This is a genomic window from Stenotrophomonas sp. HITSZ_GD (assembly GCF_029543105.1).
Taxonomy (GTDB): Bacteria; Pseudomonadota; Gammaproteobacteria; order Xanthomonadales; family Xanthomonadaceae; genus Stenotrophomonas_A.
On the sequence record NZ_JARQXB010000022.1, the window covers coordinates 1 to 46,491 of the forward strand.

A 46,491-nucleotide genomic window follows, 5' to 3' on the forward strand; every position below is an offset into this window, starting at 1 on the left:
GGGCGTCAGCGGGCCATGGATGGCCCGCGGCGGCGAATCGGACATGGATGTCTGCTGAGCCGTGACGACCATACCCGGCAGACCGGTGCCCGCACCGTAAGTCAACCCAAACATCCGCCACACAACAAACAGCGCGCCTACGAAAAAACCCTCCCCACCCGCGCACCGAGAAACACCAGCACCAACCCCGCCACCAGCGTGATCGCGAGATACACCCCCACCATCATCGAGCGATCCGTGCGCGCGAACACCAGGCATTCCATCATCAGCGAGGAGAAGGTGGTCAACCCACCCATCAAGCCGACGATCAGCAGCGCCCGCCAAGCCCAGGCCGCCGACCCGCGCCCCTCCAGCCACACCATCAGAAACCCGGCGACAAACGACCCCAGAAGGTTCACCGTCAACGTCCCCCACGGGAACCCCGCGCCGAAGCGCTGCAGCAAGCTCGCACCAATGGCAAAGCGCAGGCCCGAACCTAGCGCGCCCCCGGCCATGGCCAGCAGCAACGAGGGCCAGAACAGAGAAGGATTCATGGACGCCTCCGCGGTGGAAGCGGCATCTGCACGACACGCAACGGCAACAGCATCGGGTTCTCCCTTCGGGTCGATGCCGGGACGCACACCTGCCGCCCCGGCGGGGGCCTGGCAGGCATCATCAGCCCACGCATGCGGGCGGTTCGAGGAGGAATGCCATCTCCTGTGCGCCGATTATGGCTTCGCGCGGCCGCCCTTGTCAGCCCGCGCCGCCGCCCTCGCCTCGCGCAAGCGGTCCAGCTTGTCCTTGAGCTTGATCTCCAGCCCGCGCGGCACCGGTTCGTAGTACACCCGCTCGCCCATGGCGTCGGGAAAGCCGGTCTGGTCCAGCGCGATGCCGCCTTCGGCGTCGTGGTCGTACTGGTACTCGGCGCCATAGCCGAGCGACTTCATCAGCTTGGTCGGCGCGTTGCGCAGGTGCAGCGGCACTTCCTGCGTACCGGTCGCGCGCACGTCGGCCTTGGCCTGGTTGAAGGCGGCATAGCCAGCGTTCGACTTAGCCGTGCTGGCCATGTACAGCACGACCTGCGCGAACGCCAGCTCGCCCTCGGGGCTGCCGAGGCGGTCGTAGATTTCCCACGCCTCCAGCGCCATCTGCTGCGCGCGCGGGTCGGCCAGACCGATGTCCTCGATCGCCATGCGCGTCAGCCGCCGGGCGAGATAGGCCGGATCGCAGCCGCCGTCGAGCATGCGCGTCAGCCAGTACAGCGCGGCGTCCGGGTTGGAGCTGCGCACCGACTTGTGCAGCGCCGAGATCTGGTCGTAGAACTGCTCGCCGCCCTTGTCGAAGCGACGGGTGCGGTCCGCCAGCACCTGTGCGAGCGTGCCGGGCGTGATTTCACCCCCCTCGTCCTGCGCCAGTTCGGCGGCGATCTCCAGCAGCGTGAGCGCGCGGCGCACGTCGCCGTCGGCAGCGGTGGCGATCTCCAGCAGCAATTCGTCGCTGATGCGCGGCGGGTCCTCGCCCAGGCCGCGCACGGGGTCCTGCAGCGCGCGTCGCAGCGCTTCGCGGATGTCCGCCGGGGAGACGGCTTCCATCACGTGCACGCGGCAACGCGAAAGCAGCGCGGAGTTCAGTTCGAACGAGGGGTTCTCGGTGGTGGCGCCCACGAAGATGATCGTGCCGCGCTCGATATGCGGCAGGAAGGCATCCTGCTGGGTCTTGTTGAAGCGGTGCACCTCGTCGACGAACAGCACGGTTCGGCGGCCGCCGGCAAAGCGCTGGGCGGCCTCGGCCAACACCTGGCGCACCTCCGGCAAGCCGGACAGCACGGCGGAGATGGCGCGGAACTCGGCATCGGCGTACTGGGCCAGCAGCAGCGCCAGCGTGGTCTTGCCGCAACCCGGCGGCCCCCACAGGATCATCGAGTGCACCTTGCCCGACTCCACTGCCCGGCGCAGTGCGCTGCCCGGCGCCAGCAGCCGGCGCTGGCCGACCATCTCGTCCAGGCTCTGCGGGCGCATGCGCTCGGCCAGCGGACGCAGGTGGTCCTGGTCGACGCTCAGCAGGTCGGGCGCGGGTTCGGTCGGGGTTCTGGTACGGGCCACGCCTTCATTCTACTCGTGGGCGCGGGCCGCGACCCGAAGTTCACGGCGCGCGGGGCCACCGCGCCCGCCGGCGCGGCAGCGCTGCCCTGCCGGCTTACTCGCCGACGACGTCCACGCCCTTGGCCGGCGTGAACTGGAACGTGCCGGGCGCGAAGGCCGGATTGCGCTTCCAGCCTTCGAAGCGGATCGCGGTGCGCTGGCCGATCGCATCGGTCACTTCCATGCGCGCCAGGCCATTGGGGCCGAAGCCCAGCGCGGCGATCTGGAAGGTGGCATCGGCGCCCACCTTCGGCGTGAGCGAGAGCCACTGCAGGCCGTCACGCGGCGCGGCTTCCTCGCTGATGTCGAATTGCTTGGCCAGACGCGAGGGATCGATCAGCGCGCTCAGCGGGCTGTTGCGTTCTTCCTCGCCCTGCGGGCGCACGGTGGCCTGCTGCAGGTCGGGGTCGTAGATCCACACCTTCTTGCCGTCGGCCACGATCAGCTGCTGGTACGGCTTGGTGTACTCCCAGCGGAACTGGCGCGGCGCCGACAGCGCGACGCGGCCGCTGGTGGTTTCCTTGACCTTGCCGGCCGGGTCGAACACCTGCTGCGAGAACTGCCCGTCCAGGCCCTTCAGGCCGCGGGTGAAGTTGTCCAGTTCGGCACGGGCACCGGCGAAGGCGGTGCCGGCCAGCAGGCCGGTGGCGAGGACGGCATAACGCAGCGTGCGCAGCATCGGGAGTCGATCCGTGGAAGTGAGGGCGTCATTCTGCCGCCAAGCGGATGAACGGGCGAGCGCGCCGGCGGCGCCCGTTCAGTTCGCGGCCTGCCCCGTCTGCACGCTGCGCAGGTCGCCGTACACCACCTGCCCGCGGAAGCCGCGCCGCACCTGCTGGAACAGCTCGCGGAAGGCGGCGTAGTCCTGCGGCTGGCACAGCGCCTGCGGGCCGTGGATGGCGTGGCGCACCAGCCGGTGCGTGGCGGTCACGGTCTGCCCGTCGCGGCGCCAGTCCACGCTGTATTCGCCGGCGTGGTTGCGGAAGGTAGCGCTGCGCGGCAGCGCGGCGATCGGCACGTCCGGCGGGAACACCATCACGTAGGTCTCCTCGCGCACGCTGTCGTTGCAGTAGAACGGCACCTCGTTGGTTTCCGCCGAGGCGGTGGCGTACAGATCGCGCGCCGATTCGGCGCCGGGCATGTCCGGCAGGCGCATGCCCCCGACCTGGTTGAAATCCACGTAATCGTTGGCCTGGAACCGGTAGCGGTAGGCAAACGGTGCGGAGAGGTCGAGCGGGTCGCCTTGCAGCTCCAGCTCGCCGCGGCCATCGAACCCGGCCTGGGCGATGATCGACTCCTCGATGCGCCGGCGGTTCTGCGCGTTGAGCTGGGTGAACATCGCGCGCATGCCGACCTCGCCGGTCTGCCCGCTGTCCAGCGTGGTCTGGCCTTCCAGCCCGCCATCGGCGTGGAAGTCGTACTCGCTGCGCGCGACGTAGCGGTTGCGGCTGCGGTCGTTGGGCGGCGTGCGCGCCACCCGGCCGTCGGCGCTGTGTACCACCGGCGCGCCGAGGTCGGAGGCCGGCAACTGGCCGAAGCGTGCGTAGGGATTGGTGGAATCGACGTAGAGGTCGAACTCCGGCAGGTAGGTGATGGCGTGGTTGAAGCGGCCCAGTACCGGGATGCGCGGCAAGGTCGGCCCGCCGTCGGCGCCGATCAGCACCGGCGTGCTGGCGATGCCCTTGGCTGCCAGCAGCGCTTCGAGGATGACGGTGTGGTCCTTGCAGTCGCCGTACTGGCTGTCGGCGATGTGTTCGGCCGGGTTCGGCTCCAGCCCGCCGTTGCCGAGGTACACGGCGACATAGCGGATGTTGCGCGCCACCCAGTCGTACAGCGCGGCCGCCTGCGCACGGCGGTCGGTGATGCCGCTGGTGACGCGGTCGGCCAGGAACTGGATCTTCGGCGTCACCGCCGCCGCCTCGCCGGCCTTGGCGTGGTACGCCAGGCCCATTTGCGCCCAGTCCTGGTAGGTGCTGGCCATGATGGTGGGGCTGAACTCCCACGCCGCCGCGCTCCAGTTCTGCGCCTTCAGCGGCTGCGGGCGGCTGTAGCGCCATTCCCATCGCGCCTGGCCCTTGCCGGCCTTGCCGCGCACCGGCTGCACGTCGCGCGACCACACCTTCATCGGCATGCGTTCGGGCGCGGTGAGCGTCACCACCGCGTCGTCGTACTGGGAAAACACGCTGAAGGTTTCCCAAAGGCTGAAGTAGCCGGGGAAGTACGGGGTGTTCTGGGTACGCCGCACCACGTAGGTGATGCGCGCGCCGGGGGCGAGGTTCGGGAACACGATCACCCGCACCTTGCGGTCGGCGTACATCGCCGCCGCGGCGCTGGAGTAGCTTTCCTGGGTGTAGATGCGGTCGGCCGGCACGTCCTGCCGTTCGCCCTCGGCGGTGGTGGTGTAGGCCTCCAGCACCTCCAGGGTCTGCATCTTCTCGCTGTAGCTCAGCCGCACCTGGCTGAAATGCTCCACCGCCGATTTGGTCTTGAGCAGGATGTCGTAGGTGTCGGTCTCGACGCTGCTGAAGTCCTCGCGCACTTCGTAGTCGGCGCGATAGCGCAGGAAGCTGAAGTTGTTTTCGGCCTGCGCCTGGCCGGCGGGCACGGAGGGCGCGGTGGAGGCCGCGCGCGGAGCGGACTGGGCGAAGGCGCGCGGGGCGCACAGCAGGCTCAGGCACAACAGACACAGGACCAGACGCGACACCCACACCTCCGCAGGGCGGCCCGGGCCGCCGGCCAGGCCGCGCCGTGGGGGCGCGGCGACGGTGCCAGCTTACTTCGGCGGCGGCGGCGCCAGGACGCTGCGATCCCCGTTGTGTTCAGGCGCGCTGACCACGCCGGCCGCTTCCATCGCCTCGATCAGGCGCGCGGCACGGTTGTAGCCGATCTTCAGGCGGCGCTGCACACCGGAGATCGAGGCGCGGCGCGTCTCGGTGACGATGCGCAGGGCCTCGTCGTACAGCGGGTCGGATTCGTCGCCCGCCCCGCCGCTGCTCTCCGGCAGGCCGGTCGCGCCGACCACCACGCCATCGCCCATCGTCTGCACCTCGTCGAGCACGCCGTCGATATAGGACGGCGGGCTGCTCGCCTTGAGGTGTTCGACCACGCGATGCACTTCCTCGTCGCTGACGAAGGCGCCGTGCACGCGGTCGGGCATCGCGGTACCGGGCGGCAGGTAGAGCATGTCGCCGTGGCCGAGCAGGGTCTCGGCACCGGACTGGTCCAGGATGGTGCGCGAATCGATCTTCGAGCTGACCTGGAAGGCGATGCGGGTCGGGATGTTGGCCTTGATCAGGCCGGTGATCACGTCCACCGAGGGGCGCTGCGTGGCCAGGATCAGGTGGATGCCGGCCGCGCGCGCCTTCTGCGCCAACCGTGCGATCAGCTCTTCGACCTTCTTGCCGACGATCATCATCATGTCGGCGAATTCGTCGATGAAGATGACGATGAACGGCAGCGTCTCCAGCGGGCGCGGCGCCTCGCCCAGCTCCGGGTTCGGCTTGAACAGCGGGTCCATCAGCGGCTGCCCGGCGTCGATGGCGTCCTTGACCTTCTTGTTGAAGCCGGCCAGGTTGCGCACGCCCACCGCGCTCATCAGCTTGTAGCGGCGTTCCATCTCCGCCACGCACCAGCGCAGGCCGTTGGCGGCCTCCTTCATGTCGGTCACGACCGGGGCCAGCAGGTGCGGGATGCCCTGGTAGACGCTCAGTTCGAGCATCTTCGGGTCGATCATCAACATCCGCAGGTCCTTGTGCGAGGCCTTGTACAGCAGGCTCAGCACCATCGCGTTGACCGCCACCGACTTGCCCGAGCCGGTGGTGCCGGCCACCAGCAGGTGCGGCATGCGCGCCAGGTCCGCCACCGTCGGGCGGCCGGCGATGTCCTTGCCCAGCGCCAGCGTGAGCGGACTGGCGGACTTGTCGTATTCCTTCGAGCGCAACAGTTCGGAGAGGAAGATCATCTCGCGGCTGACGTTCGGGATCTCCAGGCCGACCACCGACTTGCCCGGGATCACGTCCACCACGCGCACCGACTTCACCGACAGCCCGCGCGCGATGTCCTTGTCCAGCGAGCTGATCTGGCTGACCTTCACGCCCGGCGCCGGTTCGATCTCGAAGCGGGTGATCACCGGGCCCGGATAGGCGCCCACCACCTGCGCATCGATGCGGAAATCCTTGAGCTTGAATTCGATCTGCCGCGAAAGCGTCTCCAGCGTTTCTTCGGAGTAGCCCTTGGCCTGCGGCTTGGGATCGTCCAGCAGCGCCAGCGGCGGCAGGTCCGAGCCATCGCCGTTGACGCCATGGAACATCGGAATCTGCTGCTCGCGCTTGGCGCGCTCGCTCTTCTCCACCACGGGGGCCGGCGGCGGCTCGATCTTCACCGGCTCGCGCTTGGCCTGCTTCACCGCCTCGACCTTGCGCACTTCCTCGCGTTCCTCGCGCATGGCGCGGGTCTGCTGCCACTCGTTGGCCTGCTTGCCGCTCTTGCGCAGCAGCGGCGGCAAGGCCAGCACCCACTTGCCGATGCGCTCCATCACCGCGAACCAGGACAGCCCGGTGGCCAGGGTGATGGAGATCAGCAGCAGCACCACCACGAACAGGTTGCTGCCCAGCGGGCCGAAGCCGGCGCGCAGCGAATTGGCGACCAGCTTGCCCAGGATGCCGCCCGCCTGGGCCACGTCGCCGGAGAACAGGCGCAGGTGCAGGAAGCCGGTGGAGGCGATCAGGAAGCCGACCATGCCCACCAGGCGCAGCGCCGGGCCGAGTTCCGGCTCGCCCTGCCCTTCCTTCTCCATGCCGAACAGCGCGATCCACGCCACCGCGCCGAGGATCAACGGCAGCAGGAAGGCGACGTAGCCGAACAGCTGCAGCAGCACGTCGGCAATCCACGCGCCGGCCTTGCCGCCCATGTTGTGGATCGGCGCCACCACGCTACCGGTCTGCGACCAACCCGGATCACCGGCCGAATAGGTGAAAAGACTCGCCAGCAGGTACAGCAGCAGCGGCGCGATGGCGATCAGCGCCAGGTCGCGCCACAGGCGCTGCCGGCGTGCGTTGTCCGTGGGCACGGGCTTGCGCGCCGCCTTGGTGTCGGCGGCCGCGCCACGTTCGGGAACCTGTTTTGCCACCTGACTCCAGACCTTAGGAAGGTAACCTTAGTACTTGATAATAAACGAGCCGGCGCCAGGAATCAGCCTGCGGCCGGCGGTGCGGGCCTGCGCCCGCGCACAGGACGCCCCGGCACGCGGCCGCACGGGCCGCCGCGCTCGCCCGCCCTGCCCGCGCGCGCGCCGTGGGCCACGCAGTTCCACCGGTTCGCCTTGATTCGAGGGTGGCGCATCGCCACTCTATGCCCCCTGCGGAACGAACGTCACCAGCGACGATCGTGCCGGCATATCTTTCCGATCGCGAGTATATATGAGCGTTTCTCCGAGCAGTTCCGCCAAGCATTCCCGCCTCCTGATCCTCGGCTCCGGCCCCGCTGGCTGGACCGCCGCGGTGTATGCCGCGCGCGCCAACCTCAAGCCCGTCGTCGTCACCGGCCTGCAGCAGGGCGGCCAGCTGATGACCACCACCGAGGTGGACAACTGGCCGGGCGATGCCCACGGCCTGATGGGCCCGGACCTGATGGCGCGCATGCAGGCGCATGCCGAGCGCTTCGAGACCGAGGTCATCTTCGACCACATCCATACCGCGGACCTGTCCAAGCGCCCCTTCACGCTGACCGGCGACAGCGCCACCTACACCTGTGACGCGCTGATCATCGCCACCGGCGCCACCGCCAAGTACCTGGGCATCCCGTCGGAGGAGACCTTCAAGGGCCGCGGCGTGTCCGCCTGCGCCACCTGCGATGGCTTCTTCTACCGCGACCAGGACGTGGCGGTCATCGGCGGCGGCAACACCGCCGTGGAAGAGGCGCTGTACCTGTCCAACATCGCCCGCAAGGTCTACCTGATCCACCGCCGCGACACGCTGCGTGCGGAAAAGATCATGCAGGACAAGCTGTTCGAGAAGGTCAAGGCCGGCAAGATCGAGCCGGTGTGGCACCACACCGTGGACGAGGTGCTGGGCAACGACGCCGGCGTGACCGGCGTGCGCGTGAAGTCCGTGCAGGACGGCAGCACCCGCGACATCCCCGTGCACGGCTTCTTCGTGGCGATCGGCCACCACCCCAACACGCAGTTGTTCGATGGCCAGCTGGCGATGAACAACGGCTACCTGGAGATCCGCTCGGGCCTGGGCGGCAACGCCACCGAGACCTCCGTGGAGGGCGTGTTCGCGGCCGGCGACGTGGCCGACCAGCACTACCGCCAGGCGATCACCTCGGCCGGTTTCGGCTGCATGGCCGCGCTCGACGCCGAGCGCTTCCTCGACCACGCCGACTGAGCCGGCGATGGCCGCCGAGGTGCGTGGCTACCGCCGGCTGGAAGATCTGCCGGCGGCTGCCTGGGACGCGCTGCACGACGGACGCAATCCGTTCGTCCGCCACGCCTTCCTCAGCGGCCTGGAAACCGAGGGCTGCCTGCGTCCGGAATGGGGCTGGAGCCCGCTGCACCTGACCGTGTGGGACGGCGCCGAACTCATCGCCGCCGCCCCGGGCTACCTGAAGAACAACTCGCACGGCGAGTTCGTGTTCGACCATGCCTGGGCGCACGCCTACGCGCGCTATGGGCAGGAGTATTTCCCCAAGTGGCTGGGCGCCGTGCCCTACTCGCCGGTGACCGGCCCGCGCCTGCTGGCGCGCGACGCGCACGCCGCGCGCCAGTTGCTCGACGGCATGGTCGCCCTGGTGGAGGACAACGGCCTGTCCTCGGCCCACGTCAATTTCCACGAAGCGGCCGAGGAAGCGCTGTTCGAGGCGCACGAGGCCGCGTGGCTGCTGCGCCATGACGTGCAGTACCACTGGCAGCGGCAGCCGGAATGGCACGACTTCGACGCCTTCCTCGCGGCGATGGACCACAAGCACCGCAAGAACATCCGCCAGGAGCGCAACAAGGTGCGCCAGGCCGGCATCACGCTGCGCACCGTGCACGGCGACGAGGCCAGCGCGGTCGACCTGGCGGCCATGCACCGCTTCTACCTCAAGACCTTCCACGAATACGGCAACTCGCCGGCGCTCACGCTCGAATTCCTCCAGCACCTGGCGCGCGCGATGCCGCGCGCGCTGGTGATCTTCCTGGCCGAACGCGACGGCGTGCCGCTGGCCGGCGCGCTGTGCCTGCGCGGCACCGACACGCTCTATGGCCGCTACTGGGGCGGCGAAGCCCTGCCCGGCCTGCATTTCGAGGCCTGCTACTACCAAGGCATCGAATACTGCCTGCGCGAGGGGCTGCAGCGCTTCGAACCGGGTGCGCAAGGCGAGCACAAGATCGCCCGCGGATTCCTGCCCACGCAGGTCCGCAGCCGGCACTGGATCGCCGACCCCGGCTTTCGCGAGCCACTGGCCCAGTGGTGCGCGGAGGAGCGCGCCTCGGTGCGACGCTACATGCACGAGTTGCGCGCCCACTCGCCCTTCCGCGACCCGGCGTGAGCGGCGTGCCGCGACACCCCGCCCTGCTCGATGCCGACCCGCGGGCACCCTTCCCGCCGGTCGAGCAGGCCCTGCGCGATCCCGACGGCCTGCTCGCGGTGGGCGGCGACCTCAGCCCGGCGCGGCTGCTCAACGCCTACGCGCACGGCATCTTCCCGTGGTTCTCGCGCGGGCAGCCGATCCTGTGGTGGTCGCCCGACCCGCGGATGACCTTCGACACCGCGACCTTCCGCCTGTCCTCGCGCCTGCGCCGCGAGCTGCGGCGCAGCGCGTGGGTGATCCGCGCCGACACCGCCTTCGACGCCGTGGTGGCGGCCTGCGCCACCGCCCCGCGTCCCGGGCAGGACGGTACCTGGATCGTCCCGCAGATGCGCCAGGCCTACGCCGCGCTGCACCGGCTCGGCCACGCGCATTCGGTCGAGGTGTGGGAGGACGACACGCTCGCCGGCGGCCTCTACGGCGTGGCGATCGGGCGCATGTTCTTCGGCGAGAGCATGTTCAGCGCGCGCAGCGGCGGCTCGAAGGTGGCACTGGCCGCCTTGACGGGCTTCCTGCACGAACAGGGCTGCCCGCTGATCGACGCGCAGGTCGAAAACCCCCACCTGCTGAGCCTGGGCGCCACGCATCTGCCGCGGCAGGCGTTCATGGCGCAGGTGCGCGCGCTGGTGGCGCAACCGGGGCTGGAGGGTGAATGGACGACGCGGTTCGGCGAGCGGCCGGCGGCGGCGCTGGCGGCCGGCGCCAGCTGAGTGGCCGGCCGTTGCGGCCCGCCCGAAGCGGCGATGGGCGCCGCACGGCGGATCACCCCGGCCCCTGTGCACGCGAATGTTTAACGCAAACTTTGCACCCGTGGGCCGAGGAGCGTAAAATCCTCGCCCTTAGGGTCCTCGAAGGGCCATCCCCGAACCGCAGGATTACATGTCGAAAGACGATTCCATCGAATTCGAAGGCACTGTCAGCGAGACGCTGCCGAACACCACTTTCCGGGTCAAGCTGGAGAACGGGCACGAGATCATCGCGCACATCTCCGGCCGCATGCGCAAGAACTACATCCGCATCCTGACGGGCGACCGGGTCAAGGTTGAGATGACCCCGTACGACCTGACCAAGGGCCGCATCACCTACCGCATGAAGTGACGGCACCGCCTTCACCCGGCCCGTAGGCGCGGCCTTCGCCGCGACGCGACCAAGACAAAGGGCGACCCATGGCCGCCCTTCGTGGTGAAACCCTCGAACCGGCGAAGTGCCCCACACTCCGCCGGTTTTGTCGTGCCCGTTATTCCACCGTGGCCGGGAGCAGGCGCTCCGGCTCGGCCTGCGTTTCCACGACCAGTTCGCCGTCCTTGACGTCGATGCTGACCTTGCCGCCGTTGACCAGCTTGCCGAACAGCAGCTCGTCGGCCAGCGGACGCTTGATCTTGTCCTGGATGACCCGCGACATCGGCCGCGCACCCATCAGCGGGTCGAAGCCATGCTGGGCCAGCCAGTCGCGCGCGGTCGGCGTGGTCGCCAGGCTGACGTGCTTCTCCTGCAGCAGCGCTTCCAGCTCGATCAGGAACTTGTCCACCACGCGCAGGATGTGGTCGAAGCCCAGCGGCTGGAACTGCACCACCGCATCGAGGCGGTTGCGGAATTCCGGCGTGAAGCTGCGGCGGATCGTCTCCATCGCGTCGGTGGAGTGATCCTGCTTGGTGAAGCCGATCGTGCGCCGCGAGGCCTGCGCCGCGCCGGCATTGGTCGTCATCACCAGGATCACGTTCTTGAAGTTGGCCTCGCGACCGTTGGTGTCGGTCAGGATGCCGCGGTCCATGACCTGCAGCAGGATGTTGAAGATGTCCGGGTGGGCCTTCTCCACCTCGTCCAGCAGCAGCACGCAGTGCGGGGTCTTGACGATCTTCTCGGTCAGCAGGCCGCCCTGGTCGAAGCCCACGTAGCCCGGAGGCGCGCCGATCAGGCGGCTCACCGAATGCGGCTCCATGTACTCGCTCATGTCAAAGCGCACCAGCTCGATGCCCAGCTGCAGCGCGAGCTGGCGGGTCACCTCGGTCTTGCCCACGCCGGTGGGGCCGGCGAAGAGGAAGTTGCCGATCGGCTTTTCCGGATTGCCCAGGCCCGAGCGCGAGAGCTTGATGGCCGAGGCCAGCGTCTCGATGGCCGGGTCCTGGCCGAAGATCACCATCTTCAGGTTGCGCTCCAGGTGCTGCAGCACGTCCTTGTCGGTCGCGCTCACCTGCTTGGCGGGGATGCGGGCCATCTTGGCGACGATGGTCTCGATCTCCTCGATGTCGATCAGCTCCTTGCGCTCGCCTTCCGGCAGCAGGCGCTGGCGGGCGCCGGCCTCGTCGATGACGTCGATGGCCTTGTCAGGCAGCAGGCGGTCGCCGATGTGCTTGACCGACAGGTCCACCGCCGCCTGCAGCGCGTCGTCGGCGTAGGTCACGCCGTGGTGCGCCTCGTAGCGGGGCTTGAGGCCCTGCAGGATCTGGAAGGCCTCGCCCACGGTCGGCTCGACGATGTCGATCTTCTGGAAGCGCCGCGCCAGCGCGCGGTCCTTTTCGAAGATGCCGCGGTATTCCTGGAACGTGGTCGAGCCGATGCAGCGCAGCTCGCCCGACGCCAGTGCCGGCTTGATGAGGTTGGAGGCATCCATGGTGCCACCGGACGCCGAGCCGGCGCCGATGATGGTGTGGATCTCGTCGATGAACAGCACCGCGTTGGGCACCTTCTTCAGCGCGGTCAGCACGCTCTTCAGGCGCTTCTCGAAATCACCGCGGTACTTGGTGCCAGCGACCAGGGCGCCGAGGTCGAGCGAGTAGATCACCGCGTCGGCCAGCACCTCGGGCACCGCGCCTTCGACGATGCGCTTGGCCAGGCCCTCGGCGATGGCGGTCTTGCCCACGCCGGCCTCGCCCACGTAGAGCGGGTTGTTCTTGCGGCGGCGGCACAGCACCTGGATGGTGCGCTCGATCTCGTCGGCGCGGCCCACCAGCGGGTCGATGCGGCCGGCACGGGCCGCCTCGTTGAGGTTGCTGGCGAACTCGGTCAGGGCGTCGCCCTTGCCCTCGCCCTCCCCGGCCTCGCCCTTGCCCTCGGCTTCGCCGGAGGCCTGGCCCTCGCCCTCCTCGCCCATCTTGGCGATGCCGTGCGAGAGGTAGTTGACGATGTCCAGCCGGGTGATGTCCTGCTGGTTGAGGAAGTAGACCGCGTGGGAATCCTTCTCGCCGAAGATGGCGACCAGCACGTTGGCGCCGGTGACCTCCTTCTTGCCGGAGGACTGCACGTGGTACACGGCGCGCTGCAGCACGCGCTGGAAGCCCAGGGTGGGCTGGGTGTCGCGCCCGTCGTCCTCGGCCAGGCGCGAGACCGAAGCCTCGATCGCCTGCTCCAGGTCGCCGCGCAGGCGGCCGACATCGGCGCCGCAGGCCTTCAGGACGGCCTGGGCGGACGGGTTATCCAGCAGCGCCAACAGCAGGTGCTCGACGGTCATGAACTCATGACGCGCTTCGCGGGCCCGCTTGTAGCACTGGCCGATGGTTTGCTCGAGGTCTTTGCTGAACATGGGGAAGCTCCGACGGCTGATGCCAACAATATGCGGCTTCGGGCTGGATTTTCCACAACCCTATCGGAGGGCCATGTTCACGCGGCGTTAGTACGGGAACGAGGCCACAGCGTTGCAGCCATGGGACGCCCGCGCCGGGCTCAGGTCTGCTCCATCGTGCACAGCAGCGGATGCTGGTTCATGCGCGAGAATTCGTTGACCTGGGCGACCTTGGATTCGGCCACCTCGCGGGTATAGACGCCGCACACGCCACGGCCACGCGTATGCACGTGCAGCATCACCTGGGTGGCTTTTTCCAGGTCCATCGAGAAGAACTGCTGCAGGACGGTCACCACGAAATCCATCGGGGTGTAGTCGTCGTTGAGCAGCAGGACCTGGTAGCGCGGCGGCGGGGCGACTTCGGGGCGGCCGGTCTCGACCAGTACGCCGTGGTCGTGTTCTTGTGAGGGCTTGCGGGGCATCGCGACATTATAGGTGCGGGGGCGGATGGAATGGACGATTCACGTCCCGCCCCGCACAATTCGGGCCTTCCCCCGGAATTCAAGCCCGATGAAGCGCCTGCCGGCCGCCGCAGCATTGCTGGCGGCATCGATCTGCCCGCCGCTGTTCGCCGCCCCGCCCGCCGACACGCACGCCGCCGCGCCCGCCAGTGTCCAGGCCAGCGGTGCCGATGCCGCGCTCGGCCAGCGGCTGCGCGCGCTCGGGCTCGAACCGCAGGTCGACGCCGACGGCGACTACCGCCTGCTGTTCGCGCTGGACGGCGGCCGCCAGCAGGTGACCTACGTGCGCTCGCACACCGAACGCTTCGGCCAGCTGGAGATCCGCGAGATCTGGTCCCCGGCCTACCAGGCCAAGGGCGACAGCCTGCCGGGCGAGATCGCCAACCGGCTGCTGCAGGACGGGCAGGAAAACATCCTCGGTGCCTGGGTGCGCCAGGACGGCACGGCGATCTACGTCACCCGCGTGCCGGCGGACCTGGCCGGCGCCTCGCTGTCGGACGCCATCGAGGCGACCACGCGCGCGGCCGATGCGATGGAAGCCCAACTCACCCCGGGCCAGGACCGCTTCTGATGGCCAGCGCCCGCCCGCCCGCCCCGCACGTCACCGTGGCCACCGTCGTGGTGCGCGATGGCCGCCTGCTGCAGGTGGTCGAGCGCATCGCCGGCCGCGAGGTGATCAACCAGCCCGCCGGCCACCTCGAACCGGGCGAGACGCTGCAGGAGGCCGCCGTGCGCGAGACGCGCGAGGAAACCGGCTGGGACGTGCGCCTGACCGCCTTCATCGGCTGCTACCAGTGGACCGCCCCGGACGGCGAGCCCTACCTGCGCTTCGCCTTCGCCGCCGAGCCGGTGGCGCACGATCCTTCCCGCCCGCTGGACGAGGGCATCCTCGCCGCGCCGTGGATGACGCCGGAGGAACTACGCGCCGACCCCGCGCGCCTGCGCAGCCCGCTGGTGTGGCAAGTGGTCGCCGACTACCTCGGCGGGCAGCGCCATCCGCTGTCGCTGGTGCGGGCGCTGTGAGCGGCGGCCCGCGCATCGTCGTCGGCGTGTCCGGCGGCGTGGATTCCTCCGTCGCCGCGTGGCGCCTGGTGCAGCAGGGCGAAGCGGTGGCCGGGCTGTTCATGCAGAACTGGGCCGACGACGGCAGCGGCGACTGCCGCGCCGAGGACGACCGCCGCGACGCGGTATCGGTCTGCGGCCGGCTCGGCATCCCGTTCCACTTCCGCGATTTCTCCAGCGAATACTGGCAGGGCGTGTTCGCGCACTTCCTGGCCGAGTACGCCGCCGGCCGCACCCCCAACCCGGACGTGCTGTGCAACCGCGAAGTGAAGTTCAAGCATTTCCTGGACGCGGCGCGCGAGCTGGGCGCCGAGCGCATCGCCACCGGCCACTACGCCCGGGTGGCCCACGAGGGCGGGCGTTGGCGCCTGTTGCGCGGCGTGGACACCGGCAAGGACCAGAGCTACTTCCTGCACCAGCTCGGGCAGGCGCAGCTGGCCGCCACGCTGTTCCCGATCGGCGAGCTGCACAAGCCCGAGCTGCGCCGCCTCGCCCGCGAGGCCGGCCTGCCCACGCACGCCAAGAAGGACTCCACCGGCATCTGCTTCATCGGCGAGCGCGACTTCCGCGAGTTCCTCGGCCGCTACCTGCCGGCCAAGGCCGGCGAGATCCGCGACCCGCACGGCGTGCGCATCGCCGAGCACCCGGGCGTGTTCTATTTCACCCTGGGCCAGCGCGAGGGCCTGAACATCGGCGGCGTGCGCGGGCGTGCCGCCGCGCCGTGGTACGTGGTCGGCAAGAACGTGGCGAACAACGTGTTGTACGTGGACCAGGACCGCGAGAGCCCTTGGCTGATGTCCACCACGTTGCGCTCGGAAACCGCGCACTGGATCGCCGGCGCCCCGCCGGCCCGTCGTTTCGACTGCACTGCGCAAACCCGCTACCGCCAGCCCGACGAACCGTGCACGGTAGAGGTCCGCGAGGACGGCTGCGTGGACGTGCGCTTCGCACGCCCGCAGCGCGCGGTCACCCCCGGGCAATCGCTGGTGCTGTATGACGGCGACGAATGCTTGGGCGGCGCAGTGATCGCCTCCACGGACGCGCCACAGGCGCAGGCTTCTTCTTTCCACGCAACAGAGGTATCGGCTCGATGACCGCCCCGATGGACAACCGCGTGCTGGCCCTGGCCGGCCTGGCCCAGGCCCTGCAGCAGGTGCGGCGCATCGCCGAAACCGGCCACTCCGAAGCGGCCAGCGTGCGCACCGCGATGGACAGCGTGTTCCGCATCGATGCCGACTCGCCGGAGGCGGTGTACGGCAACCGCCACCAGGTCGCCCCGGGCCTGCGCCTGCTGCACAACTATTTCCGCAACCAGGGCCAGGACGACGTGCTTCCCCGCCTGGCGCTAGCCGTGCTGCAGCTGGAACGCCGCTTCGTGCGCGACGCCGCCACCGTGGCCGCCGTCTCCACGGGCATCGCCCGGGCCGAGCAGCAAGCGCGCGGGCTGGGCGACAGCGGCCACCCGGACGTGCTGGCGGCCATCGGCGGCCTGTACGCCGACACCATCAGCCACCTCAAGCCGCGCGTGATGGTGCAAGGCAATCCGCATTACCTGGGCCAGGCGAGCGTGGTGGCCGAGATCCGCGCGCTGCTGCTGGCCGCCGTGCGCTCGGCCGTGTTGTGGCGGCAGATGGGCGGCAGCCTGTGGGACTTCGTATTCGGCAAGCGCGCGATGATCGAGGCGGTGGACAGAAGCCTGCGCTGATCCCTGCCGGGCAAATCCGCACATACGGAAGCCGTGGCACGCCACGGCTTTTGCTTTTTCCGGGGTCGTTCGGGGCTATCGCGCGGCGGGCGGGGGCCAGTCCCGCTCGGGGGACGCCAACAACCGCATCCCTGCGGGGCTCGTCGGGCGACGTCCATGTCGCCCGACGCCCCCGAGCGGGACTGGCCCCCGCCCGCCGCGCGATAGCCCCGAACATCCACACGCCGCCCGCGCGCTTACGCCGGCGAAACCGGTGGTTTCGTGAATGCGTACACGAGCGTGGTCAGTGCTTGCCGAGCAAGCACAGCTAAAGACCCGGGGGGTACGGCCGATACAGCAATCGTGATTCTGCCGAGAACGCCCATGTATTCACGCCCCCTTATCCGTATGGCCGCACCGCTGGCCCTGACCCTGCTGTTCCCGCTCGCCGTGGCGCTGGACTGGCCCGGCTTCGTGCGCTGGGCCATCCTGGTCACGCTCACCCTGAGCTGGCTGGGCTTTGCCGCCTGGAACGTGTGGTCGCAGGCGCGGCGCCATCCCGACCAGTCGCGCGTGCTGCGCGAACAGGACCAGCTGCTCACCGAACTGCGCAGCTTCGTCAGCAACGAAGTGGAGGGCTCGCGCGCCGAAGTGGAGCGTGCCCGCGAACTGATCCGCCAGGCCGTCTCCGGCCTGGGCAGCAGCTTCGAGGCCATGAACCGCAAGTCGCGCCAGCAGAGCCTGGCCCTGGCCCGGATCGTCGACCGCGCCGGTGAAGACGGCGGCGCCGGCGTGGACGTGGCCCGCTTCGCCCAGCACGCCAGCTCGCGCATGGAACAGCTGGTCGAAGCCCTGGAGCAGGTCAGCGGCCAGAGCAACACCACCGTGCACCACATCGACGAGATGGCCCAGCACCTGGACGGCATCTTCGCCCTGCTGGAGGACGTCAAGTCCATCGCCGACCAGACCAACCTGCTCGCGCTCAACGCCGCCATCGAAGCGGCCCGCGCCGGCGAGGCCGGCCGCGGCTTCGCGGTGGTCGCCGACGAGGTGCGCAACCTCTCCGAGCGCTCCACCACCTTCAACGAGCAGATCCGCAAGCTGGCGCACAGCTCCAAGGACGCCATCGCCAAGGTGCGCGAGACCGTCTCGCACATGGCCTCGCGCCACCAGGACCGCTCGCGCGAAGCCCGCCACGAATCGGCCGCCATGCTGGAGAACGTCGCCGCCATCAACGCGTCGCTGGGCGAAGGCATGCGCGAGATTTCCGAGTGTGCCCGCGCCATCGACGGCAGCGTCGCCGAGGCCGTGCGCGCCCTGCAGTTCGAGGACATCGCCACCCAGACCCTCAGCGGCGTGCACACCCACCTGGACCGCCTGACCGCCATCAACCGCGAAGCCGTCGCCCTGCAGGAACTCCTGCACCGCAACGGCGGCGTGCTCGACGGCGACCTGATCCAGGCCCTGCAGCGCGTGGGCAGCCGCCTGCGCGAGATGCGCAGCGAGTGGGAGCGCCCGCCGCACAAGCCGGTGTCGCAGCAGAGCATGGGCGCCGGCACGGTCGAGTTGTTCTGATTCGTCCCGCGTCCTCGCACAACCCCGGCTCCGGCCGGGGTTTCGCGTTCCAGCCCCATCGCCCTCGCCCGCTCGCCTTGCCATGACCGACCCCAGCCGCCCCTCGCCCTCTCCCGGCACGACCCACGCGGCCTTCGCGCAGCTGGAATCCGCCGCGCGCCGCGAACTGGTGCGGCTGGCGCAGGCGCTCCCCACGCAGGCACCGGAACACGATCCGCTGTTGGCGCATCTCGCGTGGGATCTCGGATTGACCGGGGACGACCTGCTGCCGGGTTGAGGGCATCCCAGCCTGCGCCGGCGTGGCGCCGCACCCCCGCCACGCGGATATGATGGGCCGGGATGCAGGGGCCGCAGGGGGCATCGTTGACAGGCTTTCTATTTCTTGCATTGATCGCCGTCGCCGGCGGGTATTTCCGGCGGTTCAGAAAAAAGCGCATCGAGCAGGAACTGCGCCAGAGCATCGCGCGCCAGATGTTCCAGACAGAACTTGGCCCCATCAGTGGCGCCGCACTGAAGGTAGTGAAGATCTACCAAGCACCCTCCAGCGTGCGCCGTTGGGATCCAGTATGGGAGCTTGCCTTCCGCGACGACCCGTATGGCGGCGACGCGTTCTGGTATTGCGTCGGACCGGGGCCCAGCTACTTCCTTGCGATCGCCATGCTGCAGGCCGGCAGCGGAAAGGTCGACGCGACGTGGATCATCCGCCCGCTGACCGAAGCCCGCATGCGCGGCGCGTTGATCGGCGACCGCAAGGCCACCGCCCTGGCGTTCGGCAGCGCGATCGAAGGCTGAGCGCCCACCGAAAGCGCGCTCAGCCCTGCCCCTGTCCCTGCTCCGGCAATAGCACCAGCAGGTCTGTTACCCCGACATCCACGCCCGCCTGCGAGAGTAGCGTCGTCACCTGCCCGCGATGATGGGTCTGGTGGTTGAAGAAGTGCGCCAGCAGGCCGAAGAAGTTCTTGTCGGCCTCCACGCCACGCGAGTTCGCGTAGTGCAGCACCACGTCCAGATCCGGTTCGCCGATGGAAGCGGCCCACGCGACGATCAATCCATCCAGCCAGCGGCGATGCGCCGCCAGCGTCGGTAAGTCGGCGAAGCGATCCAGATCGGAGAAATCCGGCGCGGGCATGGCGCGCACCGGGTCGAGCGCGGCATGCGCGGCCGGATGCCGCGCGAAGCGCTGCAGCCAGATCGTGTCGGCGATGACCAGATGGTGGAGGGTGCGCAGGATCGAGCCGAAGAACGCCCGCCGGTCGGCGACCAGCGCCGCCGGATCGAGCCGGGCGGCGGCCAGCAGCAGCTTGTCGTTCATCCACTGGTTGTAGGCCGCCATCTGGCGGACGAGATCGGTACGGTGCATGGCCGTCATTGTCGCGCCGGATACCGCGCAAAAAGAAATCCCCTCCGAAGAGGGGGTTTCATCTCGTCGCATGCGCGCCCCAGCCTCAGCCCGTGGCCAGCGTCAACCGCTGCCCCAACCGGCCGCCCACTTCGGCCTCGCGCAGCCACTGCGCCAGGTCGCGCGGCGCCAGGGGCCGCGAGTAGAAGTAGCCCTGGATCTCGTCGCAACCCTGCTGGCGCAGCAGCGCGTCCTCCTGCACGGTCTCCACGCCTTCGGCCACCACCTGCATGCCCAGCGCGTGGCCCAGGTGCACGATGGCCTGGGTCACCTCGGCGGTGTTGGCGTCGGCCAGCATGCCCTGCACGAAGCTGCGGTCGATCTTCAATCGCTGCACCGGGAAGCGGTTGAGGTAGTGCAGGTTCGAGAAGCCGGTGCCGAAGTCGTCCACCGCCAGCAGCACGCCGTTCTGCTCGAACAGGTCGAAGCAGCGGCGCAGCGCCTCGCTGTCGCGGATCAGCGCCGACTCGGTCAGCTCCAGCTCCAGCCGTTGCGGCAACCAGCCGTTGGCGCGGCATATCTCCAGCACGCGTTCGGCAAAGCCGCGGTCGCGCAGCTGCACGGCCGAGACGTTCACCGCGATGCGGCTGAACTGCAGGCCCATCTCGTCCCACAGCACCGCCTGGCGGCAGGCCTCGCCCAGCACCCAGTCGCCCAGGCGCACGATCTCGCCGCATTCCTCGGCGATGGGAATGAACTCGGCCGGGCTGCAGAAGCCGTGCCCCGGGCGGTGCCAGCGCAGCAGCGCCTCGATCGCCGGGGCGCTCTCGCCCGCCGTGGGCACCAGCGGCTGGTACACCAGCGAGAATTCCTCGCGGTCCAGCGCGCCGTGCAGCGCGTGTTCCAGCTCCAGGCGGCGCTGCGCACGCAGCAGCACGTCCTGGCTGTAGTAATGGAAGGTGTTGCGCCCGGATTCCTTGGCCGCGTACATCGCCGCATCGGAGGCGCGCAGCAGGTTATCGAAATCCTCCAGGTCCGGCGCCTGCAGGGCAATGCCGATGCTGGCGCTGACCTTGAGCGTGATGTGGTCCTTGCGCAGCGGCTCGGTCAGCGCGCCCAGCAGCTTGCGCGCCACGTGGCCGGCGTCCTCCGGCTCGGCCAGGTCGCGCAGCACCACCACGAACTCGTCGTCGCTGAAGCGGCCGAACAGGTCGCTGTTGCGCAGCTGCTGGTGCAGCCGCGTGGAGGCCAGCTTGAGCAGCGTGTCGCCGGTGGCATGGCCGAAGGAATCGTTGATGCTCTTGAAGCCGTCCAGGTCGATGAGCAGCATCGCCAGGGTCTGGCCGCGCTCGCGTGCCTCGGCCATGGCCTCCTCGGCGCGCTCGCGCAACAGGAAGCGGTTGGGCAGGCCGGTGAGCCGGTCGTAATGGGCCAGCAGCTCGATGCGCTCGTTGGCCTCGCGCTCGCGGCTGATGTCGCGGAACAGGACCACGAAGCGCGGCGGCAGGCCTTCGCGGCGGTCCAGCTCGATCAGCACCTGCACCCAGACGCGCTGGCCGGAGTTGCGGTAGAAGCAAAGCTCCAGCTGCTCGGGCAGCCCGCCATCGGCGATGCGCAGCAGCGCGGCCTCGAAGGTGTCGCGCGAATCCTGGGTGTACAGCGAGAGCGCCTGCTCCAGGGTGATCGGCTCCTTGCGCAGGCCGTGGATGCGGTAGCACTCCTCGGTCCATTGCATGCGCCGGGTATCGACCTCGATCTCGCAGCCGCCGATGCGGCCCAGCGCCGAGACGCGGTTGAGCAGTTCGGTGCGCCAGCGGATCAGCGCGTCGGTCTGGCGCTGCTCGGTGACGTTCTGCACCTGGCCGACCAGCCGCTGCAGGATGCCGTCGCCGTCGAACACCGGCTGCGCCCACACGCGCAGGTGCTGCGGCGGTTGCCCGGCCACGCCCAGTTCCAATTCGAAATGCAGCGGCTCGCCGAACTTGCGCAGGCGGCGCCAGGCGGTGCGCAGGGTCGCGCGGGCCTCGGCGCCGAGCTGGCGCAGCACGCCGCGCGCGCGGCGCGGCGGCGGTTCGGGCAACGCCAGCTGCCCGGCGAAATCCTCCGACAGCCACAGCCGGTCGCGCCGGCAATCCCAGCTCCAGCTGCCCATGCTGGCGATGCGCTGCGCCTCTTCCAGCTGCGCCTGTTGCTCGCGCAGCTGCTGTTCGAGCAACTTGTGCTCGTGGATGTCGGTATGCGTGCCGAGCATGCGCAACGGCCGGCCGTCGGCCGAGCGCGAGACCACGCGGCCGCGGTCGAGAATCCAGCGCCATTCGCCATCGCGCTGGCGCAGGCGGAACTCGGCGGTGTAGCTCTCCGTCTCGCCGGCCAGGTGCGCGTGCACGGCGGCACTGACACGCGGGTGGTCTTCCGGGTGCATCAGCTCCGACAGCGCGGCCAGGTTGGCCGGCAGGGTCTGCTCGTCGTAGCCGAGCATGCGTTTCCAGCGCTCGGAGCGGTACACGATGTCGGCGGCGATGTCCCAGTCCCACAGCCCGTGCTCGGCGCTGTCCAGGCCGATCTCCCAGCGGCTGGCCACCGCGCCGGCCGGTTCGGGAATGCTCAGGGTGAAGGCGATCAGCTCGCCGTGTTCGTCGCGCACGCCGCGCAGCCAGCCATCCCACTGGCCGCTGCCGCTGGGCAGCACGCAGGCAACCATGCCGCCTTCGCGGCGCAGGCGCTCGCGGTTGTCGGCCAGTTGCTCCACGTACAAGGCCAGCGTCGCCGGCAAGCCGAGCGATTGCGCGGCCGCATTCGCCGCCAGCGGACGCCCATGCGGATCGAGCACCACCACCGCGGAGGTGAGTGGATGCTGCAGCAAGCTTGCGATGACGCCTGGATCCACGCTGGGAAGCTCCGCTTCTCTGGCCCCCGGGGGACGGGGGGGACGTGATGGTTAACGGCCGTCCCGGGAAATAGTTGAGGCGGGCGCCCGCCGGCCGCGGGCCAGCCGCCCGCAAACCGTGACGGACGCACTAAGATGGGGCGATGCCCGCTGGCGCCCTCGCCCCCATGCCCGACGATCGCAGCCAACCCGCACCGCCCCCGTCGCTATCCGGCCAACGGCTGGCGCGGCGCCTGCGCACCGGCATCTGGGCGCTGACCGGCGCCTACCTCGCCCTCGGCCTGACCTGGCTGCTGGCCGGCGACACCCTGATCCGCCTGGCGCGCCCCGATGCGGCGCAGTTCCACCGCCTGCTCGGCCTGGACGGCGCGGTGCTGGTGGTCGTCTCGGCCCTGCTGCTGCACTACGGCCTGCGCCGGCTGGCCAACGCGCTGTGCAGCGAGCACGACACCCTCACCCACGCCATCGCCGCGCTGCACGAGAAATTCCATGCTCTGCCCGTGCCGGTGTGGGCGTATGACCTGCAGACCCTGCGCATCCTCGACGCCAACCCCGCCGCGCTGAGCTTCTTCGGCCACACCCGCGAGCAATTCCTCGCCCTGCGCCTGGACGCGGTATGGCCGGCCAGCGAGCAGGCCCGCTTCCACGAGGTGATCGAACACCTGCGCGCGCTGCCCGAGGAGAACTGCGTGCTCACCGAGCCGCTGGTGACCCGCGAGGGCCTGCGCGACGTCGAAGTGCGCAGCAGCCCGCTGGCCGTGCCCGGCGGCCAGGCGCGGCTGGTGGTGGCGATCGACCGCAGCGCCGAACGCCGCGCCGAGCGCCAGCGCGCCGAGCTGCTGCAACTGCTGGAAGAAGCGCAGAGCGTGGCCCGGCTGGGCTCGTGGGAGCTGGACCCGACCACCGGCATGGGCCGCTTCTCGCCGGAGGTCTACCGCATCCTCGCCCGTCCGCGGCCCGAGGCCCAGCGCTGGCACCGCTTCGAGGAACTGCTGATCGGCGTGGACCTGGTCACCCAGGTGCGCATCGACCGCCTGATCGATGACATGTGCGGCACCGGCACGGTGCAGATCGACGTGCTGCTGCCGCTGATCGCCGGCGATGGCCAGGCGCGCATGGCGCACCTGCGCGCCGAGAGCGGCACCGCGCCGGATGGCCGCCGCCGGGTGCACGGCACCTTGCAGGACGTGACCGAGCGCGAACAATCCCGCCGCCTGCTGCGCGAGCGTGAGGAGCAATTCCGCGAGCTGGTGCGGGTGCTGCCCGATGGCGTGATGATCCTCTCCGAGGAGCGCGTGATGTACGCCAACCCCGCCTGCGCGGGGCAGTTCGGCTATGCCGGCGAATCGCTGCTGGGCGAACCGCTCTCGGCCTTGGTGGCTGACGCCGACCTGCCGCTGGTGCGCGACCAGCTCGCCGCCGACATCCCGTGCGCCGAATTCTCGCCGGCCCGGCGCATGCGCCGGCGCGACCAGAGCCAGTTCCAGGCCGGGTTGTCGATCGGCGCGGTGCGCTACGGCGGCCGCGACTGCCAGCTGATGGTGGTACGCGACCTCAGCGACCCCGAGCGCATGCGCGACGCCCTGGCCGCCAGCAACCACGAGCTGCAGGCGATGGCCAAGCGCCTGTTCTCGCTGCAGGAGGACGAGCGCCGCGCCATCTCGCGCGACCTGCACGACGACATCGGCCAGGCCATCACCGCGATGAAGCTCTCGGCCCACGCGGCGATGGAAGAGGACGAGGCGGAGGCGAGGCGCGACAACCTGCAGGAGATCGTCGACCTGGCCGACACCACCGTGACCAAGCTGCGCAACCTCTCCATGCTGCTGCGCCCCCCACAACTGGATGCCCTCGGCCTGGAGGCCGCGCTGCGCTGGCAGGCCTCCACGCTGTTCCGCGGCAAGCCGCAGCGGCTGGAGATGGACATCCACGCGCTGCGCCAGCGCCCGAGCAACGAGATCGAGCAGGCGTGCTTCCGCATCGCCCAGGAAAGCCTGACCAACGTGCTGCGCCACGCCAGCGCCGGCGAGGTCAACCTGCTGCTGCGTGACCACGAACGCGGCGGGTTGTACCTGGAGGTCCACGACGACGGCGACGGCTTCGAGCCCGAAGCCCCGCGCGGCCTGGGGCTGGTGGTGATGCGCGAACGCGCCCAGACCGCCGGCGGCACGCTGACGATAGAATCGGCACCAGGCGCGGGCACCCGCGTGCGCCTGCACCTGCCCTACCAGGCCGCCGGCGAACCGGCCGCCCGCGACAACGGACGTTGAACCCGATGTGGAATCCCGCACTGCCGCCCGGACTGGATGCCAACAAACCGCAACGCCTGGGCGCGGGCAATCCCGAACTGCTGAGGCTGGTGGACGCCGCCGCTTCCGGCGGCACGCCGCTGATGCTGCTGCACGTGGACATCGACCACTTCGCCTCGATCAACGAGAACATGAGCGCGGAGGTCGGCGACCAGGCCCTGGCCCTGCTCGCCCAGCGCCTGCAGGCGCACCTGGGCACGCGCGGCCGGCTGTGGCGCCACGGCAGCGACGAGATGGTGATCGTGGCCCCGCGCAACGACGCCAACCTGTTGCCGGAGGATTTCGCCGAGGACATCCGCCAGCAGATCGAGCTGCCGCTCTCGGTGCTGCCGTATACGTTGTTCATGACCGGCACGGTCGGCATCAGCCTGTGCCCGGAACACGGCACGCAGCTGTCGACCCTGCTGGACCATGCCGAGGAAGCCAACTACCAGGCCGGCCGCGAAGGCGGCAACACCGTGCGCCTGTACGCGCGCAACTCGCCGGCCAGCGCGCACAGCGAGAGCATCATCGCCCGGCAGATCGTCGATGCGATTCCCCACGGCGAGCTGCGCCTGCGCTACCAGCCGCTGGTGAGCGCGCGCGACGGCCGCATCGTCGGCATGGAGGCGTTGCTGCGCTGGCAATCGCCCACGCTGGGCATGCTGGTGCCGGAGCGCTTCATGCGCACCGCCGAGCGCCTGGGCGTGATCGTGCAGATCGGCGAATGGGTGCTGCAGAACGCGATCAAGCAGGCGCGCCAGTGGCGCGACCAGGGCTTTGACGACTTCAACATTGCCGTCAACGTTTCCACCCTGCAGCTGCTGCGCCCCAGCTTCTTCAACGAAGTGCTGGCCAACCTGCAATCCAGCGGCGTGCCGGCCAGCGCGCTCACCCTGGAGATCAACGAAAGCGCGTTGACCAACAACGTCAACTTCGTCCACGAGACGATGGCCAACCTGCGCAACGAAGGCATCAGCCTGAGCCTGGACAACTTCGGCACCGGCGATTCCAGCCTGAGCGCGCTGGTGCGCTACCCGGTGGACCGGCTGAAGATCGACCGCAGCTTCATCAAGAGCGCCCCGGCCGGCAGCCGCGAGGCGGCCATCGCCCGCGCCATCATCGCCATGGGCCACCAGCTGGGCATGACGGTGATCGCCAACGGCGTCGAATCGCAGGCCCAGCTCGGCTTCCTTCGCCGCAACGACTGCGACATCTTCCAGGGCTACATGTTCGGCGAACCGATGTCGGCCGAATCGGCCGGCATGGCACTGCGCCGCCGCTACCTGCGCCCGGAATCCTTCGCCGAGACCCGCCCGGACCGCACGCTGTTGCTGCTGGACGACGAGGAGAACGTGCTGCGCTCGCTGGTGCGCCTGTTCCGCCGCGACGGCTACCGCATCCTCGCCGCCGGCAACGTGCGCGACGCCTTCGACCTGCTCGCCACCAACGACGTGCAGGTGATCCTTTCCGACCAGCGGATGTCGGACATGAGCGGCACCGAGTTCCTGGGCCGGGTGAAGATGCTCTACCCGGACACCGTGCGCCTGGTGCTGTCCGGCTATACGGACCTGGCGACCGTGACCGAGGCGATCAACCGCGGCGCGATCTACCGCTTCCTCACCAAGCCTTGGAATGACGACGAACTGCGCGAACACATCCGCCAGGCCTTCCGCACGCACGACGAACTGCGCAAGGGGCGCGACGGCGTCGGCGCCATGGGGCGCGATGGCGTGTTCGGGGATGAAGGCTGAGGCATTGCGTCAGCGACGCGTGCGCCCGACGGGCAGACACGGCCGCAGCTGAGGCCGCCCCAATCCTCGAATTCCTGGCATCCGCCGAGGCGATGTATCGGGTGACCGGGGGCAGGCCCTTTCCGGGACCGTAGGCGACATGGATGTCGCCTACGAGCCTCCATGGAGGGATTCACGGCGTGTCCCGGAAAGGGCCTGCCCCCGGTCGCCGTGCAGCCAAGCGAACGCCCTGCGCGAAATACCCAAAGCGCCGAATCAGGACTTAGGCTGCCGCACCGGCAAAGTGATCCGGAAAGCCGCCCCCTGCCCGGGCGCGCTCTCCACATCGATCCGCCCATGGTGCTTGTTGATGATGCCGTAGGAGATCGACAACCCTAGCCCCGTGCCACTGCCCACCGGCTTGGTGGTGAAGAACGGATCGAAGATCCGCTGCTGGATGTCGGCGGGAATCCCCGGCCCGGTATCGCGGAACTCGATCCACACCTGGTCGCCTTCCAACCCCGTGCTGACCGTGATCGTCCCGCGCTCGGTGATCGCCTGCCCCGCGTTGAGCAGCAGGTTCATGTACACCTGGTTGAGCTCGGAAGGCAGCGCCTCCACCAGCGGCAGCTCCGCGTACTGGCGTTCCAGCGTCACCTTGTACTTGAGCTCGTTCCAGATGATGTTGATCGTCGATTCCAGGCCCGCGTGCAGGTCCACCAGCTTCCACGACTCGGACCGGTCCGAATAGGAGAAGTCTTTCAGGTCGCGCACGATCCGCGTCACCCGCTCGATGCCCTCGCGCGACTCGGCCATCAACTGCGGCAGGTCGCCCGCGATGAAATCGATGTCCGCCCGGCGCCGGATGTCGTCGATCTCCGGGATCAGCGCCTTCGGGTCCGGCGCCCGCAGCGCCCGCTCGTAGGCCTCGATCAGCGTGAACAGGCTGCGCAGGTATTCCTGCAGGCTGCCCAGGTTGGAATGCACGTAGCCGATCGGATTGTTGATCTCGTGCGCCACGCCCGCCGCCAGCTGGCCGATGGAGGCCATCTTTTCCGATTGCAGCAGCTTGTCCTGCGCCCCGTTCAAGCGCATGTACGCCTGGCGCAGCTCGGCATGGCGCTGCTCCAGCTCGCGCTCGTAGTCTTCTTGCCCCTCGATGTTGTGGAACAGCGCCAGGAAGAACTCCTGGCCGATGGCCCCGTAGTGGTACAGGTGCGCGATCACGATGCGCTCGCCGATCGGCAGGCTGCCCGACCAGCTGCCGCTGGTGCGCGCCTGGTTGAGGGCGCCGCCCGGCAGCACCTGCGCGATGCGCTCGGCGAAGGTGCTGCCGTCCTGCGGATCGCGGCACAGGCTGGCGCGCGAGATCGCGTTGGCGAAGATCAGCTTGCCATCGCCGCGGAACAACAGCAGACCTTCCTGCATGCGTTCGCTGAAGGCGCGCAGGATGTCCTGCGACGGCAGCAAGGCGGGTTCGAAATACATGCGGTCGGGCACGGCGCTTCGCATCTGCTACGGCAGCCCAATATACGACGAAGGCCCACGGGCCGGGGGCCAGGGCCCCTGGCGGCGGGCCAGGCGATGGATCGGCGCGCCGCGGCGCGCGCGTGCGGCGGCCTTCAGGCCACCGCGATGGCGCGGCTGGCGGTGAGCGTGTCGCTCTGCCCGCGCGCGTCGTAGGCCGGCGCGCTCTCGGTCCGGCCGAGGTGGCGCAACGCCCAGTTGACCTCGCGGCGGCGGCGCGCCAACAACGCCCCGTTGGCGCGGTTGGCCTCGGCCAGCTCGCGCAGGCGCGCCTCGGCGCCCTCGGGCACCTCGCGCTCGAGCACGCGCAGCGCCTCGATCTTGTCCTGGGTGGCGCGGATCAACCCCTCGGCATCGTGGTCGATCAGGGCCTGGCGCTCACCCGCCAGGGCGTCGCCCAGGCGCTGCAGTGCATCGCTCATCGGGCTCATCCGCCGAGCTGCTGGTCCAGGTCGATCATGCGGCTGGCGATCGCGTCCGGGTTGATCTGGTAGGTGCCGCTCTGCAGCGCATCGCGCACCGCCTGCACCCGGCCCTGGTCGATCGCCGGGGCGGCCGACAGTTCCTTCTGCAGGCTCTGCAGGCCGGTGGCCTCGCCGGTCAGGCGCAGGCTGTCGCTGGCTTCGGTCGCGGCGACCGGGCCGGAGCGATCGCCGCCGGCCTGGGAAATCTTGCCGGCCACGGTGGCTGTCCGCAGGGTCGCGGCGGCGGGCAGGCTACCTTCGATCTTCTGGGTCATGGTGGTATTCCTCTACGGTTCGCAGGGGATAACGACCGCCTGCGGGGAAACTTTAGAAATAAATCGGGAAATTCCTGACGCCCCGGTCTCAGCGAGAGACCACGACCGCGCCGCTGTCGTCCACCACGCCCTGCACCACCTTGCGCGAGGAGCTGTTCTCCACCGAGACCCGCTCGTTCTGGCCGGCATCGCCCAGCGCCCGGCCGCTCATGCGCACCTCCAGGCCGTCGCGCCGGGAGACCAGCGCCACCGTGTCGCCCCGCCGCACGAGGCGCTGGGCGACCAGGTCGCTCGCCGCCAGCACGGTACCGGCCGGCAACACGCGTCGGGCGCTGCGCCCCAGCGCATCGGCCGGATCGGCCAGCACCGCGCCGACGATCCGCGCCGCGTCGCGCCGTTCGACCGTGATATCGGCCAGGTCCAGCGTTTCTCCAGCGGCGATGCCGCGGGTCAAGACCAATACGTCCTGCGTGCGGCGCACCTTGACCGGCACGAACAGGCGCCAGCCGGCGGCCTGCGGGCAGGCCACCTCCACGGTGTTGCCGTTGCCCGGCTGGGCCGACAGCGGTACCGGGCAGGCCGGCATGCGCAGGCCGGGGTCCAGCGTGGTCTGCGCGTCGGCCGCGTCCACGCCGAGCGCGGCGATGGCGGCGGCGCGGATGCTTTCCACCGGCTGGAAGCCATCGGCGAACGCCGCGGCCGGCGCGAGGGCCATCAGGATAAGGATCAAGCGAATGTGGCGGCGCATCGGCGCGCTCCAGGCGGAATGACGCGGGCGACGATGCAAGACCCGTGCCGCGCGCCGCGCGCCCTCGGTCGGTCCGCCTGCGTGGGAATGATGCCGTCGCCACGGCCGGAACGAACGACACGCCACGACCGAGCCGCCAGCGAATCGCCGAAGCCCCCAAGACCACCCCTCAAGTTCCCCACCGCCACAACCGATAACGCCTACATGTCACATGACCTGCTCAACCGCATCGACCAACGCACCCGCCTGGCCGGCCACAACCGGCTGGCGCTGCTGCTGTTCCGCCTGGGCGGCCGTCAGCTTTTTGGCGTGAACGTCTTCAAGGTGCAGGAAGTGCTGCGCCGCCCGGACCTGTTCCAGGTGCCCGGGCTGCCGAACGAGTTCGCCGGCGTGGCCGACGTGCGCGGGCGCTCGGTGCCAGTGCTGGACCTGGGCGTGGCCATCGGCCACCCCGAGCGCGCGCCCGGCAGCGAGGGCGCCCCGGCCTACCTGGTGGTGGCCGAGTTCAACCGCTCGGTGCAGGGCTTCCTGGTCAGCGGCGTGGAGCGCATCGTCAACATCGCGGTGGAAGACATCCACCCGCCGCCGGAACTGGGCGCCGAGGCCACCTACCTCACCGCGGTGACGCGCTTCCAGGGCGAGCTGATCCAGGTCATCGACGTGGAAAGCGTGCTGGCCGACATCGCGCAGATCGAGACCGACATCCAGATCGACCCCGCCCTGGCGCTGGAAACCGACCGCCCGCTGCAGGTGCTGGTGGTGGACGACTCGCGCGTGGCACGCCAGCAGATCCGCAGCGTGCTGGACCAGCTCGGCGTCGGCGCCACCCTGCTCTCGGACGGCCGCCAGGCACTGGACCACCTCTTGCAGGTACTGGCCGCCGGCGAGGACCCGGCCGAACGCTACGCCATGGTCATCTCCGACATCGAGATGCCGGCGATGGACGGCTACACCCTGACGACGGAAATCCGGCGTCACCCGGGCCTGTCGGGCCTGTACGTGCTGCTGCACACCTCCTTGTCGGGCGTGTTCAACAACGCCATGGTCGAGCAGGTCGGCGCGAACGCCTTCGTCGCCAAGTACAGCGCCCACGAGCTGGCCGAGTACGTGCTCGAACGCCTGCGCGAGGTCGCCGAGGCCTGATCCCGCGTTCCGGGAGACAGGCGCAGGGCCCGGACACCGGGTCTACGCCTGGCCCTCCCGCCCTCCCCGGCCACGCGCGGTGGCCGCCGGGCCGCTTTCTGGCACAGCTCTTGCCTGTGCTTCGGCAACGATTTGCCGGAGCCAGGCCGTGTCCAATCCGATCGCTTCCTATCTGGGCGTGCATGCCGACGCGCTACCGTTGCGCGAGCAGCGCATGCAGCTCATCGCCAGCAACCTCAGCAATGTCGACACCCCCGGGTACAAGGCCCAGGACCTGGACTTCAACACCGCGCTGAAGGCCGCCGGCGCCGCGCGCGAGGCCGCCAGCGGCGACGGCCTGGCCACCACGAGCGAAGGCCACATCCGCAGCGGCGAGATCGCCGGGCTCAACCCGTTCCAGATCACCCGCCAGGCCGACCAGCCGAGCCTGGACGGCAACACCGTCGACCCGGATGCCGAACGCGCCGCCTATGGCCGCGCCGCGCTGGAATACCGCGCCTCGCTCAGCTTCCTGGAGTCGAAGGTCAAGAACATGCTCACCGCGATCACCGGGTCCTAAGCCATGAGCAACCTGCCCATCTTCGATGTCGCCGGTTCCGCGCTGCAGGCGCAGTCCGTGCGCATGAGCACCATCGCCTCCAACCTGGCCAACGCCGATTCGGTGGCCGGCTCGGCCGAGGCGGCCTACAAGCCGCTCGAGCCGATCTTCCAGGCCACGCCCAACGCGCAGGACCCGAGCCTGACGGGGGTGAAGGTCAAGGAAGTCACCACCACCGGCGCGCCGCCGATCAAGCGCTACGAGCCCAGCCACCCGCTGGCCGATGCCGACGGCTACGTGTACTCGCCCGACGTGGACCCGGTCGCGCAGATGGTCAACCTGATTTCGGCCTCGCGTAACTACCAGGCCGGCGTGGAAGTCCTCAACACCGCCAAGGAACTGGCGCTGGCCACCCTGACGATGGGTCGATAGACCCTCCCCACCGCGCTAGACCGCACCGGAATCCACCATGAGCACGATCGCCTCGGACCTCTATTCCTCGCTGGGCCTGACCTCCAGCAGCAGCACCACCAAGAAGGAAGAGTCGCTCGGCCAGGCCGACTTCCTGCGCCTGATGACCGAGCAGCTGCAGCACCAGGACCCGCTCAAGCCGATGGAGAACAGCGAGTTCCTCGGCCAGCTGGCGCAGTTCTCCACGGTGCAGGGCATCAGCGACCTCAACACCACGGTCAACAGCTTCTCCAGCTCGCTCAGCAGCGACCAGGTGTTGCGCGGCGCGCAGCTGGTCGGGCACGAAGTGCTGGTGCCCTCGGCCAAGATGGCCCTGGGCGAGACCGGCGCGGTCACCGGCGTGGTCGCCGCGCCCAGCGCCGGCATCGTCAACTTCGACGTCACCGACGCCAACGGCACCAAGATCAAGACGATCAGCGTGAAGGCCGACAAGGCCGGCGAAGTCAATTTCCAGTGGGACGGCACCGACGACTACGGCAACCGCATGGCGGCCGGCACGTACTCGATCTCCGCCACCCACACCGACAGCAGTGGCACCGACAGCAAGATCTCCACCTACATCCAGGCCCCGGTCGAAAGCGTCACCGTCGGCTCCGATGGCCTGTACCTCAACCTCAAGGGGCTGGGCACCGCCCCGATCAGTTACGTGCTCCGCGTCAGCTGAGCCGGCACCCGCGCAACCAGGAGTTCCCATGGGCTTCAATACTTCGCTGTCCGGCATCAACGCCGCCAACGCCGACCTCAACGTCACTTCCAACAACATCGCCAACGTCAACACGACCGGCTTCAAGGAGTCGCGCGCCGAGTTCGCCGACATGTTCCAGAGCACCGCCTATGGCCTGTCGCGCAACGCGGTCGGCTCGGGCGTGCGGGTGAGCAACGTGGCCCAGCAGTTCTCGCAGGGCAACATCGACCCGACCGGGCGCAGCCTGGACCTGGCGATCTCCGGCGAAGGCTTCTTCACCATGTCGCAGAACGGCGAGCGCCTGTACACGCGCGCCGGCAACTTCCAGACCGACGCCAACGGCTACGTGGTCAACCCGGAAGGCGCGCGCCTGCAGGTGTACGCGCCCAACACCAACGGCAACGGCTTCGACGTGGGCCGGCTGACCGACCTGCAGCTGCTCACCACCGATGCGCCGCCCAAGCAGACCACCACGGTCAACCTGGGCTTCACCCTGCCCGGCAACGCGTCCCAGCCGACCGTGGCGACGTTCGACCCGGCCGATTCCAACAGCTACAACTACTCCACCGGCGGCATCAACGTGTACGACTCGCTGGGCGTGAGCCACACCCAGACCTCGTACTTCGTGAAGACCGCCAACGCCAACGAGTGGCAGGTCTACAACTACGTGGACGGCGCCTCGGTGGGCACGCCGACCACGCTGCAGTTCTCCGACAGCGGCGCGCTGACCAGCCCGGCCGACGGCATGATCGCGCTGGACCCGTATACCCCGAGCACCGGCGCGGGCGTGCTGAGCATGTCGCTCAACCTGAGCGGCGCCACCCAGTACGGCGAATCGTTCGCGCTGCGCGACACCCGCCAGGACGGCTACGCGAGCGGCAAGCTCAACGAGATCAGCATCGACGCCACCGGCGTGGTGTTCGCGCGCTACTCCAACGGCGCCGACAAGCCGCTGGGCCAGGTCGCGCTGACCACCTTCACCAACCCGCAGGGCCTGTCCCAGCAGGGCAGCACGATGTGGGCCGAGAGCTACGCCTCCGGTTCGCCGCGCACCGGCGCGCCGGGCAGCTCGGATTTCGGCCAGATCGAATCGGGCTCGCTGGAATCCTCCACGGTGGACCTCACCGAGCAGCTGGTGAACATGATCGTGGCGCAGCGCAACTTCCAGGCCAACGCGCAGATGATCTCCACCCAGGACCAGGTCACCCAGACCGTCATCAACATCCGCTGATCGTGAATGCCGCGCGCTGATCCGCCCGTGCGGATCGGCGCGACGGCCGGCCGGAGACCGCCATGGACAAAGCCCTCTACGTCGCGATGACCGGCGCCCGCGCCTCGCTGCAGGCCCAGGGCACGGTGTCGCAGAACCTCGCCAACGCCGACACCAACGGCTTCAAGGCCGCGCTGGCCAACACGCAGGCGATGCCGATCCGCGGCGACGGCTTTCCCTCCCGCGTGAACGCCATGCACATCGACCAGGGCTTCGATGCGAGCCTGGGCGCGCAGAAGGTCACCGGCAACGCGCTGGATATCTCGCTGCAGCCTGACACCTGGCTGGCCGTGCAATCGCAGGACGGCAGCGAGGCCTATACGCGCGGCGGCCAACTCTCGCTCACCCCCAACGGACAGCTGGTCACCGCCAGCGGCCGCGCGGTGCTGGACGAGAACGGTAACCCGATGGTGATCCCGCCGCACCAGGCGCTGGAGATCGGCAGCGATGGCACCGTGTCGATCACCCCGCTCGGCGAAAGCGCGGCCACGCAGGCCAACGTCGGCCGGCTGCGCGTGGTCAACGCCTCCTCCGACCGCCTCGCGCGCGGGCTGGACGGGTTGATGCGCAACACCAACCCGCAGCAGGCCTTCGTGCAGGCCGAAGGCAAGTCGGTCAACAGCGGCTCGCTGGAAGGCAGCAATGTCGATGCGGCCGGCGCGCTGGTGCAGATGATCCAGTTGCAGCGGCAGTTCGAGATGCAGGTGAAGGTGATCAAGCACGGCGACGAGAACGCGCAGTCGGCCAATACCCTGCTGAAGCTGAGCGGCTGACGCGCCGCGCGCCGGCTTTCCGGCGCGGTTCTGGCACGCGGCATGCATCACCCCCGGCGTGGACGGCCAGCGGGCCGGCGCCAAACGAGGAATCGCCCAATGAATCAGGCTTTGTGGGTCGCCAAGACCGGACTGGATGCGCAGCAGACGCGCATGTCGGTCATCTCCAACAACCTGGCCAACACCAACACCACCGGCTTCAAGCGCGACCGCGCCAGCTTCGAGGACCTGCTGTACCAACAGGTCCGTGCGCCCGGTGGCGCGACCTCGGCCCAGACCAACCTGCCCTCCGGCCTGCAGCTGGGCACCGGCGTGCGCGTGGTTTCCACTTCCAAGTCCTTCGAACAGGGCAGCCAGCAGCAGACCGACCGCGCGCTGGACGTGATGGTCAACGGCCGCGGCTTCTTCGAGGTGCAGATGCCCGACGGCACCTCCGCCTACACGCGCGACGGCAACTTCCAGATCAACGACCAGGGCCAGCTGGTGACCAACAGCGGCTACCCGATCCAGCCGGGCATCCAGGTGCCGGAAGGCACCGAGTCGATCACCATCGGCAGCGACGGCACCGTGACCGCGCAGGTGGCCGGCCAGACCGGCGCGCTGGAGATCGGCTCGCTCACGCTCACCGACTTCATCAACCCGGCCGGCCTGCAGTCCAAGGGCGAGAACCTCTACGTCGAGACCACCGCCTCGGGCCCGGCGCAGAACGGCACGCCCGGCCTCAACGGCCTGGGCACCACCGTGCAGGGCGCGCTGGAAGGCAGCAACGTCAACGTGGTGGAAGAGCTGGTGAGCATGATCGAAACCCAGCGCGCCTACGAGATGAACGCCAAGGCCATCTCCACCACCGACTCGATGCTCGGCTACCTCAACACCAACGTCTGATCCTCGCGGTGACCGTGATGAACACCCTGCCCTCCCTCGCCCGCCTGGCCCTCGCCGCCGCGACCTGCGCGCTGCTCGGCGGTTGCGTGATCGCCGGCGACGTGCGCCCGTTCCCGGCGATGGCGCCGGTGCAGCCGATCATGCCGCCGCAGGCCGCGCCCAGCGCCGGCGCGATCTACGCCGCCGGCCCGGGCCTGCAGCTGTACGGCGACCGCCGCGCGCGCGATGTCGGCGACCTGCTGACCATCACCCTGGTTGAAAGCACCACCGCCACCACCAGTGCCACCACGGGCATCAGCAAGAACAGCGACATCGAGATGGGCTCGCCCACCGTGCTCGGCCTGCCGGTCACCTACCACGGGCAGGAACTGTTGAAGAACACCGCCAAGGGCGAGCGCAGCTTCGATGGCAAGGGCCAGAGCGCGCAGAGCAACAAGCTGCAGGGCAGCGTCACGGTGACGGTGATCCAGCGCCTGCCCAACGGCAACCTCGTGGTGCAGGGGCAGAAGCAGTTGCGCCTGAACCAGGGCGACGAACTGGTGCAGATCCAGGGCATCGTGCGCGCCGCCGACATCGCCACCGACAACAGCATCCCGTCGAGCAAGGTCGCCGATGCGCGCATCGCCTATGGCGGCCGTGGCGCGGTGGCGCAGTCCAACGCGATGGGCTGGTTCGGCCGCTTCTTCAATTCGGCGCTGTCGCCGTACTGAGTCATTACAAGGCATCGCCATGAACCTCGCCTCCGCCACCTTGCGTGCTTCCGCCATCCTGCTGCTGGCGCTGGGCGCCTGCGCGCCGGCCGCCGCCGAGCGCATCAAGGATCTTGCCCAGGTCGGTGGCGTGCGCGGCAACGCGCTGGTCGGCTACGGCCTGGTGGTCGGCCTGGACAACACCGGCGACCGCACCAGCCAGGCCCCCTTCACCGTGCAGAGCCTGAAGAACATGCTCGGCGAGCTGGGCGTCAACGTGCCGGCCAACGTCAACCCGCAGCTGAAGAACGTGGCCGCCGTGGCGATCCACGCCGAGTTGCCGCCGTTCGCCAAGCCGGGGCAGCCGATCGACGTGACCGTCTCCTCGCTGGGCAATGCGATCTCGCTGCGCGGCGGTTCGCTGCTGATGGCCCCGCTGAAGGGCGCCGACGGCCAGGTGTATGCCATCGCCCAGGGCAACCTGGTGGTGGGTGGCTTCGGCGCGCAGGGCAAGGATGGCTCGAAGGTGTCGGTGAACGTGCCCAGCGTGGGCCGCATCCCCAACGGCGCCACCGTGGAGCGCGCACTGCCGGACGTGTTCGACAACAGCGGCGAGATCACGCTGAACCTGCACCAGAACGATTTCACCACGGTCTCGCGCATGGTCGCGGCGATCGACAACACCTTCGGCACCGGCACCGCACGCGCGGTGGATGGCGTCACCGTGGCGGTACGCGCGCCGACCGACCCGGGCGCGCGCATCGGCCTGCTGGCGCGCATCGAGAACGTGGAGCTTTCGCCTGGCGAGGCGGCGGCCAAGGTCATCGTCAACGCGCGCACCGGCACGGTGGTGATCGGCTCGCAGGTGCGGGTGATGCCGGCGGCCATCGCGCACGGCTCGCTCACCGTGACCATCAGCGAGAACAGCAACGTCAGCCAGCCCGGTGCGTTCGCCAACGGCCAGACCACCGTGACCCAGCAGTCCACCATCAGCGCCAGCGCCGAGGGCAGCCGCATGTTCAAGTTCGCCGGCGGCACCACGCTGGACCAGATCGTGCGCGCGGTGAACGAAGTCGGCGCCGCGCCGGGCGACCTGGTGGCGATCCTGGAAGCCCTCAAGCAGGCCGGCGCGCTGACGGCGGAGCTGGAGGTGATCTGATGCAGATCACCCGCTCACCGCTGGAACTGGCGCCCAAGACGCAGAACGATCCGCAGAAGATCGACACCGTCTCGCGCCAGCTCGAAGGCCAGTTCGCGCAGATGCTGGTGAAGAGCATGCGCGAGGCCAGCTTCGGCGACTCGCTGTTTCCCGGCGAGAACCAGACCTTCCGCGACATGTACGACCAGCAGATGTCCAAGGCGCTGACCGAGGGCAAGGGGCTGGGCCTGTCGGCGATGATCGCCCGCCAGCTCGGCGGCGGCAGCCAGGACGCGGCCGGCACCGGCCAGGTCAACACTTCGCTGGACGCCGGCGCTGCTTCGCAGGCCTACCCGCTGGCGCAGGCCAAGGCGGCCAAGGCGTATTCGCTCATCGCCCGCGCCCGCGAGGCGGGCGTTTCGGGCGCACAGGGCGTGGCGGGCAGCGGCGACGCCGCACTGGCGCAATCGCGCGAGGCCGTCACCGCGCAAACCCTGGACCTGATCGCCGGCCGCGACAGCAGCACCGCCATTGGCACCGGCAGCCGCACCGATGCCAGCGCCACCGCCGAGGACTGGAGTTCGCTGGACGACCGCTGGCTGGGCACCGGCGGCGTGGCGGTGGACGACAGTGCCGCGGCCAGCGCCGGCAGCGCGGCGGCCAGCGCGCTGGGCGAACGCACGCCGGAAGGTTTCGTCGCCAAGATCTGGCACCACGCGCAGAAGGCGGCGCAGGAACTGGGCGTGGACCCGCGCGCGCTCGTCGCGCAGGCCGCGCTGGAAACCGGCTGGGGCAAGCGCGGCATCAGCCGCGGCAACGGCAGCGACTCGCACAACCTGTTCGGCATCAAGGCCACCGGCTGGAAGGGCGATGCGGTGAGCGCCGGCACGCACGAGTACGTCAACGGCGTGAAGACCTCCGAGACGGCCAGCTTCCGCGCCTATTCCTCGGCCGCCGACAGCTTCGCCGACTACGTGCGCCTGCTGAAGAACAACGGCCGCTACCAGCAGGCGCTCAGCGCCGGCACTGACATCAAGGGCTTCGCCCGCGGCCTGCAGAAGGCCGGCTATGCCACCGACCCCGGCTATGCGGCGAAGATCGCCGCCATCGCGCATGGGCCCACCATCGATCGTGCCGTGGCGGCGATCAGCCAGTACGCCGGGCAGGCGACGGGCGCGGACCTTTCGCGCACCTTCGCCAGCAGCGCCGGCGTGGGCAACCTGAGGTAACGACGCATGTCCAACGTCCTGTCCACCGGTACCGGCGCCCTCATCGCCTTCCAGCGCGCCCTGGCCACGGTCAGCCACAACGTGGCCAACATCAATACCGAGGGCTACAGCCGGCAGAAGGTCAGCTTCGCCACCCGCAACCCCACCGATTACGGCTACGGCTACGTGGGCAGCGGCACGCAGATCAGCGACATCAGCCGCGTCGCCGACCAGCTGGCGATCTCGCGCCTGCTCGACAGCAACGGCGAACTGGCGAGGCTGAACCAGCTGTCCTCGCTTTCGGACCGCGTGGACAGCCTGTTCTCGGATACCGCCACCAGCGTCTCGGGGCTGTGGTCGAACTTCTTCGACGCGGCCAGCGCGCTGTCCTCCGACGCCTCCTCCACCGCCAACCGGCAGAGCCTGCTCGATGGCGGCAACGCGCTGACCACCCGCTTCAAGCAGCTCAGCGGCCAGCTCGACAGCCTCAACACCGAGGTCAACAACGGCCTGCTTTCGGCGACCAGCGAAGTCAACCGGCTCACGCAGCAGATCGCACAGATCAACGGCCAGATCGGCACGTCGGCCGCGAGCGCCGCGCCGGACCTGCTCGACCAGCGCGACCAGCTGATCAAGGAACTGGTCGGCTACACCGGCGGCACCGCCGTGCAGCAGGACGGCGGCTTCGTCAACGTATACACCTCCGGCGGCCAGGCACTGGTGGTCGGCACCACCGCCTCCCAGCTCACCACCACGCCGGACCCGTACCAGCCCGGCAAGCTGCAGCTTGCGCTGCAGACCCAGGGCATGAACGTGTCGCTGGATTCGCGCGCGCTCGGGGGGCAGATGGGCGGGCTGCTGGAATTCCGCAGCAATGTGCTCGAACCCACGCAGGCCGAGCTGGGCCGCATCGCGGTGGGCCTGGCCAGCAGCTTCAACGACGCGCACGCGCAGGGCATGGACCTGTACGGCGCGATGGGCGGCGACTTCTTCAGCTACGCCACGCCGAGCGTGTCCAGCCACCCCGCCAACACCGGCACGGCCAGCCTCACCGCCTCGTTCGGCGACATCAGCCAGCTCGACGGGCAGAACCTGTTGCTGAAGTTCGACGGCACCCAATGGACCGCCACGCGCTCGGACACCGGCGCGTCGGTCGCACTGACCGGCACCGGCACCGCCGCCGACCCGCTGGTGCTCAATGGCGTGCAGGTGGTGGTGGGGGGCGCGGCGGCGGCCGGCGACCGTTTCCTGCTGCAGCCCACCGCCAACGTGGCCGGCAGCCTGTCGGTGGCGATCACCGATCCCTCGCGCATTGCCGCGGCCACCCCGGTCAAGGGCAGCGCCACGCTGTCCAACCTGGGCACCGGCAAGCTGAGCAACGTGCAGGTCACCGATTCGACCAACGCCAACCTGCTCGCCGGCTCGACGATCGCCTTCACCGACGCCACCCACTACACCATCGACGGCGCCGGCCCGTATGCGTACACCGCCGGGCAGACCATCGCCGCGAACGGCTGGAGCTTCACCCTCGACGGCGCGCCCGTCACCGGCGACAGCTTCACCATCGGCAGCACCGGCGCCGGCTCGGCCGACAACGGCAACGCCAAGCGGCTGGCCGCGGTGGAGGACCTGAAGGCCTTCAACGGCGGCACCATGAGCCTCAACGGCGCGGTGGCCGGCCTGACCACCTCGGTGGGTTCGGCGGCACGCTCGGCCGACTATGCCGCGCAGGCGCAGCAGGTGATCAACGACCAGGCGCAGGCGGCGCGCGATTCGGTCTCCGGCGTCAACCTCGACGAAGAGGCCTCGGACATGCTCCGCCTGCAGCAGGCCTACCAGGCCGCCTCGCAGATCATCTCCACGGCCGACACTATGTTCCAGAGCATCCTGGGTGCGATCCGCTGATGAGCAACCGCATCTCCACCGGCATGATGTACAGCCAGTCCGTCGTGACGATGCTGGCCAAGCAATCCAAGCTGGCGCACCTGCAGCAGCAGCTCTCCAGCGGCCAGCGGCTGGTCACCGCCAAGGACGACCCGGTCGCCGCGGGCACCGCCGTGGGGCTGGACCGCGCCGTGGCGCAGCTGGCGCAGTTCGGCAGCAACGCCAACAACGTGCAGAACCGCCTGGGCCTGCAGGAAAACGCGCTGGCGCAGGCCGGCGACCTGATGACCCGCGTCACCGAGCTGACCATCGAGGCCAACAATGCCTCGCTGACCACCGACGACCGCAAGGCCATCGCCTCGGAGTTGCAAGCGATCCACGACCAGATGCTGAGCATGGCCAACAGCACCGACGGCAACGGCCGCTACCTGTTCGGCGGCACGGTGGACGGCACCGCGCCGTTCTCCAAGAGCGGCGCCGGCGTGGTGTACAACGGCGACCAGACCCAGCGCCAGGTCGAAGTGGCAGCCGACACCTACGTGCTGGACGCGCTGCCCGGCAGCGAGATCTTCATGCGCATCCGCACCGGCGACGGCACGATGGACGCGCACGCCGGCACCGGCAATACCGGCACCGCCCTGCTGCTGGACTTCGGCCGCGACCCGGCCTCGGGCACCTACGCCGGCGAAAGCTACACCGTGCAATTCACCGCCGCCGACACCTACGACGTGCTCGACGCCAACGGCAATGTGCTCAGCAGCGGCACGTACAAGGCGGGCGACGACATCCGTTTCAACGGCGTGCGCCTGCGCGTGGACGGCGCGCCGGTGGCCGGCGACACACTGCAGGTGGGCCCTTCGCAGAACAAGGACGTGTTCTCCACGTTGACCGACCTGATCGGCGCGCTGAACACCGACCCGGCCAACGACGCCGACCGCGCGCAATTGCAGAACGCCTTGCAGACCTCGATGCGCGACGTGAAGCAGGCCTCGGCGAAGATGATCGACGCGCGGGCCTCCGGCGGCGCGCAGCTCTCGGCGATCGACAACGCCGCCGAATTGCGGGCGTCCAACGAGGTGACGCTGAAGACCACGCTGTCCTCGATCCGCGACCTGGATTACGCCGAGGCGATCGGCCAGTACCAGCTGGAGACGGCCGCCCTGCAGGCCGCCCAGACGGTGTTCAAGCAGATGCAGTCGATGTCCTTGTTCCAGATGATGGGGTGATCGGGCCACGCCGCGGCAACGGGCCCGGCCTGATCGGCAAGGCCGCCCCCCCGTGATGGGAGGCGGCCTCTTTTTTTACTTCCGTATTACCAGCGGTAATTCACCCCGACCTGCCCGCCGATGTCGCGGAAGCCATCGCTGCCCGTCTGCCATGCCGCATGGCCCCAGCCCGTCCAGCCGCCGCCGAGCTGCAGCTGCGCGCCGAGCTTGGCCTCGTAGCGGTCGCGCGGCCAGCCCAAGGCGATGGAGGTGCCGTCCATGGCGATCTCGTTGCGCTTGTCGCCCCGCCACCAGTTGAGCAGCAGGAATGGCTGCACCCGGTTGTACGCGGTGTCGCCCGCGTGGCCGAACACCCGCACGCCCACGCGCGTGGTCCAGGCGCCGGCCAACGAGGTGCCGACCCAGGTACCGTTCGCTTCGATGTGCTCGTCGGCGTCGTAGTCGGTGTAGATCGCCTGGGCCTGTGGCTCGATGAACCACGCATAGGATTCCCCCGCGGGCATCGCGAACGTATAGCCGCCTTCCAGCGAGGCCGACCAACTGCGGGCGTCGTAGCTTTCCTGCGGCAGGAAGTCGCCGCTGACGCGGTTGTCGTAGCGGCCGTACTGCAGCCAGGCGTCGGCGTAGGCACCGCCCTGCTCGGCCGCGCTCTGGAACCAGGTGGCGTACACGCCGGCGCTGTAGCCCTTCACCTTGCCCTTGGCGTGGTAGCCACTCAGGCGCGAGCCGACGTGGTTGTCGCTGCGGCCGGCACCGGCCATGGCGCCGGCATGCCAGCGGCCGTCGCCCACCATGCCGCCGGCCAGTTCGCCGCCGACCTGCAGCAGCGAGGTGTCGCTGGAGACGTCGAGCTGGTCGACCGCGCCGCGGCCATCCTGCTGGCGGCGCAGCACGCGCGTCCACACCGCAGGCGCACGCTCGGCGGCACCGGCGAAGTCCGGCTCGCCCATGCGGTCGTGCATCTGGTGCTGGAACAGGCCGATGCCGGCAGCCTGGTTGGCGAGGTAGGCGCCGGCTTCCGGGCGATACAACGGGCGCGGCGGGGTCACCGGCGGGGTCGGTGCCGGCTTGCCGCCGGTGCCGGGTGACGGCGCGGGCGTCGGCGTCGGCGCGGGGAACGGATTGGCCGGGTTCGGGTTCGGCGTCGGCGTGGGTTCGGGCGCCGGCTGTGGCGTGGGTTCCGGGGTCGGTTCCGGCATCGGCGTTGGCGGTGGCGTGGTGTCCTGCGAGCGCAGGTACCACCCGCCATCGCCCGGTGTCGCCACGCCGCCCTTGAACAGCTGGTACTCGTACACGCCGGCCACCGCGCGGCCTTCCAGGGCGAACACGCCGTCGGAGGCGCCATCGACCTGCACGAGCTGGATGCCGTTGACGGTCTGCGCGCCGGCGCCGCCGACATTGTTCACGCTCAGGCGCGTGTTGCCGCGCGTGGCGCCGTGCACGACGAGGCGATCGGTCTGCGCGGCGTCGTCGGCCAGCACGGTGTTCATCGACAGCGTGCCGTTGTCGCTGGTGTAGTCGCCGTGGACGGTGAGCGTCTTGAAACCGCCCTGCGCCGGCGCGGCGAAGGCGATCGCCCCGCCGTTGCGCAGTGCGCCGACCTCCGAGCTGTCCGCCACGTCCCAGCGGCTGGCCGCATCGAGCAGCACGGCGCCGCCGCCCTGGATGGCGCCGTCCAGGCGGCTGTTGGCCAGGCTCAGGTCGAGCAGCGTGCCGGTCGCGGCCGCGAGGCGGCCCTTCAACGCCACCTGGTCGGCGAACACGCGCAGCTCGGCCGGGCGGCTGCCGTCGCCGGTCACCTCGATGAGGCGGTTGTCCGCGCCTTGCAGGGCGACGCCTTGGCGCAGGTTGAGCTGGCCGATGGCCCCCGCCCCGCCTTCGCCGGTGAGGCGCACCGCCGGGCCGCCGGTGGCCACGACGCTGCCGCCGGCCAGGGTGGCGGTGGCGGTCTGGCCCGCCGCGGACGGGTCGAAGCCGAAGCGCACGCCTTCGCCGCTGGCCTGCACGGTGCTATCGGTCAGTTCGGCCACGCCGCCGGGCGAGAGCGACACGCCGGCGCCGCGCACCTGGGTATCGCCGCTGGCCGGCGTGCCGGTCGCCTCGATGCGCGCCTGCGTCGCGACCACGCGCCCGCCGGCGGCGGACACGCCGTTGCTGCCGGTCACGGCGGTCTGCGCGTTGAGCAGCGCGGTGCCGCCGGCCATCGCGACGACGCCGTACGCGGGGCCCTCGGGCGCATCGCCGGCGCCGGTGGCGGCGATGCGGGTGGCGGTGGCCTCGAAGGTGCCGCCGGAGGCCGCCAGCGCGCCCTGCACGAGGCCGGTGAGCTGGCCGCCCTGCAGGCGGATGCTGGCGTTGTCGCGCACTTCGGCGGCGGCGCCGCGCGCGGCGGTGATCGTGGCGTCCTTGCCGGTGAGGGTGCTGCCGGCGTCATAGGCGGCCACGCCAAAGCCGGCGCTGTCGAGCACGCTGCCGGCCTGCAGGTCGAGCGTGCCGGCCGCCAACGCGATGGCCGCGCTGGACTCGCTGTCCGTGGCCTTGCCCTGGAACGCGGCACTGGTGGTGATCTTGCTGTTGGTGCCTTCGGCGCGCAGCAGCGGCACGGCGGCGGCGGAGGTGAGCGCACCGCCGACCAGGCGAACCTCGCCGCCGGCCAGCGCGCCCACCGCGGCGGCGGCGGCGTCGGCGCCCTGCGTGGCCTGAACGCTGGTGGCGGTGAGGTTGCTGCGGGCACCCTGCGCCAGCAGCACCGCGCCCTGGGCGCTGGACAGCGTGGTGCCGGTGACGTTGGCGCGGCCGTGGCCATCGGCGGTGGTCATCGCCACCACGGCATGCGCGTCGGCGCCCTGCGTGGAGACGCTGCCGCCGCCCAGGGTGACGCGGCCCACGCCGGCAGCCAGCGCGCCGTGGCTGCGCGCGCCCTTCGTGGTGATGCGCGGCGCGTTGTCCAGCGTGATGGTGCCGGTGGTGTTGGCGTAGGCGCCGTGTGCGTCGTCGCCGCCGGTGGTGACGACGACCGGATCGGCGCCGGGCAGGATGTCGCCGCCCTCCTCGGCGATCAGCGCGGTGCCGGCGCGCCCGTTGGCCAGCGCCGTATCGTAGGTGCCGCTCGCGTTGCCCGAGGTGTTGTTGACGATCAGCTGTTGCGCCCACGCGGCCGAGGGCAGCACGCACAAGGCGAGCTGCAGCGAGACGACGAGGGGATGCTTCTTGGGAATGTGTGGAGACATGGAACGTCCTTGAATGCGTCGGGCGCATCCAGGCGGAAGCGCCACGGCCGGGTGCGACCGCGTGCGAATTCTCGATAGCGCATTCAGTGACGAGAATTGGATTTTTCGCCTATCGCGTGGATGTCCTACACGCTTGCAAGCAAGTCACTCGTGGATTGACGCCTGCGGAAAAATCCTTCTTGCGTGCGCGCGCGTTCTTTCCTCCGCGATGCACGACGCGCCGTGCGTGCGCGCTGCATGCGCGTGGCGCGCGTACGAATCTTCGTTTGCCACGCGCGAGCTCGCGCTTCGCATGGGATACCCGCGCAAGCCAGCCACGCGCGGATGCACCCACCGTACTGCGATGCGATACACGATTCCGCACTTATGGCGGGGCGCTGCCGCGCACCCCGTCGCGGTTTTCCGGGGTGGCCCACCCCGCCCCCTAAAGTTCCGCCGGATACGGCCGAAACCCTTCAACCGGCGGGTTTTACGCCCTGGCGCAAGCGAAAAAATTGCAGCGAAGCGCTAAAGGTTGTTGACAGCACGCCGTTATTCATTTCAGCAGCGGCAACGGCCAAATGATGGCCCCCCTGCGAAAGGCCCAGAGACCCGCAGGGTCACCGGAAAAATCGCTTAGAGGAGATATCAAATGGCACAGGTCATCAATACCAACGTTATGTCGCTGAACGCTCAGCGCAACCTCAACACCTCCAGCTCGAGCATGGCGACGACCATCCAGCGCCTGTCGTCGGGCCTGCGCATCAACAGCGCGAAGGACGACGCCGCCGGCCTGGCGATCTCCGAGCGCTTCACCACGCAGATCCGCGGCCTGGACGTGGCTTCGCGCAACGCCAACGACGGCATCTCGCTGGCCCAGACCGCCGAAGGCGCGATGGTCGAGATCGGCAACAACCTGCAGCGTATCCGCGAGCTGTCGGTGCAGTCGGCCAACGCCACCAACTCCGATTCGGACCGTGACGCGCTGAACTCGGAAGTCACCCAGCTGCTGTCGGAAATCGACCGCGTCGCCAACCAGACCTCGTTCAACGGCACCAAGCTGCTGGACGGTTCGTTCTCCGGCGCGCTGTTCCAGGTCGGCGCCGACACCGGCCAGACCATCGGCATCAACAGCATCGTCGACGCCAACATCGACACCCTGGGCAAGGCCGGCTTCGCCGCCTCGACCTCCTCGGCCGGCGTCACCGGCACGGCGACCGCCTCGGGCACCATCTCGGGCATGAAGATCAGCTTCAAGACCGCGGCCGGCAAGGCCACCACGGTCAACCTGGCTGACGTGAAGATCGCTTCGGGCGACACTGCGGCCGACGTGAACAAGAAGGTGGCGGCGGCGATCAACGACAAGCTGGACCAGACCGGCATGTACGCCTCGATCGACAGCAGCGGCCAGGTCAAGCTGGAATCGCTGAAGGCCGGCCAGGACTTCACCTCGTTCACCGCGGGCACCATCGCGGGCGGCACGGGCATCGCGGCGGGCTTCGCCGGTTTCGCGGCCTCCACCGCGGCGGCCGGCACCAGCAACACGCTGGAGGACCTGGACATCTCGACCTTCGAGGGCGCGCAGAAGGCGCTGGAAATCGTCGACAAGGCCCTGACCGCGGTGAACTCCTCGCGCGCCGACATGGGTGCGGTGCAGAACCGCTTCACCTCGACGATCGCCAACCTGAGCTCGACCTCGGAGAACCTGTCGGCTTCGCGTAGCCGCATCCAGGACACCGACTATGCAAAGGAAACCGCCGAGCTGACCCGCACGCAGATCCTGCAGCAGGCCGGCACCGCGATGCTGGCGCAGGCCAAGTCGGTCCCGCAGAACGTGCTCAGCCTGCTGCAGTAATTCCCTGCGGGCTGCTGTACTGGCCGTACCGATTGGAGACCCCCTTCGAGAGAAGGGGGTTTTTTTTGTTGGGCGGCCGTTGGCCGCCCTTTTTGTTTTCTGCGCTGGGTGTTTGGGTTGTTGGCCTTCGATGTGGGTCGGCTGTTCTGTGATCGTGCACGGCCTGCGGGGGCTGGGCCCTTTCGGGACACGCCGTGAACCCATCCATGGGGGCTCGTAGGCGACA

The 46,491-nt window shown here is 69.4% G+C and carries 40 protein-coding genes and 1 riboswitch; of the genes, 26 read left to right on the forward strand and 14 right to left on the reverse strand.

What is annotated here, in order from left to right; all coding sequences use genetic code 11:
- Positions 1 to 137: 137 nt before the first annotated feature.
- The 5 genes from crcB to P6166_RS15925 form a co-directional block, all read right to left on the reverse strand.
- Positions 138 to 533, reverse strand: coding sequence for a fluoride efflux transporter CrcB (gene crcB, locus P6166_RS15905; RefSeq protein ID WP_277765420.1), 396 nt, complete (start codon positions 531 to 533; stop codon positions 138 to 140).
- A 105-nt stretch (positions 534 to 638) separates the two neighbouring features.
- A riboswitch (Fluoride riboswitch) is annotated at positions 639 to 706 on the reverse strand.
- Between the two features lies 1 nt (position 707).
- On the reverse strand, positions 708 to 1,997 hold the full coding sequence (locus tag P6166_RS15910; RefSeq protein WP_277765452.1) for a replication-associated recombination protein A: 1,290 nt from the start codon (positions 1,995 to 1,997) through the stop codon (positions 708 to 710).
- A 178-nt stretch (positions 1,998 to 2,175) separates the two neighbouring features.
- Positions 2,176 to 2,799 (reverse strand): outer membrane lipoprotein chaperone LolA, encoded by a 624-nt coding sequence (gene lolA, locus P6166_RS15915; protein ID WP_277765421.1) that lies wholly within the window; start codon positions 2,797 to 2,799, stop codon positions 2,176 to 2,178.
- A 78-nt stretch (positions 2,800 to 2,877) separates the two neighbouring features.
- Entirely contained in the window at positions 2,878 to 4,815 is a 1,938-nt protein-coding gene (locus tag P6166_RS15920) for a DUF3857 domain-containing transglutaminase family protein (protein ID WP_277765453.1), read from the reverse strand.
- Positions 4,816 to 4,893: 78 nt separating this feature from the next.
- A complete protein-coding gene (locus P6166_RS15925) occupies positions 4,894 to 7,248 on the reverse strand; it encodes a DNA translocase FtsK (RefSeq protein ID WP_277765422.1) in 2,355 nt (784 codons plus the stop codon).
- A 289-nt stretch (positions 7,249 to 7,537) separates the two neighbouring features.
- Between P6166_RS15925 and trxB the strand changes: the two genes are divergently transcribed.
- The 4 genes from trxB (at position 7,538) to infA (ending at position 10,787) form a co-directional block, all read left to right on the forward strand.
- Positions 7,538 to 8,506, forward strand: coding sequence for a thioredoxin-disulfide reductase (trxB, locus tag P6166_RS15930; protein WP_277765423.1), 969 nt, complete (start codon positions 7,538 to 7,540; stop codon positions 8,504 to 8,506).
- A gap of 7 nt (positions 8,507 to 8,513) precedes the next feature.
- Positions 8,514 to 9,650: a GNAT family N-acetyltransferase gene (locus P6166_RS15935; protein WP_277765424.1), complete on the forward strand. Its 1,137-nt coding sequence runs from the start codon at positions 8,514 to 8,516 to the stop codon at positions 9,648 to 9,650.
- A 5-nt stretch (positions 9,651 to 9,655) separates the two neighbouring features.
- Complete coding sequence (gene aat / locus P6166_RS15940; RefSeq protein WP_277765425.1) at positions 9,656 to 10,399, forward strand: leucyl/phenylalanyl-tRNA--protein transferase; 744 nt, start codon at positions 9,656 to 9,658, stop codon at positions 10,397 to 10,399.
- A 169-nt stretch (positions 10,400 to 10,568) separates the two neighbouring features.
- Positions 10,569 to 10,787 carry a translation initiation factor IF-1 gene (infA, locus tag P6166_RS15945; protein WP_004425677.1) on the forward strand — a complete coding sequence of 73 codons (219 nt, stop codon included), beginning with the start codon at positions 10,569 to 10,571 and terminating at the stop codon, positions 10,785 to 10,787.
- A 139-nt stretch (positions 10,788 to 10,926) separates the two neighbouring features.
- Here the strand turns inward: infA and clpA are convergent, their stop codons facing one another.
- Both clpA and clpS read right to left on the reverse strand, forming a co-directional pair.
- Complete coding sequence (clpA, locus tag P6166_RS15950) at positions 10,927 to 13,209, reverse strand: ATP-dependent Clp protease ATP-binding subunit ClpA (protein ID WP_277765426.1); 2,283 nt, start codon at positions 13,207 to 13,209, stop codon at positions 10,927 to 10,929.
- A gap of 140 nt (positions 13,210 to 13,349) precedes the next feature.
- A complete protein-coding gene (clpS, locus tag P6166_RS15955) occupies positions 13,350 to 13,670 on the reverse strand; it encodes an ATP-dependent Clp protease adapter ClpS (protein ID WP_130320011.1) in 321 nt (106 codons plus the stop codon).
- 88 nt (positions 13,671 to 13,758) lie between these two features.
- Between clpS and P6166_RS15960 the strand changes: the two genes are divergently transcribed.
- The 7 genes from P6166_RS15960 to P6166_RS15990 all read left to right on the forward strand — a co-directional run bounded on the left by P6166_RS15960 (position 13,759) and on the right by P6166_RS15990 (position 18,822).
- The gene (locus tag P6166_RS15960; protein ID WP_277765427.1) at positions 13,759 to 14,280 is read left to right on the forward strand and encodes a hypothetical protein; all 522 of its coding nucleotides are present in this window, start codon (positions 13,759 to 13,761) and stop codon (positions 14,278 to 14,280) included.
- Positions 14,280 to 14,732, forward strand: a complete 453-nt coding sequence (locus tag P6166_RS15965) for an NUDIX hydrolase (protein ID WP_277765428.1) — start codon at positions 14,280 to 14,282, stop codon at positions 14,730 to 14,732. Before P6166_RS15960 ends, P6166_RS15965 begins: the two co-directional genes overlap by 1 nt.
- Positions 14,729 to 15,865 (forward strand): tRNA 2-thiouridine(34) synthase MnmA, encoded by a 1,137-nt coding sequence (mnmA, locus tag P6166_RS15970; protein WP_277765429.1) that lies wholly within the window; start codon positions 14,729 to 14,731, stop codon positions 15,863 to 15,865. Before P6166_RS15965 ends, mnmA begins: the two co-directional genes overlap by 4 nt.
- Entirely contained in the window at positions 15,862 to 16,476 is a 615-nt protein-coding gene (gene hflD, locus P6166_RS15975) for a high frequency lysogenization protein HflD (protein ID WP_277765430.1), read from the forward strand. Before mnmA ends, hflD begins: the two co-directional genes overlap by 4 nt.
- Positions 16,477 to 16,839: 363 nt before the next feature.
- A complete protein-coding gene (locus P6166_RS15980) occupies positions 16,840 to 18,030 on the forward strand; it encodes a methyl-accepting chemotaxis protein (RefSeq protein WP_130320016.1) in 1,191 nt (396 codons plus the stop codon).
- Positions 18,031 to 18,112: 82 nt separating this feature from the next.
- On the forward strand, positions 18,113 to 18,307 hold the full coding sequence (locus P6166_RS15985; protein ID WP_277765431.1) for a hypothetical protein: 195 nt from the start codon (positions 18,113 to 18,115) through the stop codon (positions 18,305 to 18,307).
- A 62-nt stretch (positions 18,308 to 18,369) separates the two neighbouring features.
- Positions 18,370 to 18,822, forward strand: a complete 453-nt coding sequence (locus P6166_RS15990) for a hypothetical protein (RefSeq protein WP_277765432.1) — start codon at positions 18,370 to 18,372, stop codon at positions 18,820 to 18,822.
- Between the two features lie 19 nt (positions 18,823 to 18,841).
- Here P6166_RS15990 and P6166_RS15995 read toward each other — a convergent pair whose 3' ends face one another.
- Together P6166_RS15995 and P6166_RS16000 are read right to left on the reverse strand one after the other, a co-directional pair.
- On the reverse strand, positions 18,842 to 19,390 hold the full coding sequence (locus P6166_RS15995) for a DinB family protein (protein WP_277765433.1): 549 nt from the start codon (positions 19,388 to 19,390) through the stop codon (positions 18,842 to 18,844).
- An 85-nt stretch (positions 19,391 to 19,475) separates the two neighbouring features.
- Complete coding sequence (locus tag P6166_RS16000; RefSeq protein ID WP_277765434.1) at positions 19,476 to 22,256, reverse strand: EAL domain-containing protein; 2,781 nt, start codon at positions 22,254 to 22,256, stop codon at positions 19,476 to 19,478.
- Between the two features lie 167 nt (positions 22,257 to 22,423).
- Between P6166_RS16000 and P6166_RS16005 the strand changes: the two genes are divergently transcribed.
- Positions 22,424 to 24,526, forward strand: a complete 2,103-nt coding sequence (locus P6166_RS16005) for a PAS domain S-box protein (protein ID WP_277765435.1) — start codon at positions 22,424 to 22,426, stop codon at positions 24,524 to 24,526.
- Between the two features lie 5 nt (positions 24,527 to 24,531).
- Positions 24,532 to 26,298, forward strand: coding sequence for an EAL domain-containing protein (locus P6166_RS16010; RefSeq protein ID WP_277765436.1), 1,767 nt, complete (start codon positions 24,532 to 24,534; stop codon positions 26,296 to 26,298).
- A 255-nt stretch (positions 26,299 to 26,553) separates the two neighbouring features.
- Here P6166_RS16010 and P6166_RS16015 read toward each other — a convergent pair whose 3' ends face one another.
- The 4 genes from P6166_RS16015 to flgA all read right to left on the reverse strand — a co-directional run bounded on the left by P6166_RS16015 (position 26,554) and on the right by flgA (position 29,279).
- Positions 26,554 to 27,765: an ATP-binding protein gene (locus P6166_RS16015; protein WP_277765454.1), complete on the reverse strand. Its 1,212-nt coding sequence runs from the start codon at positions 27,763 to 27,765 to the stop codon at positions 26,554 to 26,556.
- 134 nt (positions 27,766 to 27,899) lie between these two features.
- Positions 27,900 to 28,226, reverse strand: a complete 327-nt coding sequence (locus P6166_RS16020; RefSeq protein WP_277765437.1) for a flagellar protein FlgN — start codon at positions 28,224 to 28,226, stop codon at positions 27,900 to 27,902.
- A 5-nt stretch (positions 28,227 to 28,231) separates the two neighbouring features.
- Complete coding sequence (gene flgM, locus P6166_RS16025; RefSeq protein ID WP_277765438.1) at positions 28,232 to 28,543, reverse strand: flagellar biosynthesis anti-sigma factor FlgM; 312 nt, start codon at positions 28,541 to 28,543, stop codon at positions 28,232 to 28,234.
- Between the two features lie 88 nt (positions 28,544 to 28,631).
- On the reverse strand, positions 28,632 to 29,279 hold the full coding sequence (flgA, locus tag P6166_RS16030) for a flagellar basal body P-ring formation chaperone FlgA (protein WP_277765455.1): 648 nt from the start codon (positions 29,277 to 29,279) through the stop codon (positions 28,632 to 28,634).
- Positions 29,280 to 29,495: 216 nt separating this feature from the next.
- On the opposite strand from flgA, the gene P6166_RS16035 reads away from it, so the two are divergent.
- The 12 genes from P6166_RS16035 to flgL all read left to right on the forward strand — a co-directional run bounded on the left by P6166_RS16035 (position 29,496) and on the right by flgL (position 41,201).
- A complete protein-coding gene (locus tag P6166_RS16035) occupies positions 29,496 to 30,434 on the forward strand; it encodes a chemotaxis protein (RefSeq protein WP_277765439.1) in 939 nt (312 codons plus the stop codon).
- Positions 30,435 to 30,582: 148 nt separating this feature from the next.
- Positions 30,583 to 30,993 (forward strand): flagellar basal body rod protein FlgB, encoded by a 411-nt coding sequence (gene flgB / locus P6166_RS16040; RefSeq protein WP_277765440.1) that lies wholly within the window; start codon positions 30,583 to 30,585, stop codon positions 30,991 to 30,993.
- 3 nt (positions 30,994 to 30,996) lie between these two features.
- Positions 30,997 to 31,404, forward strand: coding sequence for a flagellar basal body rod protein FlgC (flgC, locus tag P6166_RS16045; protein ID WP_277765441.1), 408 nt, complete (start codon positions 30,997 to 30,999; stop codon positions 31,402 to 31,404).
- 37 nt (positions 31,405 to 31,441) lie between these two features.
- Positions 31,442 to 32,107: a flagellar hook capping FlgD N-terminal domain-containing protein gene (locus tag P6166_RS16050; RefSeq protein ID WP_277765442.1), complete on the forward strand. Its 666-nt coding sequence runs from the start codon at positions 31,442 to 31,444 to the stop codon at positions 32,105 to 32,107.
- Positions 32,108 to 32,135: 28 nt separating this feature from the next.
- Entirely contained in the window at positions 32,136 to 33,359 is a 1,224-nt protein-coding gene (gene flgE, locus P6166_RS16055; protein ID WP_277765443.1) for a flagellar hook protein FlgE, read from the forward strand.
- Positions 33,360 to 33,421: 62 nt separating this feature from the next.
- Complete coding sequence (locus tag P6166_RS16060; protein ID WP_277765444.1) at positions 33,422 to 34,171, forward strand: flagellar basal body rod protein FlgF; 750 nt, start codon at positions 33,422 to 33,424, stop codon at positions 34,169 to 34,171.
- 99 nt (positions 34,172 to 34,270) lie between these two features.
- Positions 34,271 to 35,056: a flagellar basal-body rod protein FlgG gene (gene flgG / locus P6166_RS16065; protein ID WP_057648779.1), complete on the forward strand. Its 786-nt coding sequence runs from the start codon at positions 34,271 to 34,273 to the stop codon at positions 35,054 to 35,056.
- Between the two features lie 17 nt (positions 35,057 to 35,073).
- The gene (flgH, locus tag P6166_RS16070) at positions 35,074 to 35,766 is read left to right on the forward strand and encodes a flagellar basal body L-ring protein FlgH (protein WP_277765445.1); all 693 of its coding nucleotides are present in this window, start codon (positions 35,074 to 35,076) and stop codon (positions 35,764 to 35,766) included.
- Between the two features lie 19 nt (positions 35,767 to 35,785).
- Positions 35,786 to 36,904 carry a flagellar basal body P-ring protein FlgI gene (locus tag P6166_RS16075; protein ID WP_277765446.1) on the forward strand — a complete coding sequence of 373 codons (1,119 nt, stop codon included), beginning with the start codon at positions 35,786 to 35,788 and terminating at the stop codon, positions 36,902 to 36,904.
- Positions 36,904 to 38,112, forward strand: a complete 1,209-nt coding sequence (locus P6166_RS16080) for a glucosaminidase domain-containing protein (RefSeq protein ID WP_277765447.1) — start codon at positions 36,904 to 36,906, stop codon at positions 38,110 to 38,112. The genes P6166_RS16075 and P6166_RS16080 overlap by 1 nt, the downstream gene beginning before the upstream one ends.
- 6 nt (positions 38,113 to 38,118) lie before the next feature.
- Positions 38,119 to 39,996 (forward strand): flagellar hook-associated protein FlgK, encoded by a 1,878-nt coding sequence (gene flgK, locus P6166_RS16085; protein WP_277765448.1) that lies wholly within the window; start codon positions 38,119 to 38,121, stop codon positions 39,994 to 39,996.
- Positions 39,996 to 41,201 carry a flagellar hook-associated protein FlgL gene (gene flgL / locus P6166_RS16090; RefSeq protein WP_277765449.1) on the forward strand — a complete coding sequence of 402 codons (1,206 nt, stop codon included), beginning with the start codon at positions 39,996 to 39,998 and terminating at the stop codon, positions 41,199 to 41,201. The genes flgK and flgL overlap by 1 nt, the downstream gene beginning before the upstream one ends.
- Positions 41,202 to 41,287: 86 nt before the next feature.
- On the opposite strand, the gene P6166_RS16095 is transcribed toward flgL, so the two are convergent.
- A complete protein-coding gene (locus tag P6166_RS16095) occupies positions 41,288 to 44,431 on the reverse strand; it encodes an autotransporter outer membrane beta-barrel domain-containing protein (RefSeq protein WP_277765450.1) in 3,144 nt (1,047 codons plus the stop codon).
- Between the two features lie 631 nt (positions 44,432 to 45,062).
- Between P6166_RS16095 and P6166_RS16100 the strand changes: the two genes are divergently transcribed.
- Positions 45,063 to 46,265 carry a flagellin gene (locus P6166_RS16100; protein ID WP_277765451.1) on the forward strand — a complete coding sequence of 401 codons (1,203 nt, stop codon included), beginning with the start codon at positions 45,063 to 45,065 and terminating at the stop codon, positions 46,263 to 46,265.
- Positions 46,266 to 46,491 lie beyond the last annotated feature (226 nt).

Excerpts from the sequence above, each read along its gene's own strand:
- crcB (WP_277765420.1), bottom strand. The coding sequence starts at position 533 with ATGAATCCTTCTCTGTTCTGGCCCTCGTTGCTGCTGGCCATGGCCGGG.
- P6166_RS15910 (WP_277765452.1), bottom strand. The coding sequence starts at position 1,997 with ATGCGCCCGCAGAGCCTGGACGAGATGGTCGGCCAGCGCCGGCTGCTG.
- lolA (WP_277765421.1), bottom strand. The coding sequence starts at position 2,799 with ATGCTGCGCACGCTGCGTTATGCCGTCCTCGCCACCGGCCTGCTGGCC.
- trxB (WP_277765423.1), top strand. The coding sequence starts at position 7,538 with ATGAGCGTTTCTCCGAGCAGTTCCGCCAAGCATTCCCGCCTCCTGATC.
- P6166_RS15935 (WP_277765424.1), top strand. The coding sequence starts at position 8,514 with ATGGCCGCCGAGGTGCGTGGCTACCGCCGGCTGGAAGATCTGCCGGCG.
- infA (WP_004425677.1), top strand. The coding sequence starts at position 10,569 with ATGTCGAAAGACGATTCCATCGAATTCGAAGGCACTGTCAGCGAGACG.
- clpA (WP_277765426.1), bottom strand. The coding sequence starts at position 13,209 with ATGTTCAGCAAAGACCTCGAGCAAACCATCGGCCAGTGCTACAAGCGG.
- clpS (WP_130320011.1), bottom strand. The coding sequence starts at position 13,670 with ATGCCCCGCAAGCCCTCACAAGAACACGACCACGGCGTACTGGTCGAG.
- P6166_RS15960 (WP_277765427.1), top strand. The coding sequence starts at position 13,759 with ATGAAGCGCCTGCCGGCCGCCGCAGCATTGCTGGCGGCATCGATCTGC.
- P6166_RS15965 (WP_277765428.1), top strand. The coding sequence starts at position 14,280 with ATGGCCAGCGCCCGCCCGCCCGCCCCGCACGTCACCGTGGCCACCGTC.
- hflD (WP_277765430.1), top strand. The coding sequence starts at position 15,862 with ATGACCGCCCCGATGGACAACCGCGTGCTGGCCCTGGCCGGCCTGGCC.
- P6166_RS15980 (WP_130320016.1), top strand. The coding sequence starts at position 16,840 with ATGTATTCACGCCCCCTTATCCGTATGGCCGCACCGCTGGCCCTGACC.
- P6166_RS15985 (WP_277765431.1), top strand. The coding sequence starts at position 18,113 with ATGACCGACCCCAGCCGCCCCTCGCCCTCTCCCGGCACGACCCACGCG.
- P6166_RS15990 (WP_277765432.1), top strand. The coding sequence starts at position 18,370 with ATGCAGGGGCCGCAGGGGGCATCGTTGACAGGCTTTCTATTTCTTGCA.
- P6166_RS15995 (WP_277765433.1), bottom strand. The coding sequence starts at position 19,390 with ATGCACCGTACCGATCTCGTCCGCCAGATGGCGGCCTACAACCAGTGG.
- P6166_RS16005 (WP_277765435.1), top strand. The coding sequence starts at position 22,424 with ATGCCCGACGATCGCAGCCAACCCGCACCGCCCCCGTCGCTATCCGGC.
- P6166_RS16010 (WP_277765436.1), top strand. The coding sequence starts at position 24,532 with ATGTGGAATCCCGCACTGCCGCCCGGACTGGATGCCAACAAACCGCAA.
- P6166_RS16015 (WP_277765454.1), bottom strand. The coding sequence starts at position 27,765 with ATGTATTTCGAACCCGCCTTGCTGCCGTCGCAGGACATCCTGCGCGCC.
- P6166_RS16020 (WP_277765437.1), bottom strand. The coding sequence starts at position 28,226 with ATGAGCGATGCACTGCAGCGCCTGGGCGACGCCCTGGCGGGTGAGCGC.
- flgM (WP_277765438.1), bottom strand. The coding sequence starts at position 28,543 with ATGACCCAGAAGATCGAAGGTAGCCTGCCCGCCGCCGCGACCCTGCGG.
- P6166_RS16035 (WP_277765439.1), top strand. The coding sequence starts at position 29,496 with ATGTCACATGACCTGCTCAACCGCATCGACCAACGCACCCGCCTGGCC.
- flgC (WP_277765441.1), top strand. The coding sequence starts at position 30,997 with ATGAGCAACCTGCCCATCTTCGATGTCGCCGGTTCCGCGCTGCAGGCG.
- P6166_RS16050 (WP_277765442.1), top strand. The coding sequence starts at position 31,442 with ATGAGCACGATCGCCTCGGACCTCTATTCCTCGCTGGGCCTGACCTCC.
- flgE (WP_277765443.1), top strand. The coding sequence starts at position 32,136 with ATGGGCTTCAATACTTCGCTGTCCGGCATCAACGCCGCCAACGCCGAC.
- P6166_RS16060 (WP_277765444.1), top strand. The coding sequence starts at position 33,422 with ATGGACAAAGCCCTCTACGTCGCGATGACCGGCGCCCGCGCCTCGCTG.
- flgG (WP_057648779.1), top strand. The coding sequence starts at position 34,271 with ATGAATCAGGCTTTGTGGGTCGCCAAGACCGGACTGGATGCGCAGCAG.
- flgH (WP_277765445.1), top strand. The coding sequence starts at position 35,074 with ATGAACACCCTGCCCTCCCTCGCCCGCCTGGCCCTCGCCGCCGCGACC.
- P6166_RS16075 (WP_277765446.1), top strand. The coding sequence starts at position 35,786 with ATGAACCTCGCCTCCGCCACCTTGCGTGCTTCCGCCATCCTGCTGCTG.
- P6166_RS16080 (WP_277765447.1), top strand. The coding sequence starts at position 36,904 with ATGCAGATCACCCGCTCACCGCTGGAACTGGCGCCCAAGACGCAGAAC.
- flgK (WP_277765448.1), top strand. The coding sequence starts at position 38,119 with ATGTCCAACGTCCTGTCCACCGGTACCGGCGCCCTCATCGCCTTCCAG.
- flgL (WP_277765449.1), top strand. The coding sequence starts at position 39,996 with ATGAGCAACCGCATCTCCACCGGCATGATGTACAGCCAGTCCGTCGTG.
- P6166_RS16095 (WP_277765450.1), bottom strand. The coding sequence starts at position 44,431 with ATGTCTCCACACATTCCCAAGAAGCATCCCCTCGTCGTCTCGCTGCAG.
- P6166_RS16100 (WP_277765451.1), top strand. The coding sequence starts at position 45,063 with ATGGCACAGGTCATCAATACCAACGTTATGTCGCTGAACGCTCAGCGC.